52 protein-coding genes and 1 tRNA gene (1 of these 53 running past the window's edge) are annotated in these 57,671 nt (G+C 58.6%); 28 read left to right on the top strand and 25 right to left on the bottom strand.

All coding sequences use genetic code 11. The features are described from left to right. On the top strand, positions 1-125 hold the final stretch of the coding sequence (locus PHU01S_RS12055; RefSeq protein ID WP_127507772.1) for a GIY-YIG nuclease family protein. Its footprint begins 262 nt before the window's first position; only the last 125 of its 387 coding nucleotides appear in the window; the start codon falls outside the window, past its left edge; its stop codon occupies positions 123-125. A gap of 214 nt (positions 126-339) precedes the next feature. Here the strand turns inward: PHU01S_RS12055 and PHU01S_RS12050 are convergent, their stop codons facing one another. The 3 genes from PHU01S_RS12050 to PHU01S_RS12040 are packed head-to-tail and all read right to left on the bottom strand — an operon-like array spanning position 340 to position 2,399. Continuing rightward, positions 340-1,017 (bottom strand): hypothetical protein, encoded by a 678-nt coding sequence (locus PHU01S_RS12050; protein WP_127507770.1) that lies wholly within the window; start codon positions 1,015-1,017, stop codon positions 340-342. 1 nt (position 1,018) lies between these two features. After that, positions 1,019-1,888: an ATP-binding cassette domain-containing protein gene (locus PHU01S_RS12045; protein ID WP_127507768.1), complete on the bottom strand. Its 870-nt coding sequence runs from the start codon at positions 1,886-1,888 to the stop codon at positions 1,019-1,021. Between the two features lie 7 nt (positions 1,889-1,895). Beyond that, positions 1,896-2,399 (bottom strand): GntR family transcriptional regulator, encoded by a 504-nt coding sequence (locus PHU01S_RS12040; protein WP_246029218.1) that lies wholly within the window; start codon positions 2,397-2,399, stop codon positions 1,896-1,898. A 119-nt stretch (positions 2,400-2,518) separates the two neighbouring features. On the opposite strand from PHU01S_RS12040, the gene PHU01S_RS12035 reads away from it, so the two are divergent. Both PHU01S_RS12035 and PHU01S_RS12030 read left to right on the top strand, forming a co-directional pair. Continuing rightward, complete coding sequence (locus PHU01S_RS12035; protein WP_127507766.1) at positions 2,519-3,223, top strand: ABC transporter ATP-binding protein; 705 nt, start codon at positions 2,519-2,521, stop codon at positions 3,221-3,223. Beyond that, positions 3,223-5,547 (top strand): ABC transporter permease, encoded by a 2,325-nt coding sequence (locus PHU01S_RS12030; protein ID WP_127507765.1) that lies wholly within the window; start codon positions 3,223-3,225, stop codon positions 5,545-5,547. The genes PHU01S_RS12035 and PHU01S_RS12030 overlap by 1 nt, the downstream gene beginning before the upstream one ends. Before the next feature lie 78 nt (positions 5,548-5,625). Here the strand turns inward: PHU01S_RS12030 and hisC are convergent, their stop codons facing one another. The 7 genes from hisC to PHU01S_RS11995 form a co-directional block, all read right to left on the bottom strand. Beyond that, positions 5,626-6,711: a histidinol-phosphate transaminase gene (gene hisC, locus PHU01S_RS12025; RefSeq protein WP_218032444.1), complete on the bottom strand. Its 1,086-nt coding sequence runs from the start codon at positions 6,709-6,711 to the stop codon at positions 5,626-5,628. 65 nt (positions 6,712-6,776) lie between these two features. Then, positions 6,777-7,853 (bottom strand): LLM class flavin-dependent oxidoreductase, encoded by a 1,077-nt coding sequence (locus PHU01S_RS12020; RefSeq protein ID WP_127507761.1) that lies wholly within the window; start codon positions 7,851-7,853, stop codon positions 6,777-6,779. A 15-nt stretch (positions 7,854-7,868) separates the two neighbouring features. After that, the gene (locus PHU01S_RS12015) at positions 7,869-8,342 is read right to left on the bottom strand and encodes a GNAT family N-acetyltransferase (protein ID WP_127507759.1); all 474 of its coding nucleotides are present in this window, start codon (positions 8,340-8,342) and stop codon (positions 7,869-7,871) included. Between the two features lie 40 nt (positions 8,343-8,382). Further along, entirely contained in the window at positions 8,383-9,186 is an 804-nt protein-coding gene (locus tag PHU01S_RS12010; protein WP_127507757.1) for an ATP-binding cassette domain-containing protein, read from the bottom strand. Next, the gene (locus PHU01S_RS12005; RefSeq protein ID WP_048743925.1) at positions 9,173-9,955 is read right to left on the bottom strand and encodes an ABC transporter permease subunit; all 783 of its coding nucleotides are present in this window, start codon (positions 9,953-9,955) and stop codon (positions 9,173-9,175) included. The genes PHU01S_RS12010 and PHU01S_RS12005 overlap by 14 nt, the downstream gene beginning before the upstream one ends. A gap of 16 nt (positions 9,956-9,971) precedes the next feature. Continuing rightward, positions 9,972-11,027, bottom strand: a complete 1,056-nt coding sequence (locus PHU01S_RS12000) for an ABC transporter substrate-binding protein (protein WP_049867121.1) — start codon at positions 11,025-11,027, stop codon at positions 9,972-9,974. A gap of 48 nt (positions 11,028-11,075) precedes the next feature. Further along, positions 11,076-12,191: an iron-containing alcohol dehydrogenase family protein gene (locus tag PHU01S_RS11995; protein ID WP_127507755.1), complete on the bottom strand. Its 1,116-nt coding sequence runs from the start codon at positions 12,189-12,191 to the stop codon at positions 11,076-11,078. Between the two features lie 302 nt (positions 12,192-12,493). Here PHU01S_RS11995 and PHU01S_RS11990 point away from each other — a divergent pair. Both PHU01S_RS11990 and PHU01S_RS11985 read left to right on the top strand, forming a co-directional pair. Next, positions 12,494-12,577 (top strand) — tRNA-Leu (locus PHU01S_RS11990). A gap of 180 nt (positions 12,578-12,757) precedes the next feature. Then, complete coding sequence (locus PHU01S_RS11985; protein ID WP_127507752.1) at positions 12,758-13,549, top strand: divergent polysaccharide deacetylase family protein; 792 nt, start codon at positions 12,758-12,760, stop codon at positions 13,547-13,549. Here the strand turns inward: PHU01S_RS11985 and PHU01S_RS11980 are convergent. Next, positions 13,514-14,230, bottom strand: a complete 717-nt coding sequence (locus PHU01S_RS11980) for an N-acetylmuramoyl-L-alanine amidase family protein (protein WP_048748352.1) — start codon at positions 14,228-14,230, stop codon at positions 13,514-13,516. The genes PHU01S_RS11985 and PHU01S_RS11980 overlap by 36 nt on opposite strands. Positions 14,231-14,354: 124 nt before the next feature. Between PHU01S_RS11980 and PHU01S_RS11975 the strand changes: the two genes are divergently transcribed. Further along, entirely contained in the window at positions 14,355-14,546 is a 192-nt protein-coding gene (locus PHU01S_RS11975) for a YqzE family protein (protein ID WP_048748351.1), read from the top strand. A 39-nt stretch (positions 14,547-14,585) separates the two neighbouring features. On the opposite strand, the gene PHU01S_RS11970 is transcribed toward PHU01S_RS11975, so the two are convergent. The 3 genes from PHU01S_RS11970 to PHU01S_RS11960 all read right to left on the bottom strand — a co-directional run bounded on the left by PHU01S_RS11970 (position 14,586) and on the right by PHU01S_RS11960 (position 18,384). After that, positions 14,586-15,509: a hypothetical protein gene (locus PHU01S_RS11970; protein ID WP_127507750.1), complete on the bottom strand. Its 924-nt coding sequence runs from the start codon at positions 15,507-15,509 to the stop codon at positions 14,586-14,588. 164 nt (positions 15,510-15,673) lie between these two features. Next, positions 15,674-16,624 carry a YqhG family protein gene (locus PHU01S_RS11965; protein WP_127507748.1) on the bottom strand — a complete coding sequence of 317 codons (951 nt, stop codon included), beginning with the start codon at positions 16,622-16,624 and terminating at the stop codon, positions 15,674-15,676. After that, positions 16,621-18,384 (bottom strand): DEAD/DEAH box helicase, encoded by a 1,764-nt coding sequence (locus PHU01S_RS11960; protein ID WP_127507805.1) that lies wholly within the window; start codon positions 18,382-18,384, stop codon positions 16,621-16,623. The genes PHU01S_RS11965 and PHU01S_RS11960 overlap by 4 nt, the downstream gene beginning before the upstream one ends. 282 nt (positions 18,385-18,666) lie before the next feature. On the opposite strand from PHU01S_RS11960, the gene PHU01S_RS11955 reads away from it, so the two are divergent. The 8 genes from PHU01S_RS11955 to arsC all read left to right on the top strand — a co-directional run bounded on the left by PHU01S_RS11955 (position 18,667) and on the right by arsC (position 28,331). After that, on the top strand, positions 18,667-21,360 hold the full coding sequence (locus PHU01S_RS11955) for an adenosylcobalamin-dependent ribonucleoside-diphosphate reductase (protein WP_127507746.1): 2,694 nt from the start codon (positions 18,667-18,669) through the stop codon (positions 21,358-21,360). A 302-nt stretch (positions 21,361-21,662) separates the two neighbouring features. Further along, a complete protein-coding gene (locus PHU01S_RS11950) occupies positions 21,663-22,793 on the top strand; it encodes a Gfo/Idh/MocA family protein (RefSeq protein WP_174806359.1) in 1,131 nt (376 codons plus the stop codon). Between the two features lie 266 nt (positions 22,794-23,059). Continuing rightward, positions 23,060-23,830: an SDR family NAD(P)-dependent oxidoreductase gene (locus tag PHU01S_RS11945; protein WP_048748348.1), complete on the top strand. Its 771-nt coding sequence runs from the start codon at positions 23,060-23,062 to the stop codon at positions 23,828-23,830. Continuing rightward, entirely contained in the window at positions 23,827-24,672 is an 846-nt protein-coding gene (locus PHU01S_RS11940; RefSeq protein ID WP_127507744.1) for an MBL fold metallo-hydrolase, read from the top strand. The genes PHU01S_RS11945 and PHU01S_RS11940 overlap by 4 nt, the downstream gene beginning before the upstream one ends. Positions 24,673-24,977: 305 nt before the next feature. Next, entirely contained in the window at positions 24,978-25,739 is a 762-nt protein-coding gene (locus PHU01S_RS11935; protein ID WP_127507742.1) for a sugar phosphate isomerase/epimerase family protein, read from the top strand. A gap of 412 nt (positions 25,740-26,151) precedes the next feature. Beyond that, positions 26,152-26,454, top strand: a complete 303-nt coding sequence (locus PHU01S_RS11930; RefSeq protein ID WP_048748362.1) for an ArsR/SmtB family transcription factor — start codon at positions 26,152-26,154, stop codon at positions 26,452-26,454. Positions 26,455-26,467: 13 nt separating this feature from the next. Beyond that, entirely contained in the window at positions 26,468-27,883 is a 1,416-nt protein-coding gene (locus PHU01S_RS11925) for an arsenic transporter (protein WP_127507740.1), read from the top strand. Next, a complete protein-coding gene (gene arsC / locus PHU01S_RS11920) occupies positions 27,873-28,331 on the top strand; it encodes an arsenate reductase (thioredoxin) (protein WP_048748346.1) in 459 nt (152 codons plus the stop codon). Before PHU01S_RS11925 ends, arsC begins: the two co-directional genes overlap by 11 nt. A gap of 99 nt (positions 28,332-28,430) precedes the next feature. Here arsC and PHU01S_RS11915 read toward each other — a convergent pair whose 3' ends face one another. From PHU01S_RS11915 to PHU01S_RS11890, 6 genes are all read right to left on the bottom strand, one after another. Further along, positions 28,431-29,012: an LOG family protein gene (locus PHU01S_RS11915; RefSeq protein ID WP_127507738.1), complete on the bottom strand. Its 582-nt coding sequence runs from the start codon at positions 29,010-29,012 to the stop codon at positions 28,431-28,433. A 233-nt stretch (positions 29,013-29,245) separates the two neighbouring features. Further along, positions 29,246-30,247: a cellulase family glycosylhydrolase gene (locus tag PHU01S_RS11910; RefSeq protein WP_127507736.1), complete on the bottom strand. Its 1,002-nt coding sequence runs from the start codon at positions 30,245-30,247 to the stop codon at positions 29,246-29,248. Positions 30,248-30,637: 390 nt separating this feature from the next. Then, positions 30,638-31,489: an SDR family oxidoreductase gene (locus PHU01S_RS11905; protein ID WP_049867133.1), complete on the bottom strand. Its 852-nt coding sequence runs from the start codon at positions 31,487-31,489 to the stop codon at positions 30,638-30,640. Next, positions 31,486-32,577 carry a mannonate dehydratase gene (gene uxuA, locus PHU01S_RS11900; RefSeq protein WP_048748344.1) on the bottom strand — a complete coding sequence of 364 codons (1,092 nt, stop codon included), beginning with the start codon at positions 32,575-32,577 and terminating at the stop codon, positions 31,486-31,488. Before uxuA ends, PHU01S_RS11905 begins: the two co-directional genes overlap by 4 nt. Then, positions 32,574-33,272: a GntR family transcriptional regulator gene (locus PHU01S_RS11895; RefSeq protein ID WP_127507734.1), complete on the bottom strand. Its 699-nt coding sequence runs from the start codon at positions 33,270-33,272 to the stop codon at positions 32,574-32,576. The genes uxuA and PHU01S_RS11895 overlap by 4 nt, the downstream gene beginning before the upstream one ends. Positions 33,273-33,307: 35 nt before the next feature. Further along, positions 33,308-34,243, bottom strand: coding sequence for an AraC family transcriptional regulator (locus PHU01S_RS11890; RefSeq protein WP_127507801.1), 936 nt, complete (start codon positions 34,241-34,243; stop codon positions 33,308-33,310). 153 nt (positions 34,244-34,396) lie between these two features. On the opposite strand from PHU01S_RS11890, the gene PHU01S_RS11885 reads away from it, so the two are divergent. The 14 genes from PHU01S_RS11885 to PHU01S_RS11820 all read left to right on the top strand — a co-directional run bounded on the left by PHU01S_RS11885 (position 34,397) and on the right by PHU01S_RS11820 (position 54,289). Continuing rightward, positions 34,397-36,559, top strand: a complete 2,163-nt coding sequence (locus PHU01S_RS11885; protein WP_127507732.1) for a glycoside hydrolase family 52 protein — start codon at positions 34,397-34,399, stop codon at positions 36,557-36,559. Then, on the top strand, positions 36,537-38,603 hold the full coding sequence (locus PHU01S_RS11880; RefSeq protein ID WP_127507730.1) for an alpha-glucuronidase family glycosyl hydrolase: 2,067 nt from the start codon (positions 36,537-36,539) through the stop codon (positions 38,601-38,603). Before PHU01S_RS11885 ends, PHU01S_RS11880 begins: the two co-directional genes overlap by 23 nt. A 100-nt stretch (positions 38,604-38,703) precedes the next feature. Further along, entirely contained in the window at positions 38,704-39,495 is a 792-nt protein-coding gene (locus PHU01S_RS11875; RefSeq protein WP_127507728.1) for a Nif3-like dinuclear metal center hexameric protein, read from the top strand. 50 nt (positions 39,496-39,545) lie between these two features. Next, a complete protein-coding gene (locus PHU01S_RS11870; protein WP_127507727.1) occupies positions 39,546-40,709 on the top strand; it encodes a family 8 glycosyl hydrolase in 1,164 nt (387 codons plus the stop codon). 21 nt (positions 40,710-40,730) lie between these two features. Then, the gene (locus PHU01S_RS11865; protein WP_048748339.1) at positions 40,731-42,308 is read left to right on the top strand and encodes a response regulator transcription factor; all 1,578 of its coding nucleotides are present in this window, start codon (positions 40,731-40,733) and stop codon (positions 42,306-42,308) included. A gap of 17 nt (positions 42,309-42,325) precedes the next feature. After that, entirely contained in the window at positions 42,326-44,092 is a 1,767-nt protein-coding gene (locus tag PHU01S_RS11860; RefSeq protein WP_048748338.1) for a sensor histidine kinase, read from the top strand. A gap of 135 nt (positions 44,093-44,227) precedes the next feature. Next, a complete protein-coding gene (locus tag PHU01S_RS11855; protein ID WP_048748337.1) occupies positions 44,228-45,943 on the top strand; it encodes an ABC transporter substrate-binding protein in 1,716 nt (571 codons plus the stop codon). Between the two features lie 192 nt (positions 45,944-46,135). Next, positions 46,136-47,002, top strand: coding sequence for an ABC transporter permease (locus tag PHU01S_RS11850; protein ID WP_232317046.1), 867 nt, complete (start codon positions 46,136-46,138; stop codon positions 47,000-47,002). Between the two features lie 75 nt (positions 47,003-47,077). Beyond that, entirely contained in the window at positions 47,078-47,983 is a 906-nt protein-coding gene (locus tag PHU01S_RS11845) for a carbohydrate ABC transporter permease (protein WP_232313183.1), read from the top strand. A gap of 336 nt (positions 47,984-48,319) precedes the next feature. Next, positions 48,320-49,492: a Gfo/Idh/MocA family protein gene (locus tag PHU01S_RS11840; RefSeq protein WP_048748335.1), complete on the top strand. Its 1,173-nt coding sequence runs from the start codon at positions 48,320-48,322 to the stop codon at positions 49,490-49,492. Between the two features lie 70 nt (positions 49,493-49,562). Further along, the gene (locus tag PHU01S_RS11835; RefSeq protein WP_127507799.1) at positions 49,563-50,627 is read left to right on the top strand and encodes a Gfo/Idh/MocA family protein; all 1,065 of its coding nucleotides are present in this window, start codon (positions 49,563-49,565) and stop codon (positions 50,625-50,627) included. Positions 50,628-50,709: 82 nt separating this feature from the next. Next, positions 50,710-51,582 (top strand): sugar phosphate isomerase/epimerase family protein, encoded by an 873-nt coding sequence (locus PHU01S_RS11830; RefSeq protein ID WP_048748358.1) that lies wholly within the window; start codon positions 50,710-50,712, stop codon positions 51,580-51,582. Between the two features lie 79 nt (positions 51,583-51,661). Then, positions 51,662-52,510: a helix-turn-helix transcriptional regulator gene (locus PHU01S_RS11825; protein ID WP_069202420.1), complete on the top strand. Its 849-nt coding sequence runs from the start codon at positions 51,662-51,664 to the stop codon at positions 52,508-52,510. 339 nt (positions 52,511-52,849) lie between these two features. Next, the gene (locus PHU01S_RS11820) at positions 52,850-54,289 is read left to right on the top strand and encodes a flavin-containing monooxygenase (protein WP_127507797.1); all 1,440 of its coding nucleotides are present in this window, start codon (positions 52,850-52,852) and stop codon (positions 54,287-54,289) included. 103 nt (positions 54,290-54,392) lie between these two features. Here the strand turns inward: PHU01S_RS11820 and PHU01S_RS11815 are convergent, their stop codons facing one another. The 5 genes from PHU01S_RS11815 to PHU01S_RS26180 all read right to left on the bottom strand — a co-directional run bounded on the left by PHU01S_RS11815 (position 54,393) and on the right by PHU01S_RS26180 (position 57,107). Then, positions 54,393-54,689, bottom strand: coding sequence for a barstar family protein (locus PHU01S_RS11815; protein WP_049867142.1), 297 nt, complete (start codon positions 54,687-54,689; stop codon positions 54,393-54,395). A gap of 71 nt (positions 54,690-54,760) precedes the next feature. Next, a complete protein-coding gene (locus PHU01S_RS11810; RefSeq protein ID WP_048748334.1) occupies positions 54,761-55,198 on the bottom strand; it encodes a ribonuclease domain-containing protein in 438 nt (145 codons plus the stop codon). A 726-nt stretch (positions 55,199-55,924) separates the two neighbouring features. After that, complete coding sequence (locus tag PHU01S_RS11805; protein WP_021879121.1) at positions 55,925-56,260, bottom strand: alpha-helical endospore appendage domain-containing protein; 336 nt, start codon at positions 56,258-56,260, stop codon at positions 55,925-55,927. Between the two features lie 45 nt (positions 56,261-56,305). Then, positions 56,306-56,632: an alpha-helical endospore appendage domain-containing protein gene (locus tag PHU01S_RS11800; RefSeq protein ID WP_021879122.1), complete on the bottom strand. Its 327-nt coding sequence runs from the start codon at positions 56,630-56,632 to the stop codon at positions 56,306-56,308. Between the two features lie 31 nt (positions 56,633-56,663). After that, positions 56,664-57,107: a hypothetical protein gene (locus PHU01S_RS26180; RefSeq protein ID WP_176587492.1), complete on the bottom strand. Its 444-nt coding sequence runs from the start codon at positions 57,105-57,107 to the stop codon at positions 56,664-56,666. Positions 57,108-57,671 lie beyond the last annotated feature (564 nt).

The following is a 57,671-nucleotide window of genomic DNA, read 5'->3' as shown; positions in this document are numbered from 1 at the left end:
AAGAGTACGCCGGAGATCCCGAGGAGCTGAAAGGCTATCAGGCCGAAGTGGATGCGCTTCTGGAGCTGTGGATCGAAAAGCTGCAGCCTTACGGCGACAAAGGATACAATAAGCCGAAGCGGTAAGGTATTCCTCCTAGTGCTGGAGAATGGAATGCAAAAAGCTCCCGAAAGCCGCTGAATCAGCGTCTCCGGGAGCTTTTTTGCGCATGCTCGCGACAGCCGGCCTTTAAGGCGCGGATGGCTGAAGCGGCTTCGCCAGCACCGCCCGGTTCTTCTCCGGCCTGCCCCATCCTCAGCCAGGTCGGCCTCTCGAAGCCATGTCCGGGCGACACGAATATCAGTGTGTTCTTCTTCTGGTGAACAACCAGCCGCCGGCGACGAAAACGAAGTAAAGCACCAGATTAAATCCGACGCCCTCGAGCAGGGAGCGGTTGAAAAGCAAGGCTTCAAAAAAAGAAACCACATGAGCGCGCAGCTCAGGAATCGCCGTTCCGGTCGGGATCGCCACAATGAACAGCGCCCACAGCAGCCAGCCGGCAAAATGGCGGCAGCCGGAGACCAGCATGCTCAGCAGCGCCATCGACATCAAATAAAAAACAGTCTGGTAGAGAAAAGAACCCGCCACGCCAAACTCGTTCCAATGAAACGCTTCAACAAGATCAACGGTGTTTTTGTGGAACACATTCGCCTCCAGCATAGGCCATATACAATTGAATAAAGCGAGGGCCGCTGCCCACACGGCATAAACGAATTGAAGCCCCCAGAAGTATTGTTTTCGGCTTGCGCCAATATGTACGATGCGACTGTAATAGCCAAGAGGAAGTACGATGGCGAAAAGGAGCAAAATAAGCAGCAGCAGGTTGCCGTCCGAGAGTACGGAGTTTTGGCTGCTGTCTGTAAAGAGACCGACCATGTATTCCGCCAGCCTGCCAAGGAGGATGAAAACAACGACCATCCAGATGCATATCCTCGCTTGCAAATAAGTCGCCTTTAGATGAACAGCCAATGAACCCAATTCAGCGACCTCCTTCGATCAAGTACGAGAAAAACTTTTGAAGCGTCAATTGTTCCAGGGCAATGTCTAGTTGACGCGCCTGCAGCCTGTCCCCATCATCCAGCTTTTCGAAAATGGCGGCCAGCTTCCCGTGGCCGTAGGATTCGGTATGCAATACCCGCTTCCCTTCCGTAAACGCAGCCACGGCATCCGAATGGCCTCGAATCAAATAAGCTGCCATGCTTATCTGATTCATCTCTTCATGAAGCAGGAGAGAGCCCTCGTCCAGGATGTAAACTCGCTCTGCGATCGGGGCGATTTCGTCCAACAAATGCGTAGAAAGCAAAATCGTACGGGGATGATTGGCGTAATCCTCGAGCAGCTCCTTGTAAAACCTTTCGCGCATCAGCACATCAAGTCCAAGCACCGGTTCGTCGAATAGGGTCAACGCCGATCGGCTGGACAGACCGATGATGTTTCCTACGAGCGATTCCGCGCCTCTGGACAGCTGCTTGATTTTTTTGTCGGGATCGAGCCGAAACGTCTGAAGCAGCTTATGAGCGAACGCCCAGTCCCAATGAGGATGAAAAGTTGCAGCAAACTGCAAAATCTCCATCAATCGAGCTCCTCCAAACAGCTTGCTATTCTCCCGCACATAACAGCAATCCTCCGGAATTGCTCCTTTGCCCAGCTTTTTTCCTCTTGCCTCAATGGTGCCATCGGTAGCGAACAGTCCGCCTGCTATGAGGTTGAGCAAGGTCGTTTTGCCAGCGCCGTTTCGTCCGAGCAGACCGTAAATAACGTTTTCCTCCAGCTGTAGATCCAGATCCCGCAAGGCGTAGGTTCGGCCATATGTTTTGGTTAATTTCTCGCAGCTCAGCACGATGCTCACAATGATTTCATTCCTTCCTCAGCTGTTTGATCATCTCGATGATATCCTCGGTTGCCAGCTCGAGCTTGTCGGCTTCAGAGATGAGACTGGACAGCAGCTCCTTATAGAAACGATTTCTTCGCTGCTTCTGAATCTTCAGCTTGGCATCAGAGGAGACATACATGCCAAGCCCTCTTTTTTTATACAAAATACCTTCATTCACGAGCAGGCCGATCCCCTTCACAACGGTCGCCGGATTGATTTGGAACAGCTGGGAAAACTGAGCAACGGAAAGAATCTGCTCGTCCTCCCGGTAAGTTCCGTTGAGAATATCGTCCTCGATGATATCCGCGACTTGTTGGAAAATGGGCTGCTTTTCGTCGAAAGTGACGTTCATTGCTTCACCACTCAGCATCGTAGTTTGTTGCATATCTAGCAGGAAACCATAACGTAGATGCGAAAATTTGTCAATATCCCATCGTCCTGCAGAGAGCAGGGCGATTTTTTTTACATGAGGTCCAGTTATTGACAATGGATAGCGTTCGAATTATAGTGTGCTACATGAGTAACATACTAACACACTTGAGCCCATATTTGCCAATGGGAGCGCACCAAAAAGCAGGACAAATCGATTACGGGGAGATAGAAACGGTGAAAACATTAATCGAATTTGAAAACGTAACGAAAGAATACAAAATAGGCGAAGTGCCGATCAAGGCGCTGAACGGCGTCGACTTTTCCATCAACGAGGGCGAATTCGTCGTTGTTCTGGGTGCAAGCGGCGCCGGCAAAAGCACGATTCTGAATATACTTGGCGGCATGGATACGGCTACCTCGGGCAAGGTGACTGTCGGCGGCAAGGATATTACCGGCTTCAATGAGAAGGAGCTTACGGGATATCGCGCCGAAAAGGTAGGGTTTGTCTTTCAATTCTATAACTTGATCCCCAATCTGAATGCTGTGGAAAACGTTGAATTCGCCGCGGAAGTATGTAAAAACCATCTGGACGCCAACGAGATCTTAACGAAAGTGGGGTTGAAGAACCGGATGAAAAACTTCCCGTCCCAGCTCTCCGGAGGAGAACAGCAGCGAGTGGCCATTGCGCGCGCCGTTGCCAAGAACCCTTTGCTGTTGCTCTGCGATGAGCCCACTGGCGCGTTGGATTATGTGACCGGCAAGTCCGTTTTGAAGCTTCTTCAGGATTTGAACACGGAAACGAAAAAATGTATTGTGCTGGTCACGCACAACTCCGCGATTGCGCCGATGGCGGATAAAGTCATTACGGTAAAAAGCGGAAAAATCGAAAGCGTAACAGTCAACGAGCACAAGCAAAGCGTTGAAGGGATTGAGTGGTAATGAACTTATTCAAAAAATTATTAAGGGATATCAAGCAATCGATCGGCCAATTTCTTGCCTTTGTGCTGGTTATTGCCATAGGCGCTTTTTTCTACACGGGGCTGGTTGCGCTAAGCGATCATCTCAGCGCTTATACGAAGGAATACTTCCATGCGCATAATCTAAGCGACTTGAACGTTTACTACGACCACATTTCCAAGCAGGACATGTCGGAGCTGGGTGAAATCGAAGGGGTAAAAAAGGTCGAAGGACGCTACAGCTTCGATGCGGCGCAAACTTTCGGCACTACGAAAGCGACCTTGAAAATCCATTCGATTCCGGCCAGCAACAGCATAAATACGCCTACGATGATCGAAGGCAGCATTCCGTCCAGCAAGAATCAGATCCTGCTTGATTCCCATTATGCCAGGGAACATCAATTCAGAGTCGGGGATCAACTACAGGTAAGCGTCGATGACGAGGAAATGGCATTCACCATCAGCGGCCTGGGCGAAAATGTGGAATATGCCAAAAAAAACGAAACCCAGGACCATAAAACGGCCGGATTCGCCTATGTGGCCGAAGCTGGAGTTCCCCGAATCGCCGGAAGCCTTTACTATAATGAAGTTTTGATCGATGCGGAAGAAGGGTACGGCATCGACCGGTTGGGCCAAAACGTTGAAGCTCATTCCCAAAAGCTTTCTTATGTAAGCCAAATAAGCAAAGAACGGACATTCAATTATTCGCAGGTCCAACAAACCGTCCACAACAACAAATTGATGAGCAAGGTCATTCCCCTGGTTTTCTTTATCATCGAAGCCATCATCCTCTTCCTCGCGATGTCCCGAATCATTGATTCGCAAAGGAACCAAGTAGGCATTATGAAGGCGTTGGGAGTGAAGAACAGCAGCATCATGCTTCATTACATGGGGTTCCCGGTGCTCGTCGGCATCATAGGCTCCATTCTCGGCTGCGCCGCTGCGGCGATCCTATTCATTCCCATGATCGAGGCGTCGAACGCCAGATCCTACTCGCTGCCGAGCATTGAGTTCTCCCTATCCTCCTTCTCGGTCATTCTTCCTATCCTTTTCTCGAGCGCATTCGGCATGCTGGCTTGTTACTTGAGCGGCATAGGCATTCTGCGGGAACACGCAGCGCAGGCGATGAGGCCTAAACCGCCGAAGAAGATGAAGAAGCTGCTCATTGAACGGCTTCCGGGAATCTGGAGACGCATTTCGTACAGCAACAAGCTCATTTTGAGAAACATCTTTCTCCATAAGCAGAAGGCGATTGCGAGCTCTGCCGGCGTTGTGGTGAGCACGGTGTTGTTGATCACTGCTTTCGGGACTCAAACGTCTTTGCAAAGGGTGGCGGACCAGATCGAAGAGGTGAATGCCTATGATCTGAAGGTCGAATACAAGAGGGGAGCAGAGTTAAAGAAGGCGGAGCTGCCGACCGGAATTGAAAGCAGCTATGATCTGTCCGCCTTTCCCGTGAAATTCGTCAAAGGCGATGATCATGAGAACGCCACGTTGACCGTTACGGAGAAGGACAACGCTCTTATTCAATTTTACGACGAGAACGACCGTCCGATGAGGCTTGTGGACAGCGGCGTGCTCGTACCCAAATCGTATGCGGATCACTATAAGGTCGCGATAGGGGATACGATCCGGATTCAATTCACCGATCCGTCGCTTGCGAATAAAACGGTCGATATGAAGGTTGCGCAAATATCCAATCAGTATTCGAATCCGTCGTTCTTCTGCTCGATAGCGTATCTCAAGAGCTTTGGCATCGACTACAACCCAACCTCCATGCTGGTCAAAGCCGGCAGCGCCGCAGATTTGGCTGGCGTCCGGCAGTTCTTCGAACAAGACCGTCAGGTCGATACAATCGCGGACAAGGATGATTTGAAGGAATCGGCACAATTTATTCTGAAGCAAAACAGCTTTATTTTCATCCTGTTTATCATCAGCGCCGTCATTCTTTCGTTTGGCGCCATCTACACGATATCCTCCATCAACATTTACGAACGAAATCGCGAGCTGGCTACTCTGAAGGTATTGGGTTATCAAAAGAGGAATATAAACCGGCTTATCTTCTCCGAGAACATGATACTCACCACCTTTGCGGTCATGATAGCGCTGCCGATCAGCGGCTACATGTATTCCATCATCATAGAGGCGCTGTCGAGCACCCATCAGCAAATCCCGGACCAACTCAATCGGGTTGTCATGCTGGTATCCGCCTTCCTCGCCTTCTTGCTCACTACTCTCTCCAGCTTGCTGCTTCGGAGAAAGGTAGCCCGAATCAATATGATCGAATCGTTGAAAAGCATCGAATAAATCATGGAAAAAGCTCCCGAGAGCCGCTGGATCAGCGTCTCCGGGAGCTTTTTTGCGCATGCTCGCGACTGCCGGCCTTTAAGGCGCAGATGGCTGAAGCGCCTTCTCCAGCTTCGCCAGCACCGCCCGGTTCTCCTCCGGCCGCCCGATCGTAATCCTCAGCCAGGTCGGCATATCGAAGTCGCGTCCGGGCCGTACGAGAATGCCCTCCTGCAGCAGCCATTCAAATACCGGACCGCTGTCGCGGCCGAGATCGACCATGACGAAGTTCGTTTCGCTTGGCAGGTAAGAGAGCCCGAGAAGCTGGAAAGTCTCGTAATAACGCTGTTTTTCGATGCGGTTGTTGTCCAGCACCGACTGCAGGAAGGCTTCGTCCTCCAGACTCGCCGCTGCCCCGGCTTCAGCCAGGATGCCCAGATTGGGAGGAAGCCTCAGCCGGTTCAGCGCCGCCGCCGTATCTGCCGCAGCTATCGCATAGCCGATGCGCAGGCCGGCAAGTCCGTAGGCTTTGGAGAATGTCCGGAGAACGGCCGCGTTCGGGCAGCGCTCGACAAGGGCTGCGGTATCCGGAAAATCCTCCTGCTCCGCGAATTCCCGATAGGCTTCGTCCAGCACGACGAACACATGGGGAGGAACCCGGTCGAGGAAGAGCCGGAGCTCCGAATCGGTGAAGTAAGAGCCGGTAGGATTGTTGGGATTGCACAGCCAGACGAGGCCGGTGGTCGGGGAAATCCTTCGTGCGATTTCATCGAGATCAACGGCATGATTCCGCAGCGGCACCGTGACGGGAATGCCTCCGGCTGCCAATGTCGCGACCCGGTACCAGCCGAAGGAAGGAGAGGGCAGGAGGGCTTCTTCGCCAGGAGCAAGGAACGTATAGGCGGCGAGAGACAACAGCTCGAAGGAGCCGTTTCCGAATACGAGCTGGCCTGGATCCACCCGCAGCTTGGCGGCCAGCTTGCTTCTCAGGCTGGAGGCCTGGCTGTCCGGATACAGGTAAAGTCGCGAAACGGCAGCCTGTATGGCTGCGGCAGCAAGCGGGGAGAAGCCGAGCGTATTCTCGTTGGCTGCGAGCCGAACATCGGGAAGCCTTCCTTGTCCATTGGCTTCGGAAGCCGGCTTCGCCGGCAGAAAGGCCGGAATGCCTTGCAATTGTTTTCTCAAAGGGTAAGCGCACATCTCGAATGGACCTCCTCGTCGCGGGCTTCTCGAACCGGCGAAGGTGGATTTTAATAAATTGACAGCGGGCCGGCAGCGGACGAAGCCGGCCGGGTGTCCCACACCGTGGAAGGAGCCTCCCTCCGGAGAATGGGGGCTACTTCGGCGGCAAACCATTGCAGCTGCTCGCGCTGCTCGCTCACCGACAAGCCGTCGACGCTGAGGCCGAGCACCTGATTGCCGAAGGCTTTTTGATAGGTGAGGATTTTCTCGATGACGCTGTCCGGGCTTCCGACCAGAATCGGGCCATTCCGGATGTTGTCTTCGAGGCCGGTGAAGGGAGACTGGTTGTGCTTGGCGGAATCGGTCCCGCTGAACAGCTCGTAATAAGGCTTGTAGCGCCGGATGGCTTCTTCCTGCGTGGCGGCGAGATAGAGGCTGCCCGCCCCGGCGCCGACGACAGCCTTCTCCGGGGGATGGCCGTAATGCGCGAGGCGCTCCCGGTAGTGGTCGATGAGATCCTTGTACTTCTGCAGATGATGAAAGGAGTTCGACGAAAAGATCGGCTCGCCGGCCTGGGCGGCCAGCTCCGTGGACAGCGGGCTCGAGGCGCTCCCGTGCCAGATCGGAATCGTGCCGCCGAAAGGCCGGGGCTGTGTCGTCACTCTGTCCAGCGGCGGACGATACTTGCCCGTCCAGACGACATCCTCCTCGCTCCAAAGCCTCTTCAGCAGCGCGTAGCGCTCCGCGAGCGACTCCCACTGTTCCTCCGGCGGAACGCCGAAGAGCGGGTAATGGCGGGGATCATTGCCCTTGCCGATGATCAGCTCCAGCCTGCCGCCGCTGAGCTGGTCGACTGTGGCGTAATCCTCGGCGACGCGGACGGGATCCAGCACGCTGAGCACGGATACGGTCGTCAGCAGCCGGATGATGCGGGTGCGGCCAGCGATAGCTGCGAGCAGCACTGCCGGAGAAGAGCTGAGAAACGGGGCGCCATGCCTTTCCCCGACCCCGTAAGCCTCGAAGCCGAGCGTCTCGGCAAGCTCGGCCTGGCGGATGATTTGATCGAATTTCTGCTTGGGCGTGAGCTGCTCCCCGGTAATTGCGTGGGGCAGATTCATGACCAGGCTGAACCATGCGAATTTCATGCGGCATCTCCTCGTTTAACCGGCCTGGTTGACCTTGACATCCTTCTGGAAGGCAATCACTTCGTCCCATTCTCCATGGAAGCGGGGAATGCGGTAATAACCCGAGCGTTCATAGAGGGCGACCGCTTCAGGCTGCAGCGGGCCGGTCTGCAGCCTGATGCTGCGGTAGCCGAATTCGGCTGCGAGCCTCTCCAGCTCATCCATAATGGCGAGCGCCACCCCTTGGCGGCGGTATACGGGGCGGGTGTAGACCCGCTTGACCTCGACCGCATGCTCGTCGAGGGGCCGCAGCGCTCCGCATCCGGCGGGGATGCCGCCGATGCGGGCGACGACAAGCGCCGCCCTCGGGTGGTCGAGATCGGCGGGCGTGAAGCCTGCCGATCCGTCCTCGACTTGATATAGGGCGGCGAGCTCGGCGCTCAGCTCCGAGATGAGCTGTTCCGCTTCGGGGGAGCAGATGCTTTCCGGAGCTGCTGTCAATGTTGACATTATTGATTCCTGCCTTTCAAGGGTATGAATGATGATGATCTCAGATGGAATAGCTGAGCTTGCGCTGCGCGGCAGGGGGAAGCGGCTCCTCCTTGCGGCCAAGCACCTTGTTCAAGATCAGATTTTCGTAGTAGGCGAACCCGCTGTCCCTTTCCCGGGGCCGTGCGAGCTCGATGGAAATATCCAGAGCGATCCGGCCTTCCTCGATCAGCAGCACCCGGTCGGCGAGTGCGACAGCCTCGCTGACGTCATGCGTGACGAGAATCGTCGTGAAGCCCGATTCGGCCCAAAGCGACTCGATCAGGCTCTGCATCTCGATCCGGGTCAGCGCGTCGAGCGCGCCGAGCGGCTCGTCGAGCAGCAGCAGCCGGGGGCGGCTGGCCAGCGCGCGGGCCAGAGCGACCCGCTGCCTCTGGCCGCCGGAGAGGACGGAGGGCCAATCGTTCTCGCGGGAAGCGAGCCCGACTTGGCGAAGGGCGTCCGCGGCCGTATCCCGGTCCGTGCCTGCCGCGAGCCTGACGTTGTCGAGCACGGACTTCCAGGGGAGCAGCCTTGCTTCCTGGAACAGGACGCGGGTATATTCCGGCGTGCCGGAGGCGTGCGCCTCTTCCCAGGCGATCTCTCCCTGCGATGGCTGCTGAAGCCCCGCGACAAGCCGGAGCAGCGTGCTCTTGCCGCAGCCGCTCCGTCCGACGACCGCTACGAACTCGCCGGATCTCACCGACAGGTTCAGCTCCGACAGGACCGGCCTTCCGTCGAACGACATTCCGAGCCGGCGGAGCTCGAAGCCGATTCCTTTCTTTTCTGCATGGGCCAATCCGGCCGCCTCCTTAACGGGGAACATAGGTCGGGTTCCATTTCAGGAACCGCTTTTCAAGCCGCTTGGCGAGGCTGTCGGACAGCTTGCCGAGCAGGGCGTAAATGACGATGCTGAGCACAATGACGTCCAGCTGGAAAAATTCCCTGGCGTTCATGGCCATGTATCCGATGCCGGCATCCGCAGCGACCGTCTCCGCAACGATGAGGACGAGCCAGGTGATGCCCAGGGCGTATCTCACGCCGACGAGAATGGAGGGCAGCGCGCCCGGCAAGACGATGTGGGCGTACAAGGAGCGCCTGCTCATTCGGTAGACTTTGCCCATCTCGATCAGCCCGGGATCGACCGAGCGGATGCCGTGGAACGTATTGAGATAGACCGGGAAAAAGACGCCGAGCGATACGAGCGCAAGCTTGATCTCCTCGCCGATGCCGAACCAGATGATGAACAAGGGGAGGAGGGCGAACAGCGGGATGTTGCGGATCATCTGGATCGAGGAGTCCGTCGCCTTCTCCGCGGTCTTGGACAATCCGTTCATCAGTCCGAGGGCGAAGCCGATTCCGCCGCCGATGAGGAAGCCGAGCATGGCCCGCATCGCGCTGATGCCGAGATTGTGCAGAAGCACGCCGCTGCGGATCGTATCCGCCAGCGTTTCCGCCACGCGCAGAGGCTGAGGGAGGGTGCGCTCCGCAATCCAGCCCGCTGACGTGGACACCTGCCAGAGGGCAAGGATGAGGACGGGAAGCGTCCAGGGAAGGATGACGTCGCGCCGGCGCGGGGAGGCGGTACGGTTCATGGCTGCCAGGGCTCCTTTACTTGATTTCCGATGCGAACGCATCGCTGAAGAACGAGCTCACATCCACGTTGGCTTTCAAAAGGCCGACAGTCTGCAGCGCATCCGCCACATCCTGATTGGACGCGATCGCTTCCGGCGTGACCGGAAGCACCTTGGACGGACGCTGGGCCTCTCCTTCCTCCAGCGTCTTCAGCGCCGTCTCCGGATCCTGATGGGTGGCGGCGGCCGTAATTTCCGCCCATTTCTCCTTGTTCTGGCGCGTCCATTCCTGATAGCGGTTCAAGCGGTTCAAAAAGTCGGCGATCGCGGCATGCTTGCCCGGATCCGCGATCGCGGCCGGAGTCGCTTCGATCGGGAAATTGCCGGAGAGGATATCCTTCGCGCTGGCGAGAGTCGAAGCTCCGTTCTCATGAGCCGTAATGATGGAGTTCCCGTAGCTTGCCAGCGCGTCGACTTTGCCGCTGAGCAGGGCGCTGAGCCCGTCGGCGGTGGACAGCTCCACCGGCTGGATGTCGCTCCACGACAATCCGGCTTCCTGGAGAATCTTCAGCAGGAAATAATGAGCCGTCGTCGCTTTGACGAACGCGACTTTCTTTCCTTTGAGATCGGCCGGCTGCTTGAGCGGGGAGCCTTTGGGGACGACGACCTCCTGGTTCAGCGTATTGGAATTGCTGAGGGCGATGATCTTGAAGTTGCCGCCCCCGGCTGATTGGGAAGCGAAGATCGGCGGGATCTCGCTCGTCTGGGCGACATCGAGATGATCGGCCGCGATCGCTTCCAGCTGCAGGTTGCCTCCCTGGAACACGCTGAACTCGAGCTTGTACGGAGTGTCGTCGACACCTGCCGCCTTGAAGCCCTGCTCCAGGCTTGCCCAGCCCGTCTGTCCCACCCGCAGGGTGACCTTGCCCAGATCGGCCTGCGAGCCGGTTGAAGAAAGAGCGGCCGTTCCTGGAGAGGAGGTATTGCCGGCGGCAGCCGAGGAGCCGGAACTGCTGCCCGAACAGCCTGCCAAGGCTGCCGAGAGCAGGAGAATAGGGAGAAGCTTGATGGTGAGGTTGGACCGGTTGGCCATAAGGAATTCAATCCGCCTTTCGCGAAGAAGGAATGGGTGCCGCGCCGGTTACGAGCCGGTCATGAGATTGGCTGCGGCCGTTCTGCCGATGGCGTCCGCTCCGGCTATCGCCTGGGCGATACGGGCGGGCGAGGCGTCGAAAGCGAGCGCTGCCTTGGCTTCTTCCGGCAGCTGGATGCCGGAGGCGATGTCTTGATGCGCCTTGAGCCGGGAAGGCTTGAAGCCGAGATCCTCCAGCGTGACGGGAAGCCCGATCCGGCGGAACAGCGCGGCAAGCGACACCGCTTCGTCGGCTTTGCCCTCGAGAACGAGCTGCGACAGCAGGCCGAAGCCGACCTTTTCTCCATGCAGCGTGCCTTGCGTCTCGGGAAACCATGTCAGCCGGTCATGAATGGCATGCGCGATAGCCGCCCTGCGCCGGCCGCTGTGGATGCTTCCTGCCAGTCCCGCCAGCACGATGACGGCATCTATCGTTTGGCTGAAGGCTTCGTCGACCGGAGGAGACAGGACATCGGCTGCTTCATATACCTGAGCCGAGTGGGAGGTCAGCAGATCGAGGGCAAGGCGGGCAGCGTGAAGGCTCAGTTGAAGATCCAGGCCGGGCTGCTTGCCAGCCGGAGCATTCACGCCGTGCTCATGCCATTTCACGATCGTGTCGGCGATGCCGGATGCGAGATAACGGCGCGGGGCATGGGCGAGAACGCGGGCATCGGCCAGCACCAGCTCGGGAGAACGCGAGAGAGGCAGGTAGCCGGCGGCGCGTCCGGCATCGTCATAGAGCACGGTTAGAGCAGACCAGGCCGCGCATGTTGCGGCAACGGTCGGGATTGCCACGACCGGGAGGCCGAGCTTGTCTCCGACGGCCTTTGTCAGGTCAAGGACGGAGCCGCCGCCGATCCCGATCAGAAAGGAAGGATTGAGGCGCTCGGCCTCTAGAGAGCAGCGGTCGATCTTCTCCTGGGTGCAGTACCCTTTGAACGACAGCCTGGAGAAAGGGATATGGGCTTCGCCGAGGCGGGAGGCGAGCTGCGCGGATACGAGATCCCATGCGGTATTTCCGCTTATAATGACCGCAATTCGTCCCTCCCAGTCTTCCAGCAGCCCCTTCTGCTCCAGAAGGGCCGGTTCGTTTCGATACAATAAGGGAGCTTTGATAGCGATCATAGGCTAACCTCCGATTCTTTCTGCAAGGAATGTTTTGCTGCGGGTAACCGCAAAAAGAGGCTGAAGCGGCAGCGGTGCGTTGCTGCGAGCTTCAGCCTCCGGCGGTCCGGTCGGCTGGGGTATAAATCATAGTAAATAAGGTGGAATAGTGTTGATTAGAAGTATAGGAGCGGCAGGGCGCTGCTGTCAATTCATCCGGCGATAGAAAAGTCCGATTGAAACCCAATAAAATTCAATCTAAAAATAGATGGGAAAGTATTGACATCAAATTGTTGCTCGTGTTATATTATTTCTTGTGATTCGCGGTCATGGCGGAATTGGCAGACGCGCTAGATTCAGGTTCTAGTGTCAGCAATGACGTGGAGGTTCAAGTCCTCTTGACCGCATAACGAAGCCTTTCCCTTCAGGGGAAAGGCTTTTTTTGTTCCAGTAAAAGGCTGGAGTTAACTATAGCCGATATGCCTCTGGCCAGGAGGGATGCCCATAGGAACAGAGGCCAGATTTCTCCTTACATAAAACGCATCCCTTCTCTGCAAAATGAAGGGGAAACCTTCAGGGGGTGCTGAATGATGAGGAACGCAATCTGGAAAGCCGCGGCGGCCGGCATGCTTGCAATCGGGCTGTTGCCGCAGCAGCATGTATCGGCGGGTCCGCCGCATCGGGTGGCCGTCGTCATTGACGACTTCGGCAACAACATGAAGGGTACGGAGGAGATGTTCAAGCTGCCGGTACCGATTACGGCCGCGATCATGCCCTTCATGCCCTCCACGCATGCCGACGCGGAGAAGGCGCATGGCCTCGGCCTGGATGTCATCGTCCATATGCCGATGGAGCCGAACAAGGGCAAGCCGGAGTGGCTGGGGCCGGGAGCGCTGTTCAGCAGCATGACCGACGAGCAGGTTCGCCTCGCGGTGCAGAAGGCGATCGACGATGTGCCTCATGCGGCCGGCATGAACAACCATATGGGCAGCAAGATTACGGCCGATGAGCGCATCATGCGGATCGTCTTGCAGGTATGCAAGGAGCGGGGGCTGTTTTTCCTGGACAGCCGGACGACCTTCAAGACGGTCGTGTCGAAAGTCGCGGCTGAAATCGGGGTTCCCGTCCTGCGCAACGACGTCTTTTTGGACGATGTGTATGAAGCCGGCCATATCGCCAGACAAGTGGAAAAATTAAAAAAGCTGGCCGCCGGTCAGGCGGACAGCATCACGATCGGGCATGTCGGCACTCCGGGCCTCATGACCTCGGGAGAGCTGTCCCGGGCAGCCGGCCGCATGGCGGGCACGACCCGGTTCGTCCGGCTGTCCGAGCTTGTTCCGGCATCAGCGGAAGAGCAGCTTATATTGCCGAAGCCCTGACGCGACGGCTTCGGCTACCTGCTCCTGGCCTTCCCGCGAAGTCAGCATGGACCTGTCCCCCTCGTTGCTGATGAAGCCCATTTCCACGATGACGGCAGGCTGCTTGACCGTATTGAGCAGATAGAATGGGCTGCCCGCACGGGGCAGCTCATTCGTTTTTTGCTGCCGGTTCAGGGAGTCCTGGATGCATAACGCCAGCAGCACGCTTTCGCCGCCCTCTTGATGAAGCACGACCGGTCCCCGCGCGGCGGCTCTGCGGGACCAGTTCACATGCAGGCTGACGAGCAGGCCGGTGTGGATTTCCTCTGTCAGCTGGCGCCGCTGGGACAAATCCCGCTGATGGCGGGACCGGCTCGGATGCCAGCGGTTCTCCTCGCTGAGCGCGTAGTCGGAGCTGCGGTTCAAGACGGCGCTGATCCCTTTTTGCTGCAGGCTCGCCAGCAGTTTTTTGCCGACAGCCAGATTGATGTCCTTCTCCAGCACATCCTCAAAGGAAGTGCCGCCATCGATGCCCCCATGGCCGGCATCGATGAGTACTTCGGCATAGGGGAGCGCCCCTTTGTACCGGGGACCGGCAGGATCGGAATCCGGCGAGTCGGAAAGGGAAGCGGCTGCCGCTGCCCCCGGTTGGAGAACCAGGGCTGCCGCAAGCGCCGCGGCTGCGATCCATCGCAAATCCATTTGCAATCCTCCATAAGGCAAAGTTGTCCGAACCTTTATACTTTGCCGCAATCAGGCAGGACTATTCGCGTTTGCGCCAAGAAGTTATCGGACATACTAAGCGCATAAAGAGGAGGCGACAACGATGGACCCTGAAGATTGGATCAAATATATGACCGAGAAGCTGGTTGTCTATGTGGAAACGCCCCGTGATGTACGCAAGCAGAAGCGCAGCGATCATAAGCAGGCCAAGGAGCCTTGGCTGACGCGCTGGTTCGGCGTCCCTGGCATGAGCATGCTGATCTGGTTCAGAGGGCTCCGCCGCAAAGAGGGATGATTGCCGCTCTGAAAAGGGATCCGCTTCGGCATTCTCTGCTCAGACGCGGTAGAAATGGCCTGCGAGCAGAGCCTGCTCAAGCGTGATGTATCGCTTGGCGGCCGATTCCGTGTTGACGAAGGAAGCATAGGCTTGTCCCGTCGTCCAGCGGTGAAGGCCGGCTGCCTGCCAGACCTGAAGCACCTTGCCGCCATACAGCTCGGATGCGTAATCCAGCGGGCGTCCCGATTTGAGAATGGAAGAGAGAGAGCCGGGGGTCGGGCTGCCGATCGGCTTGGACAGGAGCCAGCTCAGCCGCTGCATCGGATCGGATGAGCGGAGCGTCCGGGCATACGCTACCGCCGTTTTGGTCGGCGGTACCGCAGACGAGGAAGACAACGCCAGCGTTGTCTTTTTTTCGTTTTCGGATGCGCTGGCATCCGATGAGGACAAGGCTTTCAACTGCTTGGCCCAGTCTCCGTCGGAGAGGGGGAGGATTTCTCCTGTCCAGGCGTCGGCGTAGAGGACTTCGCGGTCTCGGCTCACGATCCGCCATACGGCTGCGGCAGGCGAGGCGTAGAGCCTCGACATTTCGGCAGCCGCCACATTCTGCTCCTTGAGCTTCTTTTGAAGCAGGGCGGATGAATAGAGCGGGTAGGAACCCGCCCCGTATTCTCCAAGCGAATATCCATCCGGCTGCCTGGCGCTGATAATCATATATCCGGCTGTCCGTCCGGCTTTATCCAGGGTCACGAGCCATGAATGGGTGCCTGGGCCGAGAGGCTCGATGACGGCGCGGGCGCCCTTCCAGCCGGCAAATTCGGGTTGGGCGGACAGCGCCGCCCGCCAGGCTTCGGCTTGTTCCGCCAATCCGGGAGCGGAAGACGCCGGAGCCGCGGCATGGGCCGCAGCATTCGCCAGGAACAGGACGCAAAGCAAAACCGCGATTGCGGTTGATGCGGCGCTTGCAGATCTTCTTCTCATTTTTTTCAACATCCCCCTCTCGTATCCGCTATAGGGTGACAGCATGCATGATTCCGAAGCTTGTCTACTTGATTGTAGAGCGGCACGCGCGAGAAGAATGCTGCATTCTGTCGCGCAAACGACCGCTATTATTGGCGAGATCGGGCCGACCCGGGAGATTGCTGTCACTCGATGCCTTCCAGATGGAAAATGCCGCAGTTGATCGAGGAAGCCGTTACCCTGGGCTCGAACTGCCAGCGGATTTCTTCCTTCCGGGTCGCATATTGCTCCTCGACAGCGGCTCGCTGCTCCTCCTCCGCAGATTCCAGCAGGCGATCGTAATAGTGGGCGACAATCTCAAGCTCTTCCTCTAGACGACGCGAGGCGGCTTCGGCCCAGGAGAAATCCGCTCCCCTGAGCTTGCGCTCGAGCGAAGACTCGATCAGGCCCATCGCTTTGCCGAGGGTGATGCCGTTTTTGGCCGTATGCACATTGGCGGGCAGCCTTGGCGTCATCCTGAGGTCGATCAGCCGCTCGTGGAAACGCTCGACGACGGCGCCGGTCGCGAGAGAAACGCCGAAGGAATGAATTTCCTCGCGCTTCATGTCGCAGGCGAATTCCACCCGCAGATTGACTCCGAGCCAAGCGGTGTACGCGACCGATTCCGTGGGATGGAGCGAGCGGCGCTCCGGCTCCTGGAACAAATAGACGAAGCTGCCTCCCGTGCGTGCGGCCTCGAACAGCTGATCGAGCTTGCGCGCGCCGAAATACATGTCCTCTCGGGGCGTGCGGACGCCGGAGACGGAGCTGTGGACAAATCCGATGGAGCGGCCGAGAGCGCTCTGGGCCGCCTGCTCCATCGGATTCGCGGACTGCTGCGCCCGGGCCTCGCTTTCCTCGCGCTCTCTTGCAAGCTCCTCGTACCGCGAACGGTCGGTCACGAACAGATAGGTCATCGTCTCCGGCTCCACGCCGGCACGGTCGACATAGCTCCAGTAATAAGGACGGTTCGTCAGCTCCCTGTCCGCCTGCGGCGACAGCTTCACCGTCAGATGGGAAGGGGATTTCTCGACGATCCGGCATCCGGTCGCCTCCGCGTACTTCTGGATATAGCGATGCACTTGCTTTCCATTCATGGCGAATCCACCTCCACAACATGTCCGACCCCGTCAAGCAGACGGTTGATCGCATGCTTGCGCGCGGCCGCTGAGCCGGCCGTCTCCTCTGAATCGACGGGCTTGCCGGATTCCGAAGCCCGGCTTCTCATGCTGCTGATCGATCGGCCCAGGTTCTCGATGCTCTCGGTCAAGACGTCGGGATCGCTCGCCTCCAGCATGAGGCGCGCAAGCCTTTCCTCGATGCTCTCCTCCTTCTCGAACTTCTCGAGAATATGGTCCAGCTCGCCGATGACGGATTCGAACATATCGATCTTCTCATGCAGCAGATTGACGATATGCTCCTCGATCGTGCCGATCGTGCACAGATTGTAGATCTGGACATCCTGGGTCTGGCCGAGCCGGTGCACACGGCCGATCCGCTGCTCCACCCTCATCGGGTTCCAGGGCAGGTCGAAATTGATGATGCGGCTGCAGAACTGCAGATTGATGCCTTCTCCGCCTGCTTCCGTGGCGATCATGACTTGCGCGCGGCCGCGGAACAGATCCATCATCCAGTCCTTTTTGCCGCGGCCCATCCCGCCCCGGTAAGGGACGGCGGTAATGTCGCTGCCGCGGAAAAACTGGAGCAGATATTCCTGCGTCGCGCGGTATTCCGTGAAAATGATCGCTTTCCCGTCGCTTTCCCGCACGAGCTCCATCGCTTTCTCCGCTTTCGTGTTGGACTTGATCTGCTTGATGACCTCGATCAGCTCCCAGATCTTGCCGCGCACAGGGGAGTCCTCGGCCGTCTTCTTGAACAGGTTCACGAGGGTGAGGAACACCGAGTCGCGGCTCGAGCATACCTCGCGCTGCAGCGTCACCATCGACAGCATGCTCGTCAGGTTGCCTCCGCTTTCCTCATAACGCTCTTTGACAAAGGAAGTGACCGCGTGATAGAGGTCCATCTCTTCCTTGGACAAGTGCAAAGGGATGTTGCGGACGATCCGCTTCGTGAATTTCACATCTCCTTCGCCGCGGCGGTTGCGGATCATGACGCCGGACAGCGCCTCCTGCAGCTGATCCTCGTTCTTGGGCATGCGCTTGCCGACGACGAAGTTGGAGGAGAACTCGCCGTGTCCGCCGAGCTGGCCGGGCTTCAGCAGCGTGATGAGATTGTAGAGCTCCTCAAGGTCGTTCTGGACCGGTGTGGCGGTCAGCAGCAGGCAGTACTTTTTGCGGAGCTGCGTAATGAACTGGTAATTCGTCGTTTTTTTGTTCTTGAGCTTATGGGCCTCGTCGATGATAAGCATGTCGTAGTCGGTGGAGAGCAGCAGATCCCTGTGCGGCTCCCGCTTGGCCGTATCGATGGAAGCGACGACGACATCATAGTTCCAGGTGTGGGCACGCTTCTGGGCGACGGCGGCGATGCCGAACTTGCTGTTGAGCTCCCGGACCCATTGCAGGACAAGCGATGCGGGCACCAGAATCAGCGCGCGCTTCACGAGACCGCGCACCAGGTATTCCTTGAGCACCAGTCCGGCTTCGATCGTCTTGCCGAGTCCGACCTCATCCGCCAGAATGGCTCGTCCGCCCATATCATGCAGCACCTTGACCGCCGTGTCGATCTGATGCTTCATCGGCTCCAGGCCGTTCAGGAAGCGCAGCGACTGCAGCTCCTCGAAGCTCTCGATGCGCCGGGACTGCTCGGCCTCCATGGCGAGCTGATAGAGCGTCCAGTCGTCCCAAGGGCCATTGCGGTCGAGCCGGGCCTGCAGATCGTCGAACCAGCTCCGGTCCATGCGGAAGTCGACGAGCGGATGAAGCTTGGCGGGTCCGTTCTCTCTTGTTGTGCGCGACAAGTTATCGGCTCCTCTCGGCTTTGGAATGTTCCCAGTATGCCCCAAGCAAGGGCTTCTAATAAGGGAGAGGAAAAAAGTCGAGTAATGGGGAGCAAAACCAATATGTTGTAGGGTATAATAAGAATGGATACTAGATATTGATTTTATAGGCCTACTAAATTTCGGCAGCCCGGAGAAAACGCGAATCAGGGGCCGCGCCGGATACGGAAAGGTTGGCTGCATATGGACACGAAGGCCGAACGTCTGAACGGGTTGAGCGAGAAAATATTTCTGGACCGGTACGCGTGGAAGAAGGCCGATCCGGGCGAGGCGGCGGTCGGGGACACCGTGCTCGTGCTGACGAAGGACGATCCGAAGTTTCCCGCCAAGGAGGTCGGCGAGATCATCGCACGCAGCGGACGCTCGGTTACCGTTGTTACCCGCAGCGGAGAGCGGGTGGAATCGGATGTAGAGAAGCTGACTCTACCCGCAGAGCGGACGCCGGAGGAGATGTGGGACCGCCTGGCCAAGGCGATGGCATCCGTAGAGAACGAAGAGGCGCGGGAGTTGTGGGAGAATCGGTTCCGGAGCATCCTGGACGGCTGGAAGCTCGTGCCGGGCGGGCGCATCGCCGCTGGAGCGGGGGCGAGCGAGGAATTGACTCTGTTCAACTGCTACGTCATTCCCTCCCCTCATGACAGCAGAGGCGGCATCATGGGGACTTTGACGGAAATGACGGAAATCATGGCCCGCGGCGGGGGCGTCGGCATCAATCTCAGCTCGCTGCGGCCGAGGCGGGCGATCGTAGCCGGCGTGAACGGCGCCTCCAGCGGAGCGGTGTCCTGGGGCGGCCTGTTCAGCTATGCGACGGGGCTTATCGAGCAGGGCGGCAGCCGCCGCGGCGCGCTCATGCTCATGATCAACGACTGGCATCCGGATCTGCTCGATTTCATTACGGTCAAGCAGAAGATGGGCGAGGTGACGAACGCCAATCTGTCGGTCTGCGTCAGCAACGGCTTCATGCAGGCGGTCAAGGAGGATGCCGAGTGGGAGCTCGTCTTCCCGGATACGAGGCATCCCGATTATGACGGGCATTGGAACGGGTATCTCTCCGCATGGAAGGAGCGCGGAGGCGCCGTCTCTCGTTATCGGACGGTAAGAGCCCGCGACGTCTGGCAGACGATCATGGAATCGGCCTGGCGGTCGGCGGAGCCGGGGGTCGTGTTCATGGAATACTACAACCGGATGTCGAACAGCTGGTATTTCAACCCGGTCATCTGCACGAATCCTTGCGGTGAACAAGGACTTCCCGGCTGGGGCGTGTGCAACCTGTCCGCGATCAACCTCTCGAAGTTCTACGATGAAGAGAAGCATGATGTGGATTGGGAGGACCTTGGCCGAGTCGTCCATTGGTCCATCCGGTTTCTGGACAATGTCATCGACAAGACGCCGTACCACTTCGAGCAAAATGAACGGAACCAGAAAAAGGAAAGGCGCGTCGGCCTCGGCACGATGGGGCTGGCGGAGCTGATGATCCGGCTCGGCATCCGGTATGGAAGCCCCGAATCGCTGGAGTTTCTCGACAGCCTATACCGCTTCATTGCCAGGGAAGCCTATCTGGCCAGCTCGGACATTGCCGCCGAGAAGGGCTCTTTTCCGGCATTCGATGCCGAGCTCTACTTGCAGAGCGGCTTCATGAAGAACATGGTCTCGGCTTTCCCGGAGGTGGCGGAGGCGGTGCGGAGCCGGGGCATCCGGAACGTGACCTTGCTGACGCAGGCGCCAACGGGCAGCACCGGTACGATGGTCGGAACCTCGACCGGCATCGAGCCTTATTTTGCCTTTGAATACTACCGGCAAAGCCGGCTCGGCTTCGACAAGCAGCTCGTTCCGATCGCGCAGAAGTGGAAGGAAGCCCATCCCGGCGAGGAGCTGCCGGACTCGTTCGTGACGGCGATGGAACTGTCGGCGGAGGAGCATATCCGCGTCCAGGCCGCGATCCAGCGCTGGGTGGACAGCTCGATCAGCAAGACGGCCAATTGCCCGGCCGACTTCACGGTGGAGGAGACGGCCCGGCTGTATGAGCTCGCCTACGAGCTCGGCTGCAAGGGCGTAACGATCTACCGCGACGGCAGCCGGGATACTCAGGTGCTGAGCACGGCGAAGGGGAAGGAAGACGCTGAGCCTGAAATGGAGGAGGCTCGAGACGCGGTTCCACCGCTTTCAGTGGATTCGATAGATAGGGAGCCGTTCGGCGGTGGCAAGGCTGGAACGGCTGGGCCGCCCCTCGGGACGAATGCTGCAAGCAGTTCAGCGGCAGCCGCGGAGGGCGGTATTCATCGAGCCGGCAATGAGGGCATCGGTACCGGCACGGTCATCGACAAGGAGTACAGGAAGCGGCCGCAAGTTCTTCGCGGCGCCACGTACAAAATCAATACGCCGTTTGGTATGGCGTACATCACGATCAACGACATGGACGGCACGCCGGGTGAAATCTTCCTCAACGTCGGCAAGGCCGGCTCGGATGTATTCGCCATGTCGGAGGCGCTCGGGCGAGTATGCTCGCTGTTCCTCCGTTATGGCGACCACGGGCATAAGGTCGAGCTTCTGATCAAGCATCTCAAGGGAATCGGCGGCTCGGGCGCAATCGGCTTCGGCGCGAACCGGGTGGAGTCGATCGCGGACGCGGTTGCCAAGGCATTGGAGACGCATGCCGGGCATGCTGTTCCTCATCCTGTCGAAGAAGATGTTGGGAAATCGCAACAACTTTCTCAAAGAGCTGACAGCGAAGATGTTTCTGAAGCTCCGCCTGCTCTAGCGCGGAGCGGAGGAGAGCTTTCGTCGCTGGATTTATGTCCCTCCTGCGGCAGCGCGTCGCTGATCAATGTCGAAGGCTGCAAAACCTGCAGCCATTGCGGCTATAGCCGCTGCGGTTAACAGTAGAAAGCAAAAAACGAAGTCGACCTAAACATTCTGCTTCGTTTTTTTGATGATTGACTAACGCCTCAATAATATTACCAACGGTTCAAGCTTTCCTTGGGCTTATGAGAACTGACACAAAGAACCCGAGAAAGGGCACTTTTTCAAAGTGTCCCTTTCTCGGGTCACATGGGCGTGCTTCTATTTGCTGTTTGATCGAGCATTTTCAGAAGGGCCAAGCAGGCTACACCGTGATAGAATAAGAATGCGTTAAAATTTCTTTATTATGGAAAAAGTCGAAGAAAGAATAGGTGATGTTGATGCATAGGGTAAAAGCAGGCCTCATCGGCTGCGGAATGATCAGCGGAATTTATTTGAAAAATTTGACGCAAGTGTTCGATCATGCCGTGGACCTCGTCGCATGTGCCGATCTGGTGCCTGAGCTTGCCAAGAAGCGTGCGGAAGAATTCAACGTTCCTGCAGCATGCTCAGTCGACGAGCTGCTTGCCGATCCGGAAATTGAAATCGTTCTCAATTTAACGGCCCCGGCAGCGCATGCGGCGATCAATATCACGGCGCTCCATGCCGGCAAGCATGTTTATACGGAGAAGCCATTCGCTCTGACAAGGGAAGATGCACGAGAGGTGCTGTCGATTGCGGAGTCCAAAGGCCTGCTCGTCGGCTGCGCTCCAGATACCTTCTTGGGCGGTGCGCTGCAAACTTGCCGCAAGCTCATCGATGAAGGCTGGATCGGAACCCCGTATGCCGCGAATGCAACGATCATTATGGGGAATGCCGAAGCCGGCATGCATCCGAATTTCCACCATTTCTTGAAGCTCGGCGGCGACCCTCTACTGGATATGGGACCGTATTATTTGACGGCACTGGTCCATTTGCTGGGTCCCGTTCGGAGAGTGACCGGTTCCGCCCAGCAGCTCCGCCATGAAATCATCATTCAGAACCCCAAATCTCCGCGTTGCGGCGACATCGTCCCGGTAGAAGCGCCTACCAACATTACGGCCGTACTGGACTTCCACAGCGGTGCGGTTGCAAGCTTGCAAGCTGCCAAGGAAAGCTTTGGCTACAAGCCGAGGCTGGAAATATTCGGTACCGAAGGTAATATGACAGTACCGGATCCGAACTTTTTCGGTCCTGTATCCGGACTGGGCAGCTTGCTGACCATCCAGTCCCGCAGCGGTGAAGTAAAGGAGCTTCCGCTTTCGCACGGATTTACGGAAGACAGCCGAGGGCTGGGCGTTGCCGATATGGCGTATGCGATTCGCAGCGGCAGGCCTAATCGGGCGAGCGGCCGCTTGGCCGAGCACATTTTGGACATTTCACTCGGTATCTTAGAGGCTTCGGAGACGAACCGGCATGTGCATCTCCAAACGAAGGTTGAACGTCCTGCGCCGCTGCCGCTTGGATTGAAATACAATCAGCTGGATCTGTAGCAAGGAGCCGTCAATTTCAATTCCGGGGGCAAAAGCGCTCTTGATACAGCGCGGTACGGGTTGGAATCCGAGGTCCGTGCCTACCGCATTGAGGCCTGAAACGCGTCGCCTTGAGAACCGAATTTCTCCCTAGTAAGGAGATCATGAAGAAATTCGGGACTCTACAGCGATCCAACGTACATTCCGACTGTGCAGTCATTGTTGGAATCCTACGTCCAACTTGTATAACGATTAATAGGCGCGTTGTACGCTGAAAGGGGATCAACATGGGGAGACGGCTTGATGGCAAGGTGATCGTCGTAACAGGCGGAACGAAGGGCATCGGCAAGGGAGTCGCTATGATGTGCGCCATGGAAGGCGCCACGGTAGTAGTAGGCGGGAGGAATGAGCAGGACGGCGCCAGAGCTGTAAAAGAGATGAAGGACGTCCATGACGCGGAGGCGTTGTTTGTCCAAGGGGACATCAGCCGGGAAGCGGCGTGCAAGCAGCTGATCGATGAGACGGTGGGCAGGTACGGCAGAGTTGACGGTCTTGTCAACAACGCCGGCATTTTCCCAAGAGGCTCGATGGTGAATACGTCGGAGGAGCTGTTCGACTCGATTTTTGCCGTCAACATGAAAGGCGCATTCTTCTGCTCCATGTACGCCATTCAATCCATGCAGAAAACCGGGGGAGGCTCTATCGTTCATATGGGCTCGACGAACGGCTACAAGGGCGCAAAAGAGTTGGCCGCCTACTCCTGCTCCAAGGGAGCTATGCTTACGTTGAACCGCCACATCGCAGCCCACTACGGAAGAGACCGCATCCGCTCGAACTGGGTCACTGTCGGCTGGGTAGCTTCCGAAGGGGAAATCGAACTCCATCAGAACATGGGCATAAGCGAGGACGATTTGCATAGGAAGGCATTGACGCATGTCCCTTCCGGCCGCATGCAGACTCCTGAAGATATGGCCTATGGAACCGTCTATCTATTGTCCGATGAATCGAGCCAAGTAACAGGCACCGAGCTGCATATCAATGGAGGGCTGGGCTTATGACGAACCAATCATCGACACGAATCGGAGAAGCGCTGATCCAAGAGATCGACGACACCCGTGTACCGTTCGGCATGCTGGCGGTATGGTTTCTCGGCCAATGCAGCGTCGTCGTCAAGGGAGGGGATGTGGTCATTTACATCGATCCGTATTTGACGCCCTCGCCGCATCGGGCGTTCGAGCCGCCGCTGAAGCCGCAGCAAATGACGAATGCACAGTATGTGCTCATAACCCATGACCATATGGATCATTTGGATCCGGACACGGTTTCCGCGTTGGCCGAAGCCCACAGCGACCCGGTCTACATGGCTCCGGGATATTGTCGGGAGGACATGCTCCGGCTCGGAGTCCGACCGGACAAGCTGCTCTCGGCGCGAACGAACGAGTGGTGGAACGGGCCTGGGTTCCGGATCAAACCGCTGCCCTCCGCCCATGAGGAGCTGGAATACGATGATGATCTGGACCATCGCTTCGTAGGCTATGTCGTGGAGCTGAACGGCGTTACGATGTACCACGCCGGAGACACCACCGTATATCCCGGACTGATCGAGCTGCTGCAGGCCGAATCGATCGGCCTCGGCATGCTGCCGATCAACGGGCGCGACCCATTCCGCATGGCGAGGAATATCGTAGGCAACATGAATTATAGGGAAGCGGCAGAGCTCTCGGTCGCAGCTCGCTTCGACACGGTCATTCCGCTGCATTACGATATGTTCGCAGGAAATTCGGAGCACCCGGGTTATTTTATCGACTATTTGTATGACCGGCATCCGACGCAGAAAAGCCATGTCATGGCGCGGTTCGAGCGGTATGTGTACGTTTCCGCTGCGGCATTGCGTGAATAAATGGAAGGATTGGAAATGAGCCACTCAAATCGTGTGGCTTTTATCGGCTGCGGGAAAGGCGAGCATGCCATCGTTGTGTTTGATAACGGTGTTATGGGATGTAGATATCCGCGAGCCGTGCAGACCCGTCGTGGAAGCCACCAGTAGAGACCGGCGAGCCGAATGAACAGATGGTAGGCCTGTACCGAAATGTCAACGACTGTCTGGTTCCGGAAGAGGAACCCGAGCTATCCCATCTCAAAGCGCTTCGCGCTTGAGAGCGGAGCTTTTCCGTCAAAGGACAAAAACGACAAGGAGCGGGCGAAATGAACAGACCGAAGCTAGGTCTTATCGGCTTGATTAAGGAAGAAGCGGAAAAGGATTTTTGGGGAACGATGCAGCGCGTGGCTGAGATCGGCTATGAAGGCATCGAAGGAGCCGGAGAGCTTCTGCAAGGAGATGTGAAAGCCAATGTCAGACGGTTTCATGAGCTCGGTTTGCAAGTAGCCACTCATAGCGCGAGCCTGGATCATTTGCGCAACGACCTCGACAAAATCATTGAGGAAGCGTTGTCCTTGGAAACTTCCCATGTCACCTTATGGTGGGCGCCCTGCAACTCGAAAGAGGAGCTGCTGCGCGACGCCGAGCTGTACAATGCCGCAGGCGCACGGCTCGCTGCCGAAGGGTTGAAGCTGTGCTACCATAACCACGATCACGAGTTCAAAACCACCTTCAACGGCCTGTATGCGCTGGACATTCTGGCGGAGCATACCGATCCGAAAGCGTTGTATTTCCGCATGGATGTGGCTTGGATAACAGTCGGCGGAGCCGATCCGGCTCACATCTTGCGCAAAATGGCAGGCCGCGTCCCCGCCATACATATCAAGGATGTTTATGGGACGGACGTGGTCGGCAAATGGACGGCAGTCGGAACCGGCATCGTCAGCATCCACGACTCGATCCGGGCGGCCAGTGAAATCGGCGGGGTCGAATGGATGACAGTCGAGCAGGATCAGCTGCGCAACTTGACCGCATTCGAAACGGTGCTGGTCAGTTACCTTAATTTGAAAGAGGCTGGTCTGGTTTAATCTTCTATGAGCATGACAGGAGGATATGATCCCCTCATGGCAGACAGTGAAAAAGAGTTCATGCCATCATGAACTCGGCGCTGTTGATCGGGGGGGATTTTTCTATGCCGCCAAAGAAGGTCCGAACAGTTGAACGCATGGAAGAAAGAAGTCATTCTTCTCCGATTATGTGCAAGGCGCAGTGCACATATAAGGAATGTCGATTTACTTTAGTCAAACCGATAGAGCTAAACTTGTTGACTCTCCTTTGCCAGTGATACCAGGTAATCTCCAGTTCCAGGGTCAAGGTGAATTTCATCCGAATTTTCAACATATAAAAAGACGGCAAATTATATTAGCAATTGTTTATATAAATGATCGCTAATATAATAGCAAGGGAAGTTCATGCTGGAGGTGCAAAGTGGAAGCTAGGATGGAACAATTAACCGGACATTTGAAGCTATTGGGGGACAAATCAAGGCTCATGATCCTTGCCTGCCTTCGGGAGCGGGAGTTGTGCGTGTGCGATCTTGTCGAGCTGGTCGGATTGTCCCAGCCTGGCGTCAGCCAGCATCTGAGGAAGCTCAAGGAGGCCGGATTCGTGAAGGAATCCCGCAGAGGGACCTGGATCTACTATTCTTTAAGCCTGGAAGACAAATCTCATGTGGAATCGATTTTAAGCTGCATCCCGCCGCAAACCGAACGGCTGAACCGGTTGAAGGGCTGCGGGGAATAAAGAGGGGTCAAAGATGGCAATCACGGCAGCAATTCTATTTGCAATTACACTACTATTCGTCATTTGGCAGCCCAAAGGACTCGGCATCGGCTGGCCGGCCGCCGGGGGAGCGATTGCCGCCTTGCTCTTTCAAGTCGTTACCCTTGAGGATGTGGCGGCGGTAACGGGAATCGTATGGAACGCGACGCTGGCTTTCGTCGCCATCATCCTGATCTCGCTTGCTTTGGACGAGATCGGCTTTTTTGAATGGTCCGCCCTGCATATGGCTCGGCTGGCCGGCGGAAGCAGCCTGCTCATGTTCATTTATATGATATTGCTGGGGGCGGCCGTATCGGCTCTGTTCGCAAACGACGGAGCCGCGCTCATCATGACTCCGATCGTACTGGCGGTGGTGCGCGCGCTCCGGTTCGACGATCGGATGGTTCTGCCTTTCGTCATGGCGAGCGGCTTCATTGCGGACACCGCATCCTTGCCGCTTGTCGTCAGCAATCTCGTCAATATCGTCTCCGCCGATTTTTTCGGCATCTCTTTTGACGAATACGCCAGCCGCATGATCGTTCCATCGCTGTTCTCCATAGCGGCCAGCCTGCTCGTGCTGTACCTGTTCTACCGGAAAAGCATCCGCGGCAGCTATACGGTCGGCGAGCTGAAAAATCCGCGGGACGCCATCAAGGATCCCCGGCTGTTCAAGCTCGCCTGGATCGTGCTGGCGGCTCTTCCGATCACGTACTTTGCCAGCGGCTGGCTGCATGTTCCGGTTTCCATACCGGCCGGAGCGATAGCGCTCCTGTTTCTGGCAGCCGTACGAAGGAGCCCGGAGGTGGATGTCCGGAAGCTGGTCAAAGGCGCTCCGTGGTCGATCGTCATCTTTTCAATCGGGATGTACGTCGTCGTATACGGCCTTCGGAATGCAGGGCTGATGGACTCGCTGACTTCCTTGTTCGAAGCCATCGGCCGGCAAGGCTTGCTGATGACGAGCATAGCTGCAGGGTTCATCGCAGCGGTGCTGTCCTCCGTCATGAACAATCTTCCGACGGTCATGATCGATGCGCTGGCTATCCAGGCGACGAAGACTAGCGGCGTCATTCGGGAAGCGATGATATATGCCAACGTCATCGGCTCCAATCTTGGGCCGAAAATTACGCCGATCGGCTCGCTGGCGACTCTCCTCTGGCTGCATGTCCTTTCCCGCAAAGGCTTGCGCATCGGCTGGGGGTATTATTTCAAAACGGGAATCGCGCTTACGGTTCCGACGCTGCTCATTACTTTGTCCGGACTCTATTTGTGGCTATCGTTCCTGTCCTTGAATGTCATTCATGTCTGGCTTGCGAATGCGGGCGCTGTTCTGATCTTTGCAGCCTTCGGCTGGCTGCTGATTGCAAGGTCAAAATCAAAAAGGAAAGGGGATATCCCGTCCTATGAACGCTAGACCGATCGTATATTTCTTATGTACCGGCAACTCCTGCCGCAGCCAGATGGCCGACGGCTTTCTCAAGGCGGAAGGGAGTGGACGGTTCGACGTCAGAAGCGCCGGCCTGGAGGCGCATGGCTTGAATCCCCGCGCGGTGCAAGCAATGAAGGAAGCCGGCATCGATATAAGCGGGCACAGCTCGGATGTGATCGATCCGGATTTGCTGAACGCGGCCGATTATGTCATTACCCTGTGCGGGCATGCGGACGAGCATTGCCCGGCCATTTCCAATCCGGACGTCGTCAAATGGCACTGGGGGTTCGAGGATCCAGCCAAGGCGACGGGAACGGAAGAGGAGATCATGGCGAAGTTCCGCGAGGTGCGCGATGCCATTCATGCCCGAATCGCCGATTTTGCACGGGAAAGCAAAAACGAGGCCGGCGAGGAGCCTTCCTCCCGTCCATAATGCTTGTTTTTCAACAGGCAGCAAAGGCATTCCGACGCCGCTCGCGTCCGAATGCCTTTTTGCTTGGCCCTGCATAGATGGAGCCGTGCCGTTCGGCGGTTACGTCTGGCTATTCTTGATGTACGTCTTGACCTCCGGAGGCGTATACGCAGCGAATGTGTCCAGAAGCGAGGCCGGGTCGGAATCCGACAGCGCCATCGACAAGTATTTGTCCTGGAGGAACTGCTCCTTGTTCATATGGCCGAAGAAAGAGATCAGTCCGTCGTAGTAGCCGTCCACGTTCAGCAAGCCGATCGGCTTGCGGTGCAGGCCGAGCTGTCCCCAGGTGAAGATCTCGAACAGCTCTTCCATCGTGCCCGGGCCGCCGGGCATCGCGATGAATCCGTCCGCGAGCTCGGACATTTTCAGCTTTCTTTCGTGCATGGACCCGACCACGATCAGCTCGGTCAGTCCTCGATGGGAAATCTCCCTTTCCTCCAGCATCGTTGGAATGACGCCGATGACCTGGCCGCCCGCCTGCAGAACGGAATCGGCAAGCACTCCCATGATGCCGACGCTTGCCCCGCCATAGACGAGGGTGATGCCCCTGCGCGCCAGCTCCGAGCCGAGTCTGGCCGCTCCTTCGGCATAGGTCGGCCTGGCGCCCATGCTGGATCCGCAAAATACCGCGATTGCATTCAAATGCATCTACCTCCCCTAAAAGCTGTCCTCTCATTATACCAACGAGAAGCCTGGAGAGATGTTGAAAAAAAGAAAAAGGCAGCCGAACGCAATCGTTCGGCCGCCGGATGCAGGAAGGACAGAGATCAGGATAGAGGCTGCTGAAAAACAAGCGAAGGGCGCGGAATCGTTCTGGAGAAAGGAATGGGGCCGGAAGAATGATTCGCGCACGCAGCGACAACTTTTTCAGCGGCTCATCCGAATACGGTCGCTTTCTTGCTCGTGGAGGCGATGCCGTTCGTGCCGTTGAATACGAGGCTGCCCCAGGAGGTCAGCGTCTTCCAGTCGGAGCTGCTGGCCAGATCAAGCCAGGCGTTCGCGCTGTCGTTGCCCGTCCATGACCAGGCCAGGTAGCCGATGCCTTTGGCCTGCGCCTGGTTCAGTACTTCCTGGGCGTTCACCTTGCAGCCCAGGTTGTTGCTGCCGTTGTTGTAGTTGTAGCCGAATTCTCCGACCGTGACGGCGAGGCCGAGGTTTTTGATCGCCTGCAGCTCGGTGCCGATGCGGCTGGAGTCGTTCCAGGAGCCGTACATATGGATGGAGAACATGACGTTATGCTTCGGATCGTAGTTGAGCAGCGTTTTGCCGTAGGCTTTGATCGGGGAAGAGTTCTGACCCCAGCCGGAGCCGTCGATGACGATCGTATTGTTGATGCCGCCGCCCCGGAGCGTGGAGATCGCGGTCTGATAAGCGTCGCGCCAAGCGGTGTCGCTCAGGTCGCTGCCGCCCCATTCATTGGCGATGTTGACGAGTGTGTACTTCTCGTTGCTGTTCAAGACGGCTTTGACGTCGCTTCGGGCAAAGTATTTGGCCATGTCGTTCAGTCTGGCCGCGTCGTTGCTTCCCGTCACATCGTGCAGCTCGATGACGGAAACCATCTTGAGCGCCTTGCAGCGGTCGATGATCTGCTGGAGACGGCTGGCGGTGCCGCTCGTGCTCCAGACGATGCGCACCGTGTTGGCGCCTTTCGCCGCAATGTCGGTCAGAGCCGCATAAGCCTGGCTGTCGAACCAGATATGCGGGTTGTTGACGCCTCTCATGACGAAGCTGCTGCCGTTCGCATCGAGCAGCGAGCTGCCGCTGACATAGAAGCCGTTGGCCGCGGCCCGGGCAGGCGGGGCGGACAGCAGCGGCAGGGCAAGCGCCAAGGCGATGGCGGACAAGGCGAGGCGGTTCAGCCATTTTTTCATGCTCATCAATGAATCTCTCCTTTACGATTGGATGTGCGGGTGTCGAATGCAGCAGCGGCAGTCAGCTTGAACCCAAGCAGGTTTTGCGGAGCCTCCTTTCGATTTCATTTTTGAAAGCGCTTTACTGGGGAGCAATTCGTATTATAGTCCATAATGCACCCGCTAAAAATGGAATGAGATGTGGTATTCGGCGGTTTAATTGGAAGATATTAGCACAAATGAAGACAAGAAAGCATAAGGAAAGACATGTCGCGGATGGGGATGGAGATGGTACATTTAAAAGTTACGGTGAAGCGCTTACACGAATGGGTGAAGCGAGGGATTAGTTCGTGGACATGCCGGGAAAAAGGAGCATCCGGCGAGATCCAGCCTGATGCTCCTTGACGGTATTTCGTATCAGACGCCGGAATAAGCCATGAACCCGCCGTCGACCGGCACGACCGTGCCGGTCACGAAGCCGGACGATTCGGAGTCGAGCAGCCAGAGCAGCGTGCCGAGCAGATCCTCCGGAACGCCGAAGCGGCGCATCGGCGTATGGGCGATAATCTTGCCGGACCGCTCCGTCCAGCTCCCGTCGGGATTTTGCAGCAGCCCGCGGTTCTGCTCTGTGAGGAAAAAGCCGGGAGCGATGGCGTTGACGCGGATTCCGGACTCGGCCATATGGACGGCCAGCCACTGCGTCCAGTTGTTGATCGCAGCTTTGGCGGCGCTGTAGGCAGGCACCTTGGTCATGGGGGACGGCGCGCTCATGGAGGAGACGTTGAGCACGGTGCCGCCACGTCCGAGCATCTGCCTGGCGAACGTCTGGGTCGGAAGGAGCGTTCCGACCATGTTGAGGTCGAACACGTTCCGGAAGCCCTGGACGCTGAGATCGAAGAACGAAACCGTCTTCTCGTCTTCCAGATCCCCGGAGCGGAAAATCTCGTTCGTCGTGTTGGCGCTGGGATGGTTGCCGCCGGCGCCGTTGACGAGAATGTCGCATGGACCGAGCCGCTCCAGCACGGACAGGGCAGCGGCAGCGACGCTGTCGGGATCGGTCACATCGCAGGAGAGCGCGATGGCCGTGCCGCCGGCTGCCGAGATTTCATCGGCGACGGCAGCCGCTTTGTCGAGGCTGCGGCCGAGGACGGCGACGCGGCAGCCCTGGCGGCCGAGCTCCAGCGCCATGACCCGGCAGAGCACGCCTGAGCCGCCTGTAATGACGACGGTTTTGCCCTCCAGAGAAGAATGCATCGGAAGCTGGCTCATGAAGCGTGTCCCTCCTTCGCGGCGGACGGAGCCCGGTAGCCTGCCGCGTCCCACAGGCCCCACAAATACATGATGCCGAGCGCGCGGTCGTACAGTCCGTAGCCGGGACGGCATTGCTCATCCCAGATATGGCGGCCGTGATCCGGGCGGGCGTAACCGTCGAAGCCGATGTCGTGGTAAGCCTTCACGATGCCCGCGATATCGACGGTTCCGTCCTGCGTCCGGTGGGAAGTCTCGATGAAATCTCCGTTGTCGAACACCTTGACGTTGCGGATGTGGGCGAACGGAATGCGGTCCGCGAATTCGTGGATCATGCCCACGATGTCGTTGGCGGGGTTCGCTCCGAGCGAGCCGCTGCACAGCGTAATGCCGTTGGCGGGACTGTCATGGAGAGCGAGGAAGCGGCGCAGGTTGTCCTGACCGGTGATGATGCGCGGCAGGCCGAAGATCGGCCATGGCGGATCGTCCGGGTGGATGGCCATCCGGATGCCGAGCGTTTCCGCTGCCGGGATGACCTTGTCGAGAAAATACTTCAGGTGATCCCAGAGATGCTCCTCGGTCACTCCGCGGTACGCCTCGAACAAGGAAGCGAGATGGGAGAGGCGCTCCGGCTCCCAGCCCGGCATCGTGAGCGTGGAATTCGCGTTTATTTGCCGGACGAGCTCGAACGGATCGACGTTTTCAATTCGGCTCTTCTCATAGAACAGCGCGGTCGAGCCGTCTCCGCTGGGATGATGAAGATCGGTGCGCAGCCAGTCGAAGACGGGCATGAAGTTGTAGCAGATGACCTTCACGCCGGCCTGGGCCAGCTTTTCCATCGTTTTTATGTAGTTCTCGATGTAGGCATCCCGGCTCGGGAGTCCGAGCTTGATGTCCTCGTGGATGTTGACGCTCTCGACGACATTGATGCCGAGGCCATGCGCCGCTGCCTGATCGCGGAGCGCGAGGATCCGGTCCAGCGGCCATTCCTCTCCGGCCGGAATATCGTGCAGCGACCAGACGATGTCGGTGACGCCTGGAATTTGCCTGATTTGGCTCAAGGTGACGGTATCGTTGCCTTCGCCGAACCAGCGGAAGCTCATTTTCACTGGGCATTCTCCTTTTCCGGCTTGAAATAGTGCGGATATTCCTTCTTGAGCAGCTCCTGGTCGGCGATGCCGAGCCGCAAATGCTGCCTCATGAGGTCGTCGGCCGCTTCCTCGCGTCCATCGGCGATCGCCTCCGCCATGGCGGCATGCTGCTCGTACAGATGGCTCCAATGGGGATCCGTCGCCAGTCGGAGCAAGCGGGCCCGGTTCAGATGAAGATTCATCTGCTGGATGACCGACCAGGTGTTCAGCTTGCCGCAGCCCTCGAACAGCGTGCGGTGGAAAGCTTCGTCGAGCTCGAAGAGCTTGCGGTCGTCGAGCCGCGTCATCGCATCCTGCTGGGCGGCGAGATTGTCCCGCAGCGCGGAGAGCGAGAGCGGAGGGAAGCCGGCGCAGGCGAGCCGAATGACGGCTCTCTCCAGCTGCTCCCTCATGAAGCGGGCTTCCTCCACGAGCTCCGGGTCGATCAGCGAGACGAAGGTGCCGCGCTGCGGAAGCACTTGAACCAGCTGTTCCTGAGCAAGCCGCAAAAAAGCTTCCCGTACGGGAGTGCGGCTGACGCCGAAGGCGGCGGCCGAGTCCTTTTCGGACAGAGCCGTTCCGGGAGGCAGCTCCAGGCTGAGGATCTGTTCTCTCAAGCCGGCGTACACGATGTCGCGTGCGGATGAACCGCGGGTGCCGAGGGGTTCGTTCATGGCGGTATCGCCTCCTCCTTTTTGATACTACCATACTACCATACCAGTTTGACAGCGTTTTCTTTATCAACATGGAGCTGCTTTCGGTATTCGGATGGAGAAAAGCCCGTCCAGCGCTTGAACTGGCGGCTGAAGTGGGCGATGTCGCGATAGCCGAGCATGCCGGCGATCATCTGGATCGAATACTTCGAGTCGGACAGCAGATGCCTGGATTCATGCAGGACGAGCGAGGACCAGTATGCGCGCGGAGACTGGCCGTACACCTCGCGGAACACCCGGCCGCAATGGGAGACGCTGATGCCGAGCTCCGAGGCGATCTCCCGGATGCCTTGCCCCTCGTCCCGTCCGTGCCCCGGCTCGAACCGCAGGACGGAAATGCTCTGCAGGCGCCCGGCGATCTCATGGGCCAGCTCCTCCTTGCCGTAGGTGCGCGGCGGCAACTGGCTGACTTCCTGCGAGACGGCGTCCCAGAGCAGCGCGAACAGCTCGAAGACGGCGGATTGCAGCCGCATGCGGGCGGATACCGAGCGCGAGTCCGGATCGAGCTCGGGCTCCAGCATTTTGCGGAGAATCGGGCTCACCTTGCGCGCCAGCGCGCTGTCCTCCTTGAACAGCACCTGCTCAAGCCGTCCGAGCATCGGGAGGAACAGCCGATCGTCCAGATCGAAATGGAGGCAGAAATAAGTGAAGGGCCTGCCGTCTCCGCTGCGGCTGTTGTGCAGCTCGCCCGGACGGATCAGGAGCAGGTCGCCGGGACACTGAGCGTACTCGGCGCCGCCGACCGTCATGACCTGGCGGCCGTCCAGCAGGTAGTTGATCTCATACTGGGGGTGATGGTGCAGGGGATACTGCCAGTCTCCGCGCACCTTCCTTTTATGGATTCCGAACAGGTTCAGCGTCGTCTTGACATCGGGGAACATTGTCTCGGAAATGCTGCCGCCGGCTTCGGGCGGCATGGCGGAATCGGCCATCTGTCGTTTCCCTCCCATGCTTGTTCGGACTCGTTGGCTTCATTATAATCTCTGGCGCGATTTGGGTAAATATCCGGCGGATTTGACCATGTTCCCAAGCGGAACCGGCATGCTAGGATGGAAGTAATCGCTTTCAGAGAGGGGCTGCCTATCATGGCCGACAATAGGTTCTACAACGCTCATCATTCTCCGATAGGAGCATTCGCCAGCTTCACGCTCGGATTTCCCGGCGCCAAGGGAGGACTCGGACTGGAGCTTGGACGTCCGGCCGACCAGAACGTCTATATCGGCCTTCAATCCCGGGACGGGACTTATTATGAAGCTCTGCCTTTCTTCGGGGAGCTCGGCGACGAGGCTGCCCGCTACGATGTGGAGAAAAAGGATAAAAAAGACCAAGCGCTGCTGCAAACATTCGATCGGGCCGGAATCAAGCGCAAGCTGGCTGCGGGAGAGGATGTCTGGGAAGCAGGGGATTTGACGTTCCGTATTCTGTCACCCGTTCGTCCCGTGCCGGATCCGTCCGCCGGATCGGATGAAGAGCTCAAGGCCGCCCTCGTGCCGGCGGTATTGGCCGAGCTGACCGTCGACAACCGCGGCGGCGATGCCGCGCGCCGGGCGTTCTTCGGTTATGAAGGCAACGACCCTTACAGCGCCATGCGGAGGATCGGCGCCGACGGCGATTCCTTCGCGGGCGTCGGCCAAGGCCTGTGCACCGCGATCGCCTCCGCTGCGGACGCCGGGATCAAGACCGGCCTCGGCTTCTCGATGGAAAGCATTCTGACGGCGAAGCATCCCCAGCATCTTGAGTTTGGACTCGGCGGCACGGGCGCGCTGCTCATGGAGGTTCCTGCCGGCGAGCGGCGCACGTTCCGCTTCGCGGTGTGCTTCTTCCGCGGCGGCGTCGTGACGACGGGCATGGAGACATCTTATTTCTATACCCGCTTCTTCACCAGGATCGAAGACGTAGCGGCCTATTCTCTCCGGCATTTCGACGAGCTGGCAGACTCATGCCGCGCCGCGGACAAATGGAGCGGAAGCGGCAAGCTGTCGGACGATCAGGCGTTCATGCTGAATCATGCCATCCACAGCTATTACGGCAGCACGCAGCTGCTCGAGGCGGACGGCGAGCCGATCTGGGTCGTCAACGAAGGCGAATACCGGATGATGAATACGCTCGATCTGACGGCCGATCAGCTCTACTACGAGCTGGAGATGAATCCTTGGACCGTACGCAACGAGCTGGACTGGTTCGTCAAAAGGTACAGCTATACAGATTCCGTCCGCTTCCCCGGAGAGGAGCGGGAGCATCCCGGCGGGCTCGCCTTCACGCATGACATGGGCGTAGCCAATGCCTTCTCCCGGCCGCAGCATTCCGCCTACGAGCTGGCGGGCATCGAGGGCTGCTTCTCCTATATGAGCCATGAGGAGCTGGTGAACTGGCTGTGCTGTGCGGCAGTCTACATCGAGCAGACAGGCGACAGGGACTTCCTGGAGCGGATGCTGCCGGTGCTGCGGGACGGCTTCGAGAGCATGCTCAACCGCGACCATCCGGTGCCGAGCGAGCGCAACGGCTTGATGGGGCTCGACAGCAGCCGCACGGACGGCGGCGCGGAAATTACGACCTACGACAGCCTCGACGTCTCGCTCGGCCAGTCCCGCAACAACATCTATATGGCGGGCAAATGCTGGGCTGTCTACGTGGCGCTGGAGAAGCTGTTCGCGGCCGAGGGCCTTGCCGGGCTCGCTTCCGAAGCCGGTGCCCAGGCCGATCGGGCGGCGGCGTCGATCGCAGCCCAGCTCAACGATCGCGGCTATATCCCGGCTGTGATCGGGGAGAACAACGACTCCCGCATCATCCCGGCCATCGAAGGGCTCATCTTCCCCTACTTCACCGGCAACCGGGAAGCTCTCGATCCCAACGGACGCTTCTCCGCCTACCTCGCTGCGCTGCGGACGCATCTGGATACGGTGCTCACAACGGGAACCTGCCTGTTCGAAGACGGCGGATGGAAGCTCTCGTCGACGAGCGCCAATTCCTGGCTGAGCAAGATCTATCTCTGCCAATTCATCGCCAGGGAGATTCTCGGCCTCCCATGGGACGGCCGCGGAGCCGCTGCGGACGCCGCACACGCCGCATGGCTGAAGCATCCGGAGCTGTCCTACTGGGCATGGAGCGACCAGATTCTGAGCGGCGAGATCATCGGCAGCAAGTATTATCCGCGCGGAGTGACGGCCATTCTATGGCTGCGGGAAACGGCTTCTGCGGCAGCCGCGATGGAAGGGGGAGTCCGGAATGCAGCGCTCAGCGGAAGCTAAGCCGGGCACCGGCTACGAAGCGTGGCTGGGAAGCCCTCCGGCGGCGGCAGCCGTGCGGGAGCAGGCCGCATCGTGGGCAGCCTGTCTCCACGCTCCCGAGAGTGATGCTCCTGTCGCATCCGCGCTGGAGGAGCTGAGGCGGGCGGTCGAAAGCTTAATCGGCCAGGCTCCGAAGGACGGAATGCCGTCCGACGGCGTCCGAGGCATCGTTCTCGGAACCTTCCGCGGCTGTCCGCAGGCTGCGGCGGCGTTCAGCGAGGAGGAGAGAGCGGCATCCGCCGGTGAGAGCTACCGGATCCGGACGGCCGGCAGCAGCATCGTTGTCGGCGGCTCCCGCGCGGCCGGCGTGCTCTACGGCACCTTCCACCTGATTCGGCTGCTCCGTGCGGGAGCGCCGCTGTCCGGGCTCGACATCGCCGAAGCTCCCGCCAATGGACTGCGCATGATCAACCAGTGGGACAATGGCGACGGCAGCGTCGAGCGCGGCTACGCGGGGCGCTCCATCTTTTACCGGGACGGGCAGATCGCCGAGGATACAAGCCGCATCCGGGATTACGCGCGCCTGCTGTCGTCCGTCGGCATCAACGCCATCTCCATCAACAACGTCAACGTGCATGCGCGCGAGACCCGCTTCACGGGAGAAGAGGATCTGCCGAAGATAGCGAGAATCGCCGGCGTCTTCCGGGAATGGGGCATCTCTCTCTATCTGAGCGCCAACTTCGCCGCTCCGTGCGAGACCGGCGAGCTGGAGACGGCCGATCCGCTTGATCTTTCGGTCCGGCAGTGGTGGAGCCGGACAGCGGCCCGCATCTATAGCCATATTCCGGATTTCGGCGGAATTCTCGTGAAAGCGGATTCAGAATTCAGGCCGGGGCCGTTCACCTACGGCCGGGATCATGCCGAAGGCGCCAATATGCTGGCCGATGCGCTGGCGCCGTTCGGCGGCCGCGTCATCTGGCGCTGCTTCGTCTATGACTGCAAGCAGGACTGGCGGGACCGCAAGACGGATCGGGCCAGAGCCGCATACGACCACTTCAAGCCGCTTGACGGCAGGTTCAGGGACAATGTCTTCCTGCAGGTGAAGAACGGGCCGATGGACTTCCAGGTCAGGGAGCCCGCATCTCCGCTCTTCGGAGCGATGCCGGACACGAACATGCTGGCGGAGTTCCAGATCGCCCAGGAGTACACCGGCCAGCAGAAGCATCTCTGCTATCTCGTTCCGCAATGGAAGGAAGTGCTCGATTTCGATACGCATGCGCGCGGCGAAGGGTCCTTCGTCAAGGCGGTCGCCAGCGGCAGGCTGCACGGCCGCGAAGCCGGAGGCATGGCGGCCGTATCCAATATCGGGGACGACGACAACTGGACCGGCCATCTGCTCGCACAGGCGAATCTGTACGGCTTCGGCCGGCTCGCCTGGAATCCGGAGCTGACGGCTCTGGAGATCGCGGAGGAATGGTCCGGACTCGCCTTCGGGACCGAGGGCAAGGCGGCCGGGACGGTCATTTCCATGCTGATGGAATCCTGGAGCATCTATGAAGCCTATACGGCGCCTCTGGGCGTCGGCTGGATGGTAAAGCCGAACCATCATTACGGACCCGACGTGGACGGCTATGAATATTCCATGTGGGGCACGTACCACTTCGCCGACCGGGACGGCATCGGGGTCGACCGCACGAGCGGAACGGGAACCGGATACGCCTCCCAATATTTCCCTCCGAATCGGGAGCGCTTCGAGCAGACGCATGCGACCCCGGACGAGCTGCTGCTGTTTTTCCACCACGTCCCTTACCGCTATGTGCTGCATTCCGGCAAGACGGTCATCCAGCATATTTACGATTCTCATTTTCATGGAGCCCGGAGAGCGGAAGAGCTGGCTGCGCAGTGGGAATGTCTGGAGGGCGAGATTCCGGAGCCTGCCTTCGGGGAAACGCTGGGACGCTTCCGGCATCAGGCCGAGCATGCCCGCGAGTGGCGGGATGTCATCAATACGTACTTCTTCCGCAAAAGCGGCATTCCGGACGAGAAGGGGCGCAGGATTTTCTGACGTCCCGGGAAGGCCGAAGCTTTTGATGTTATGGACTATTCGAGTCTGATCCATGCTTGCAGAGCCGGGCGGCCGGGAAAGGAAGGAGGCAGGGAAGAGCATGAGAACGGTCCGCCATGTCATGGATTGGCTTCAGGGAGCGGGTCAGCCGGCGTCATCCGTCGACGGACTGCTCGCCGGCAGCGCGGACGCCGAGCTGAAGGGAGTCGCGGTCGCCTTCAACGCCTCGCTGGCCGTGCTGGAGAAGGCGGCGGCGGCGGGCGCCAACCTGCTCGTCGTCCATGAAGGCATCTGCTACAGCCACGACGACCGGGCGGAGTGGTCCGCCGGAAGCCGGTCAGCCGGCTTGAAGCGGCAATGGATCCGGCAAGCGGGGCTGGCCGTCTATCGTTCCCACGACGGTCCGCATCGGCGCAATCCGGATTGGATCACGGAAGGACTGGTGTCGAGCCTCGGCTGGGGGGATGCCGTAGAGCAGGTGCTGCCGGCGGCGGCGATCGTGCGCCTGCCGGAGCCGTCGACGGCCCGCTCCGTTGCGGAGCATATCAAACGCAAGCTGAACGTTCCCTGGCTGAGAGGAATCGGAGGCCTGGATTATCGATGCAGCCGGATCGGCATCGCAGTCGGATACAGAGGCGGCGGATCCGTCGCCGTGCCTCTCTATGAGGAGTCCGGCGTCGATCTGGTCGTCGCCGGAGAAGGTCCGGAATGGGAAACGCCGGAATATGTCCGGGATTCCCTGCATCGCGGCGATCGGAGGTCGCTGCTGCTGCTGGGGCATGCGGCCAGCGAAGAGCCCGGCATGCGGCTGCTCGCGGAACGGCTGCAGGCCGCCGTTCCCGAAATTCCGGTTCATTTTATCGAAGATGCCTATTCATTCACCGTATTGTAGAGACGGAAGGCAAGCACGGGCAATAAAATTCAACGAGGAGGCGGGAAAGCATGGGTCAAGCAGGCAGCGGAGCGTTCCATACCGGGACGTATCGAAATGTGTTCATGGAAGCGGGCTATCCGTCCGAAGAAATCGCTGCACGGGTGGAGGAGACGTGGAGCAAGCTGTTCGAAGGCGGCGAAGAGACGCGGATCTATTATGAAGCCGGCAGCGACAAGGGCTATCTGCTCGATACGGGCAACCTGGATGTCCGGACGGAAGGAATGTCCTACGGCATGATGATGGCCGTGCAATTGGACCGCAAGGACGTGTTCGACCGGATCTGGCGCTGGTCCTATGAATATATGCATATGAAGGAAGGCTGGGGCGAGGGGTATTTCGCCTGGTCCTGCAATACGGACGGCTCGCGGCGCTCGGACGGCCCGGCGCCGGACGGAGAGGAATACTTCGCGCTGGCGCTCTTCTTCGCCGCCAACCGCTGGGGGGAAGGCGAGCATCCGCTGGATTACAGCGCCAAGGCGAGGGACATCCTCCGGGCCTGCCTGCACAAGGGAGAGGATGGAAGGCCCGGCGATCCGATGTGGAACCGGGACAACAAGCTGATCAAGTTCATTCCGAACTGCGAGTATTCGGATCCTTCCTACCATCTGCCCCATTTCTATGAATTGTTCGCGCTCTGGTCCGATCCGGAGGACCGCTCCTTCTGGAAGGAAGCGGCCGAGGCCAGCAGGGCGTACATCCATCTCTCCAGCCATCCGGACACCGGACTGGCGCCGGAGTACGCCCATTATGACGGAACGCCGAACGACGACCGCGGCTACGGCAAGTTTTTCAGCGATTCGTACCGGGTCGCGGCGAACATCGGCCTGGACTACGAATGGTTCCGCGCCGATCCGGAGCAGACGGCGGTCGCCGATCGCATTCAATCGTTCTTCGCGGACAAATCCCCCGAGGATTATCGCCGCTATGAGATCGACGGCACTCCGCTGGACGAAAAATCGCTCCATCCGGTCGGACTGGCAGCGACCAACGCCATGGCCGCGCTGGCAACCGGCGGGGAGCTTGCGCTGAATACGGTGCGCCGGTTCTGGGATACGCCCGTGCGTACCGGAGAGCGCCGTTACTATGACAATTGCCTGTATATGTTCGCGATGCTGGCGCTGAGCGGAAGCTACCGCATCTGGATGCCCGAGGAAGATGCTGCCCTGAGCTGATCAACCCGTAGGAGGGATACGATGCACAAGGTCATGCTGGTCGACGACGAAGGCTATGCCCGGCAGGGATTGCGGAGCATGATCGATTGGGAAGCCTGCGGCTACGAGGTATGCGCGGAAGCCGAGGACGGAGAGGAAGCGCTCCGGATGATCGGGGAGCATGCCCCCGATCTGGTCATCACCGACATTCGGATGCCTGTCCTGAGCGGTCTGGAATTGATCCGTTCGGTCCGGGGAACAGGCAATCATTCCGTCAAGTTCATCATTGTCAGCGGGTATGGAGACTTCAGCTATGCGCAGCAGGCGATCAAGTTCGGCGTCCGGGACTTCATCCTGAAGCCGGTGGACGATGGCGAAATGATGGAGGCGCTGCAAGGGCTGGCCTCCCAGATCGAGAAGGACGAGCAGGCCGGGGAGCGGTCCTCCCGGCAATCGCGGAAGGCGCTCGAAAGCCTGCTGCGGGGTCAGAGCTCCGGCGAAGAGCTGCAGAGGCATGGAGAGCTGCTCGGCCTCGATCCGGAAGGCTCCTGCTGCTACCTCATCCTGGAAGCCAACGGCATCCTGTCGTTCATGGGAGCGGAGCAGCCCGAGCAGCGGGCGGGCGAGCTGCGGCTGGAAATCGCCGGCTGCGCCGAGCAGCTCGGACTGACTCCTCGTCCATGCGTTCTGCTGGAGCATAAGCCGGGCGTCTACGGACTGCCGGTCGTTCTCCCTTCTTCATCCGGGCTGTCCGCCGAGGAAGCCGCCGACCGTCTCGCCGAGCGGCTGCGGCGCCGTACGGGGCTGCTGTTCACCGGTTATCTGGGCGAGCAGGTTGAAGGGCTCAAGCAGCTCAAGCATGGTTACCGCACCGCCCTCGATGCGATGCAGTTCAAGTTCGCCTATCCGGAGAAAAGAACCTTCGGCTATGGGAGACTGAAGGGAGAGGAGCTGCGCCGGCTTGAATTCGAGCCGGCCGAATATGCCCGTCTGCAGGAGCAGATCGAGGACGCCGATCCCGACAAGCGGAATGCGGGCATCGAGTGGATTTTCGACCAGTTCCGCAGCAAGCGGTATACGCCGGACGCGGTCCACAATGCCGTCAATCGCTTCGTTTTCGGCGCGATCGGCACGATCCGCTCCTTGCAGGGGGACGAGAAGGAGCTGCTCTCCCTGGATCCGATTCTGTCCTGGAGGGATTATCCGGTTTCTCCATGCGGGCTGAGAGAGCTGTTCCGAGCGTTCGCCGAAGAAAGCTCGGAGATGGCAAGCCGGCTGCGGAAGAGCAACGCCAAGGGCGATATCGTCAAGATCAAGCAATATATCGACAGCCGCTACAACGAGGACATCAGCCTCAAGAGCATTGCCGCCCGGTTTTATATGAATCCCGTCTATCTCGGGCAGCTGTTCAAGAAGAATTACGGCGTCTACTTCAACGACTATCTGCTGCAGCTTCGGGTCCACAACGCCAAAAAGCTGCTTCGCCAGACGGAAATGAGAGTGTACGAAGTCGCCCGCAGCGTCGGCTTCGACAACCCGGACTATTTCATCTGCAAATTCGAGAAGGTAGAGGGCAAATCGCCGACCTCCTACCGCAACGAGCTGTTGGCCAAAACATGACGGAGAGGGCAAGTGTTATGCGATTCAGCTTGAATCATGTGCGGCTCCGGGACAAAATGCTGATCGTGTATCTGGTCTGCGTGCTGATCCCGATCGTGCTGACCGACTTTGTGTTCTATCAGGTGACGACGCATCACGTCAAACAGCAAAAGCTGAACGACATCTCCATGGCCATGGAGCAGATCCGGCGCGACTTCCTCGAGCAGATGGATGTCGCGGCCGGAATTTCTTCTATTCTCTACACCGACGCCAAGCTGAACGAGACGATCGAAAAGCCGTATGCCGGCGCATCCGAATACGTCGATTCCTACTATTCGGACATCAGCCCGACCTTGTACCGGTATTCGCCGATCTACAAATCCGTCAGCAATATTACGATCTACACCGACAACCCGACCATCATCGGAGGCGGAGGGGTGCTTCCGATCTCGGAGGAGGTCGAGGCGACGCCTTGGTACCGCGCCCTGGAGATGCCCGGCAGGAGGGCGCCGGTCGTCGTCCGCAACGATGTGGAGACTTCGCGCGGCCTGGAGACGGTATACAGCTTCGTCCGCAAGCTGGACTACTTCCAGTCCCAGTACGCCCGCCATTCCGTCGTCAAAATCGACATCAGCTACGATGCGGTCGCGAGCCTGTTCCGCAACTCGACCCTGCAGGGCGACCTGTATCTGGTCAACGATCTGGAGCTGATCGATTACGCTTCGGGCTCCGCTCTGGACTGGCAGCATCGCTCGCTCGCTTATGCGAGCCATGCGTCTCCGAGCGACGGCATCGCGGTCACCAAAAGCATCGAGAACGTCGACTATTTGAAGGGCTGGCGGATCGAAGGCGTCTTTCCGGAGCACCGCGTTCTGCAGGATGTCTACAAGTCCCGCAATTTTGTCGTTTATCTCGCCCTGCCGAATCTGCTCATCCCGACGCTGATCATCATCTGGTTCACCCGTTCGCTGAGCGTGCGGATCGTCCGCATTCTCAAGCATATGAAGAGGGTGAGGAACCATCACTTCGATACGATCAAGCATCCCGACCATCGCGACGAGATCGGCCAGCTGACGAACGAGTTCAACCGGATGACCATGCAGATCAAAAATCTCATCGACGACGTGTATGTGGCCGACATTCAGCGCAAGGATCTGGAAATCAAGCGCAATCAAGCGCAGCTCCACGCTCTGCAGAGCCAGATCAATCCGCATTTCCTGTTCAACGCCCTGGAGACGATCCGCATGCGCAGCATCATCAAGAAGGAAGAGGAAACGGCCAAAATCATCCACAATATGGCCAAAATCTTCCGGCGCTCGCTGTCCTGGGACAAGGATTGGATGACCGTGCGGGAAGAGCTCGAGCTTGTCCATTGCTTCCTGGAAATTCAAAAGTACCGGTTCGGGGACAAGCTGATGTACGAGATCGACGTCGAGGACGAGGCGATGGAATGGCTCATTCCGAAAATGTCCATCCTGCCGTTCGTGGAAAATGCCAGCATCCACGGCATCGAGCCGAGCAAGAACGGCGGTCTGATCCGGCTCGCCATCCGGGCTGAAGGCCGGCAGCTGATCGCCGAGATCAAGGACGATGGAGCTGGCATGCCGGAGGAAGAGGTAGGAGCGATCGAGCGGATGCTGGAGCGGGAGGAGTCGTTCGGAGAGCATGTGGGCATCCAGAATGTCTACCGCCGGCTCCAGCTCTATTATCGCGACCGTTTTACGTTCAAGCTGGACAGCGAATGGCAGCGCGGGACGGCCATCCGCATCGCTTTCCCGCGCGAGCCGGAGGAGCGTTCCGCTTAATTCCTAAGGTTTTTGGGGTAACAGCTAAAGTTTGTCGGGTGTTGCGGCTCTCAGCCCTGCCTTACAATGAAAGTGCTTACAGAAAAGGGTTGCACAATTTCGAGACTTTCATTGGTGGAAGGGGACATGACCAGCATGGTCAAACAAAAAATGGGCCTTCTCGCCCTTGCCGTCGCCATGGCGGCGGTGGCGGGCTGCAGCGGCAACAGCAGCAACAATGCCGGAAACCCGGCTCCCGCGTCATCGCCGGAAGCATCGGCTCCAGCCAATACGGATGCGGGCGGCGAGCCGAAGGAAGAGTTGAAACCGGTTACGTTCACGTATTTCAATGCCAACTCCCAGGTGCCGAACATCGACTCCAACAAAACGGAGATCGGCAAAAAGCTGGAGGAGCAGACCGGGGTCAACTTCAATCTTCAATATCCGGTCGGCGACGTCAATACGAAGATCGGCACGATGATCGCGAGCGGCAACTATCCGGATGTGCTGGCTCCGGACACCGCGATCGACAAGGTGCTCGACGCCAAGGCGTTCATTCCACTGAACGATCTGATCGAGAAGTTCGGACCGAACATCAAGCGCGTATACGGCCCTTATTACAACCTCATGAAAGCGGACGACGGCAACATCTACTTCCTGCCGTTCAGCCCGGTGGTCGGGGAGTACATCCCGAGCCCGACGATCGATCAAGGCGCCTTCTTCATTCAGCGCCGCGTGCTGAAGGAAGCCGGCTATCCGAAAATCAAGACGATCGACGAGTACTTCGACCTGATCAAGAAGTACAACGACGCGCATAAGACCGACAAGCTGACCGGCTTCAGCTCGCTGATCTACGACTGGCGGACGATGGGCATCTTCAACCCGCCGATGCATCTGGCCGGCTATCCGAACGACGGCGACGTCATCGTCGATATGAGCACCCATGACGCCAAGGTATACGCCAACAGCGACTACACGAAAACCTGGCTGAAAAAGCTGAACGAGGTCAACTCCGAGGGACTGTACGACCAAGCCTCGTTCGTCAGCAACTATGACCAGTATCTGGCCAAAATCTCCTCCGGCAAAGTGCTTGGATTCTTCGACTACGGCTGGCAGGCGAACCAGGCTCTCCAGAACATCAAAAAAACCGGCAACGACGATCTCGACTACATGCCGCTGCCGATCGTATTCGACAACAATACGACCGACCAGTATCTCGACCCTCCTTCCTTCATCAACAACCGCGGCGTCGGCATCACGACGGCGGCCAAGGATCCGGAGCGCATCATCAAGTTCTTCGACACGATGCTCAAGGAAGAGAACCAGGTGCTGATCCAATGGGGCATCAAGGGCGAAACGTACGAGGTGGACGACAAGGGCCGCTTCTACCGCACGCCGGAGCAGATCGAAATGCTGAAGGACAACGCCAAGCAGGAAAGCATCGGCTTCTCCTACTTCAACTACAGCTGGCCGATGTACGGCCAGGGCTCGACGCTTGCGGACGGCAACTCGTTCAACGCGGGACGCCAGCCGGAGGTCGCCCAAGCCTCCTTCACGGACGGCGACAAGCTGATCCTCGACAAATACGGGGTCAAGACGTTCTCGGAGCTGTTCGCCAAGCCCGAAGACCGCCCGTGGTACCCGGCCTGGAGCATCTCGCTCGAGCAGGGCTCGCCGGCGCAGATCTTCACGCAGAAGTCCAAGGACGTCAAGCTGAAATACTTCTCCAAGCTCGTGCTGGCCAAGCCCGATCAGTTCGACGGCATCTGGGACCAGTATCTCAAGGACTTCAACAAGCTCGACGTGAAAGCGTACGAAGACACCCTCACCAAAGAAGTCGCCGCCAAAATCGCCAAAACGCAAGGCAAGTAAGCCAGGCTGCTTCAAGAGGGACCGGACCGGTCAGTCAACAGGGTCCGGTCCCTGCACGTTGGGTGCCTTGTTGGATAGGAGAGGAGAGATACGATGCGGGATCAAACCGCCGTCCCGGCGCCGCGGGCCGCAGAGCCCAGCGCCCTGAATCGATGGTTCAAGACGCTTCTCAAGCAGAAAACGCTCATTTTCATGTCGGTGCCTTTCGTCATCTGGATCTTCATTTTCAAATACGTGCCGCTGTGGGGCTGGCTCATCGCCTTCCAGCATTATCGCCCCAATCTGACCATGTTCCAGCAGGAATGGGTCGGGCTGGAGCAGTTCCGCTTCCTTTTCTCGGACGATACCTTCATCCGGGTGCTCCGCAACACGCTTGTCCAGGCCGTCATCAAGCTCGTGCTGGGGTTCGTCACCGCGATCGTACTGGCCATTCTCCTGAACGAAGTCCGCGTCGCTTTCTTCAAGCGGGCCGTGCAGACGATCAGCTATCTTCCCCACTTCATTTCCTGGGTCGTGGCGGCCAACATCATCTCCACGGCGCTGTCCATCGATGAAGGCGGCATCGTCAACGAAGTGCTGATGCGGCTTCATATCATCGACCAGCCGATCATGTGGCTCGGCGTCGGCCATTATTTCTGGGGCATTCTCGGCACATCCGAGGTATGGAAGGACGTGGGCTGGAATACGATCGTGTACCTCGCCGCCATGACGATGATCGATCCGTCGCAGTACGAGGCGGCTGAGATCGACGGAGCGAGCAGGCTCCAGCGCATTCTCCATATCACTCTTCCCGGACTGAAGCCGGTCATCGTCATCCTGCTGATCATGAACCTCGGCAGCATCCTGGAGACAGGCTTCGAGCCCCAATACCTGATGGGCAACGGCATGAATGCCGACTATTCCGAAAACCTCGAGATCTTCGTGCTCAAATACGGCATCTCGATGGGCAACTTCTCGCTCGCGACGGCTGCGGGCATCTTCAAAACCGTCGTCAGCTTCATCCTGCTGTTCACCGCCAACTCCATGGCCAAGCGGTTCGGCGAGCAGAGACTGTTCTAGAAGGAGTGATGGATCATGGCAAATACGGTCCGGCCTGCCGCTGAACCGGCTCCCCAGCCGCAGCAGCCCAAGAAAATGCATAAGCGGTTCCAATCTCCGGGAGACCGCATATTCGATACGCTCAACGTCCTGGTGCTGTCGCTGCTCGTCGTCTTCACGCTCTATCCGTTCATCAACACGCTGGCCGTGTCGCTGAACGACGCGAACGATTCCATCAAGGGCGGCATCTACTTGCTGCCGCGGGACCTGAGCTTCGACAACTACAAGTACGTCTTCAAGGAAGCGACGATCTTCCACGCGACGCTGATCTCGATCCTGCGCACGGTGATCGGAACGGTCGTCACCGTCTTCTGCTCGGCGATGGTGGCCTATACGATCAGCCGTCCGGAATTCGTTCTCCGCAAGTTCGTTACGATCATGTTCATCCTGACGATGTATCTGAACGGGGGCCTCATTCCGAACTACCTGCTGATGAGGGATCTGGACCTGATCGGCACCTTCTGGGTGTACATCGTGCCCGGCATCATCGGCGTCTTCAATATGATCGTCATCCGCTCCTTCATCGAAGGGCTTCCCGACGGCATCATCGAGTCCGCCCGGATCGACGGCGCCGGAGAGTTCCGCACCTTCATCCAGATCGTCGTTCCGCTCGCCCTTCCGGCGCTCGCGACGGTCGCGCTCTTCACCGGCGTCTACCAGTGGAACTCGTGGTTCGATGTGTTCCTCTACAACTCCGAGAAAGTGAATCTCAGCACGCTCCAGTACGAGCTGATGAAGATGCTGGCCAACTCCAATTCGAACTCCTCGATGACGTCGGCGTCGGCATTCGCCAACAGCGCGAACTCAAGCTCGAACTTCGTCACGCCGAGCTCCATCCGCGCGACGATGACGATCGTGGCCAGCCTGCCGATGATCATCGTGTATCCTTTCCTGCAGAAATACTTTGTCAAAGGCATGACCGTCGGCGGCGTGAAAGGCTGACGCCGGCAATGGCCTGTCCGATGGATTTTCAGGAAGGAGAGACCTTTTCCAAGCCAACAAGCAGCGGCAATCGGATGAGTTCATGTCCGAAAGCCGCTGCTTTTTATGTGGATGGATGAGGGGGGGGGGAATCTCCTGCTCGGTTGGACAGCGACAGCCTTATCTCAGAGGGGAGCAGACGCAGCGGAATGGAGTCTTGGGCCTGTATTGTGCAACGAGAGTCAAATGAAAGCGATAATCGGTCCATCTCGGTCAAGAGCTGCAACCGCTGCCATGATACAATCACGGCATACCCGCCAACAGGCGGGCGGAACCGAAGCATGGGGAGGCATTCAAATGACGACTGAGCTGAGAATCGGAATTGTCGGGCTCGGCAATATGGGCTCGGGCCATGCCGCGTATCTGGCGGCGGGCGAAGTGCCGGGAGGCGTGCTGGCTGCCGTATCGGATGTCCGGGAGGAAAGGCTTTCCTGGGCGAAGGCCGCCTTCGGCGACTCCGTCAAGACGTACACAAGCGCCAGGGAGATGTTCGATTCCGGCGAGGTGGACGGCGTCCTGATCTGCACGCCGCATTATTCCCATCCCGAAGAAACGATAGCCGCCCTCCAAGCGGGACTGCATGTGCTTGTGGAGAAGCCGGCCGGCGTGTATACGAAGCAGGTCAAGATCATGAACGAGGCTGCCGCCGCCAGCGGCCGGGTGTTCGGCATCATGTTCAATCAGCGGACGAACCCTCTTTACCGCAAAATGCGAGAGCTGATCCAAACCGGAGAGCTCGGCGACGTCAGGCGCATCAATTGGATCGTCACGGATTGGTACCGTTCCCAAAGCTATTACGACAGCGGCGGCTGGAGAGCGACCTGGGAAGGCGAGGGCGGAGGCGTCCTGATGAACCAATCGCCCCATAACCTCGATCTGTGGCAGTGGGTCACCGGCCTCATGCCGACCCGGATCCGTGCTTTCTGCGGCTTCGGCAAGCATCGGGACATTGAAGTGGAGAACGATGTTACCGCTTACGCCGAATACCCCAACGGAGCGACCGGAGTGTTCATTACGTCGACCGTCGATGCGCCCGGCACGAACCGGCTCGAGATTACCGGCGACCGCGGCAAGCTGGTCGCCGAGGACGGCAAGCTGACGTTCTGGCGTCTCCGAACGCCGGAGAGCGAGTTCAACCGGACGTACGCCGGAGGCTTCGGCAGCCCGGAGACATGGCGGATCGATGTCCCGGTGCCGGGCGGCGAGCCCAATCAGCACCGGGCCGTGACCCGCAACTGGGTCGATGCCATCGCCGGACGCGCCCCGCTGGAGTCGCCTGGAGAGGAAGGGATCAAAGGCTTGGCGCTTGCCAACGCCATGCTCCTGTCCGCCTGGACGGACGGCTGGGTGGAGCTGCCGCTGGATGACGAGCAGTATTACCGTGAGCTGCAGGCCCGCATCGCGGCTTCGACTGCCGGCAAGGACCAAGCGGCTGCAGGCCGTACGCTGGATGTGAAGGGCACTCATTAGAACATTCAATCATTGTCGCGGCGATTGACGCTGCGGATGAAAGGGGGAACCGCAAGTGAGCAAGGACGGCATGAATTATGCCCCGCAAGGGAAGCCGAGTCCCGTCGTCGGCAGGGGGGAATTCGTGTTCGCCGCTGTCTGCCTCGACCATGGCCATATTTACGGCATGTGCAACGGACTGATCGAAGCAGGCGGCACGCTGAAGTCGGTCTATGATGCCGATTACGATCGGGCAGCCGCGTTTGCCTCCCGCTACCCGGGCGCGGCCATTGCCGGATCCCTGGAAGAAGTTCTTCAGGATCCGGAGCTGCATCTCGTCGCGGCAGCCGCCGTGCCGAACGAGCGCGGACCGCTCGGCGTCAAGGTCATGCGGCATGGCAAGGATTATTTTACGGACAAAACGCCGTTCACGGAGCTCTCGCAGCTGGAGGAAGCCCGTCGCTGCGCCGCCGAGACCGGCCGCAAGTATGCCGTTTATTTCAGCGAAAGGCTGCATGTGGAGAGCGCCGTATTCGCCGGAGAGCTTATCGCCGACGGAGCCGTCGGACGGGTCGTGCAGGTGATGGGAACCGGCCCGCATCGGCTCAATGCGCCGTCGCGGCCGGACTGGTTTTTCGACCGGCAGCGGTATGGAGGCATCCTGTGCGATATCGGCAGCCATCAGATCGAGCAGTTCCTTCATTTTGCCGGCTGCCGCGATGCCCGGGTGCTTCACAGCAAGGTGGGCAATTACCACCATCCAGACTATCCCGAGCTGGAGGATTTCGGCGACGCCAGCCTGCTGGGCGACAACGGAGCCAGCCATTACTTCCGGGTCGACTGGCTGACGCCGGCAGGCCTCTCGACCTGGGGGGACGGCCGCACGGTCATCCTCGGCACGGAGGGTTATATCGAGCTGCGCAAGTACGTGGATATCGCCCGTTCCCCGCAGGGGGATCATCTCTATCTCGTAAACGGCGAGGGAGAGCATCATATGGAGCTGTCCGGCAAGGTCGGGTATCCGTTTTTCGGCAGCCTGATTCTCGATGTCCTGAACCGGACGGAGAAGGCCATGACGCAGGAGCATGCGTTCAAGGCGGCGGAGCTGTGCCTGCTGGCGCAAGCGGCAGCGACAAGGATCGGCGGATTCAATTGAAGCTCCGCCTTGAATAAGGAGACTGCTTCCTGGAGGCGGAAATAATTCAGATGACAGATCGGAGGCCATATCGACCATGACGATTCAGCTGTCCGTATTTACGGTGGCAACGCCGGAGCTTCATCCGGAGGAGCTTGCCGCAGCCGCCCGCAAGGCAGGCCTGCAGGGGATAGAATGGCGCTGCAAGGATACTCCCGCAGCTGTCGGGCAAGAGAAGCCCTCCTTCTGGGGCAACAATCTGGCTACGGTGCCGCAGAGCGCAGATGCCGGCGTGCTGGCCCGGTTCCGAAGCGCAGCGGAGAAGGAAGGACTGAAGTCCATAAGCCTGACGCCTTATCTGCAAGCGGGCGATCTGGAAGGGACGGAGCAGGTGCTGGCTGCGGCGAGGGAGCTCGGAGCGGATTATATCCGTCTCGGCGTTCACGGCTACGACCGGTCGAGACCTTTCGGCGAGCTGTTCGGCCTGCAGAGGATCTACCTGCGCGAAGCTTCCGGCCTGTGCAGGCAATATGGAGTCAAAGGCCTGATCGAGACCCATCACGGGACGATCGCCCCGAGCGCTTCGGCTGCCATCCGGCTGTGCGAAGGGCTGGACGCCGATGCCGTCGGCGTCCTCTACGATCCCGGCAACATGGTCCATGAAGGCTACGAGAATCACCGCATGGGCATGGAGATGCTCGGACCCTATTTGGCTCATGTGCATATGAAAAATGCCGGGTGGACATCGACGGCCGATGCCGATGGAAGCGTACGGTGGAACAGCGGCTGGACGGGCATGAAAGGCGGAGTCGTCCGCTGGAGGGAAGTTGTCTCCGACCTCGTCGCCGTCGGCTACGACGGTTTCATCGGGGTGGAGGATTTCAGCGGGCAATACAGCTCGCCGGAAATGCTGGAGCAATACTCGCGCTATATGCGCGAGCTGCTGGAGACGAGCGGTGCCGCGTCGGGAGCCTGACAGGTGCTCTCTTATCAGAACGGATGGACGATGGTATGCTGAACCCATGGCCGTGAGCCATGGAGAGGATGTGGCATGCATGTCCGGAAGCGGCGGATATCCTGCCGGCCTGCTCGATTATACCTTTCGCGAGGATGGGCAGGTCATGCAGGATTTCCATTCTCATCCCTACTATGAGATTTATTTCTTCCATGAAGGGGATTGCACGTATCTGATCGGTAGCCGCATTTATCGCCTGGAGCCGGGCGACATGCTGCTCATGTACGGCATGACCCTGCACAGGCCCAAGGTCGATCCGAGCCGTCCTTACGTGCGGAGCATCATTCATTTCTACCCCGATCCGCTCCGGGCCGCCTCGCCTTCCGGGGCGCAGCTTCCCGTCATGCGGCCGTTCGAGGAGCTCCGCAACTATCGGCTGTCTTTGCGGGGAGAGCATAGGGAAGAAGCGGAGCAGATTCTGGCCCGGATGGACCGCTTCAAGAAGCAGGGCGATGCTTCCGGCCTGTACCGGATGAAGCTGGCGTTCGAGGATCTGCTCGGGTTCATCTACGAGCGATGCCGGGAGCCGATGAATCTGGCGCCGGAACGGTCGAGGGACAAGGAGCAGATCGCGCAGGATATCATGGACTATATCGGCGGACATCTTTCCGAGGAGCTGACGCTGGAGCGGCTTCAGAGCGAGCTGCATCTGAGCCGTTCCTACCTGTCCAGAACGTTCAAGGAAGTTACCGGCGTGCAGCTGTTCGAGTACATCTACAAGCAGCGCGTCAACCAGGCCAGGGTGCTTTTTCTGCTGGAACCGGACATTTCCGTTACGGAAGCGGGCTTCCGCGTCGGGTTCAAGCATCCGGCCCATTTCAGCCGTCTGTTCAAGCAGACGGTCGGCATGTCTGCCGACAAGTACCGGCGCAGCCTTCCGGGGATGTGAAGCCGGCCGCAAGAAGCATCTCCGAAGCGATCTCCTGTCGCTCCGGAGATGCTTTTTTTGTTTCAAGCGGAATGGAAGGGCGAGAGGGAGAAAGGGGCCGTTCGGGGAGAAGGCGGGGAAAATCGTTACGCTGCACAAAATCCGAAAAGCGGATTACAAGATGCAGAGCTCTATATTTACACAGCAGGTCATAAAATATAACCTATAAACAATTTCGAAGGAGCTGATGAGGAGCGGTTGGCCGCATATTGTCGCGAAATCTCTCCTTCTATCCGCTGATTCCTTTGATGAACGGTCATGCAAGGATGCCATCGCGTCCGGAAAGGTATGAATGCTGCCATGAGCCTAGAGGAACTGAACGCGCGCGTCCGCAAAGATCTTGCCTATATTGCTTTTGGTGGAAAGGATTGGGTTCGTCCCCGCGTGCATCCGGATGGGCACGTCTATGATGTTGTCATCGTCGGCGCCGGCCAAAGCGGGCTCGGCACCGCCTTCGGCCTGCTGCGGGAGAGAGTGTCCAACATTCTTGTCATCGACGAGAATGCGGAGGGTTGGGAGGGGCCTTGGGCAACCTATGCCCGAATGGTCACGCTTAGGACGCCCAAGCATCTGACTTCCATCGATCTCGGCATCCCTTCCCTGACCTTCCGCTCCTGGTGGGAATCGCAGCACGGAGAGGAAGGCTGGGAGGCAGTGGACAAAATTCCGCGCGGCGAATGGATGGAATATTTGCGATGGTATCGCCGCATCCTCGCGCTGCCTGTTCGGAACGATGCCAGGCTGAAGCTGGTCGAGCCGCTTCCGGGCGGCATCCATCGCCTTCATGTGGAAGGCTCCGAGCCTTCATCCCCGCATCTGCTGGCGCGAAAGGTCGTTCTGGCTACCGGCATTCAGGGGGGCGGAGAGTGGCATGTTCCCGGCATCGTGGCCGACAACGTATCCCGCAGCCTATATGCCCATACTTCGGAGCCGATCGATTTCTCCAGGCTTGCCGGGAAGAGGATCGCTGTGCTGGGAGGGGGAGCATCGGCGTTCGACAACGCCAACCATGCGCTTGCTCAAGGAGCCGCGGCTGCGCATGTATTCGTCCGGCGTAGCGAGCTGCCTCGGATCAATCCGATCCGCCAGATGGAGTATTCAGGCATGATCGAGCATTTCCACATCCTCTCCGATGAAGAGAAATACGAGGCGATGGCGCATTTCTTCCGTCACAATCAGCCTCCGACCAACGACACCTTCCAGCGGGCGTGCGCCTGGCCGGGCTTCAGCCTCCATCTGGGAGCGCCATGGCTGGCTGTCAGGGAGGAGGGGGGGCAGGCGGTCGTAACGACGCCTGCAGGAAGCTTCGCCTACGACTTCCTGCTCGTCAGCACCGGCTTGCTGACCGATCCGGCGCTGCGTCCGGAGCTGAAGCTGGTGGAAAAGCATATCGCCCGCTGGAAGGACCGGTACGACGCTCCGGAGCCCATCGCCAGCTCTGTGCTTGACGCCCATCCTTACTTGACGCCAGGCTTCGCCTTCACGAGCCGAACCGAAGAGGGGGACAGCCTGCTACATGGACTGTTTACGTTCAATTACTCTGCGATGATCAGCTGCGGATTGTCGGCTTCGGCCCTTTCGGGCATGCGTTATGCGATTCCCAAGCTTGTATCCGCCGTGTCGAGCCAGCTGTTTCTCGATGACCGCAAGCCGATTCTGGCCAGCTTTTACGCTTATGACGAGCAGGAATTCGCCGGACATTGGCCGGCTGCTGCAGAGGTTGCTGCAGATGGCGGCTGAATGGACAGATATGCGGAAAGGAACGGATGCGCGTGGAAATAACCAAGCCGATAGATGGAAGCCTGCTAGGCCTGCCGAGGTTTTCGGCAGGCCTCCGGTCTTTTTAGTTCGAGTCGGGAGTGGAGAAAATCAAGCTGGGGTTGCGGGCTGCGGCATCCTTGAATACGGAGAGCAGGGCGGATGTCGTGCGTTCGCCAAGCAGCTTGAGGCTGTCTTCGATGAAAGTCCAATGAATGGTCAGCGGGGAACCGTCATAATCCGTCAGGCAATCGTAAAGGGCATCCAAATTGCGGCCATAATAATCGGGGAAGTGCAGCCCGCGGCTAAGCGCTTCGTGAAAAGCTTCGATCGTCGCCAGCTTGCTGCCGTCCAGTAGCAAGATATTGTCCAGCCTTCTCATCTCCTTGGAGAGGGTTCATGTCTATTCCAAGAATAAGGGACTTGCTTGAAAAAGCAAGTCCCTTAAGCTGCTCACCACTTCTGGAAGCTGGCGTAATGGTCGCTTGTCGTGTAGTAGAGGCCGTCATTGGAATAAAGGACCCGTGAAGCGTTGCGGCACCCCGACGTGTAATAGGCGTCCGCCTCGCGCCAGGTGCGCCCCGACTTGGCAGGAAGCAGGCCTTCATAGTTGGAGAAGACATCTCCGCCGATGCTGTAGCCGGGTGCTACTGTGGCCAGATTGCATTTGCTGGATACCCAGCCTTTGCTTGTCGCCTGGCTTTTCGTCAGGAAGTTGGCCGGCAGCTTGCCGTTTGCCTTGATGTAGGCGATGATGCCGGCAAAATCGGTCGGTCCGGATACGGCTGCATCCGCCACCGGGGCCGCTTGTCCGATCAACGGACTTACATTGCCCAGCAGCAGAGCCAGCACGAGGGCGGCCGACGCTAAAAGCCTGACGATTGATTTCATTACATAATGCCTCCTTTTCGATAGGGAAGATAGGTGCAATTGGATTATACAGGAAATGGACGGGCGGCGAATTATCGATTTCGTAAATCAATGTTTGATTCTGTCAGCCTGTCCCAATCTCCTCGGACATACTGTCCAGTGGCGGTTGTTGAAAATGCGCTTGAGCGCCTGCCGGGGATCAAGTCGATCACCCGGCTTTTATTAGGAGATCTATGCATGCGGCGTAAATCTTCATCGATATAAGAGCTATACCGCCTTAAGGGAAGAAAAGATGCTTTCGGGCAAAGAAGGTTGGACGATGAGAATTCGGTTTTTTCACCCTGCCGGCTTGGCTGCGGGATGGCGGGGGGAGCTCCCTTGGGACGGACATAGGCTTGATAATCAGCTTCATGCTGGATTCGCCGGATCGGGGTCGGCGGCTTTCGTGCCCAGCCGGGATGGACTTGCGGCTTCCGGATTGCAGCAGAGAGGCTCTCCTTCGAGCCGAGGCTAAGAGCCGGTTAAGCTCTTTCGCCGATTGAGCGATTCGGCGGCTGCCGCGAACGAGAGATTCCGAAGGAGGATTGGAGCTGGATTGGCCGCAAGCTTTCAGGACCGCTTTTTCCGCTCTCAGCAAGCGGCCGCCCGCTCTTTGGAGAGCGAGAGACCCTTGCAGCCATTCATTCAACGCTTCCTGCAGCGGCTTGGGAGGAAGGAGAGCGGACAACGGCGATTCAGGCACGGTATTCATTCTTCGACTTCGCTGTGGCAGCACTCGCAAGTACCTTCATGCCCCGCCAAATGGATGATCCGGTCAAGCCGGTTCAACGCCAGCCATTGCTTGATGACGATTCCTTCTATGAACTGAGCCGTATTTTGTTGAATCTGCTGCAGGCTGCGGGATGGCAGGCATCCTTCTTTCTTGATGAGGCTGGCCAAGGCGAGAATGTTGTCCGCCTCCGCGTTGATGAGATTGGACAGAGCCAGCTCTTCCATAGCGATTGAACTGAGCAGCAGGGACAAAGCCTCTTTTTTGGTCACGCTAATTTCAGGGGTTATATCGGGAATGTTCGGTTGAGACACCGATCACCACCTCCAGTCAACACTCATATCTTCCGCCGTACTGCTTCAGAATGGTTCTTCTTCCGTCTGCATGAATGCTTGAGTCACCCGATCCAGCTTGTTGAGAAGGATCAAATCCTTTTTGGTCAGTTCTTTCAATGTTTCCAGCACGCTGCCGTTCACGTCGCAGATATCCTTGACCGTCCGCGCCAAAGGATTGGTTCCGTGGAGCGTGCCAAGCGCATGCTGGATTTTTTCGCCTTCCGCATTCAGTATATGCGCCATGCTCAATTCCTCCATGGCGAGGGAAAAGAGAAGCAGATGAATGGTGTTTTCATACTTTGCTCGACGTTTAACCCGATCTTCTACGGAAGGAGGGGGGTCCGAAGCCATGTCAACCGCTCCTAGAGCTGCAAATTTTGAATCAAGTCATTTCGTGTATGGCCCAAGTCGTTACGGCACTGCCGGCTCCCCCGAGATTGAGGTTGACGTTCAGTCCGTTCGCGACGTAGTAAATTCCGATGACGTCACCGGCATTGAGCGAGAATTCGCCCGTCATCGTGACGGTGGCGGTGCCAAGGATGGCCCTAAGGGTGAGGACCAGGGCAACGTTGACGTCCAGAACGGGGAAGTTCCCCGTAACGAGATTGGTTGTAGTCGGCGATGTCCGCATAATGACGAATTGGGGGGATACGGACGCCCCGATACTCGCGGTCAGGCTTGCTGTGGTGCTGTAAGTGATGGTCGCCAGAATCGAATATCTGCCTGTAGTCGGAACGGTGTAGTTCCCCGTCGCGGCATTGAATCCGGTACCGGAGTAAAAAGGAGAAGGCGTGCTCCAGTTCGTCAGCTGTGCACTCGCAGACACTGTAGTGGGGGCTCGCGTCGCCGAAAACCCTTGAGCCAGTATATTAGGGCCGGTCGCTCCTGTGATTCCGGTGACGCCCGTTGCACCTGTCGGACCCTCTAGGCCAGTTGCTCCTGTGGAGCCGGTTGGTCCCGTGGCCCCTGTAGGCCCAGTAGCACCTGTGATGCCGGTAGTGCCCGTTGTTCCTGTAGCACCTGTAACACCTGTTGAGCCGGTTGCACCGGTAGCGCTTGTGACGCCTGTTGCACCTGTCGGACCAGTCGGACCAGTGGCTCCAGAAGCACCTGTAAAGCCCGTCGCGCCTGAAGCTCCGGTGGTGCCCGTGAATCCATTCGCGCCTCTTTCTCCGGTGGCACCCGTGAAACCCGTCGCGCCAGATGCTCCGGTGGCACCCGTGAAGCCCGTCGCGCCGGTAGCTCCGGTGACACCCGTAAAGCCCGTCGCACCTGTAGAGCCAGTGGCCCCTGTGAAGCCGGTCGCACCGGTAGCACCGGTGATGCCCGTCGCACCAGTAGCTCCGGTGGTGCCAGTGAAACCCGTCGCACCGGTAGAGCCAGTGGCACC

Source organism: Paenibacillus humicus NBRC 102415 (genome assembly GCF_004000905.1).
Taxonomy (GTDB): Bacteria; Bacillota; Bacilli; order Paenibacillales; family Paenibacillaceae; genus Paenibacillus_O; species Paenibacillus_O humicus.
Note: the sequence above shows the minus strand (reverse complement) of the source record. Positions and strands in the feature narration are given on the sequence as shown.

Excerpts from the sequence above, each read along its gene's own strand:
- PHU01S_RS11880 (WP_127507730.1), top strand. The coding sequence starts at position 36,537 with ATGCAGCGCTCAGCGGAAGCTAAGCCGGGCACCGGCTACGAAGCGTGG.
- PHU01S_RS11930 (WP_048748362.1), top strand. The coding sequence starts at position 26,152 with ATGGAACAATTAACCGGACATTTGAAGCTATTGGGGGACAAATCAAGG.
- PHU01S_RS11945 (WP_048748348.1), top strand. The coding sequence starts at position 23,060 with ATGGGGAGACGGCTTGATGGCAAGGTGATCGTCGTAACAGGCGGAACG.
- arsC (WP_048748346.1), top strand. The coding sequence starts at position 27,873 with ATGAACGCTAGACCGATCGTATATTTCTTATGTACCGGCAACTCCTGC.
- PHU01S_RS11895 (WP_127507734.1), bottom strand. The coding sequence starts at position 33,272 with ATGAACGAACCCCTCGGCACCCGCGGTTCATCCGCACGCGACATCGTG.
- PHU01S_RS11910 (WP_127507736.1), bottom strand. The coding sequence starts at position 30,247 with ATGAGCATGAAAAAATGGCTGAACCGCCTCGCCTTGTCCGCCATCGCC.
- PHU01S_RS11960 (WP_127507805.1), bottom strand. The coding sequence starts at position 18,384 with ATGGACCGGAGCTGGTTCGACGATCTGCAGGCCCGGCTCGACCGCAAT.
- PHU01S_RS11875 (WP_127507728.1), top strand. The coding sequence starts at position 38,704 with ATGAGAACGGTCCGCCATGTCATGGATTGGCTTCAGGGAGCGGGTCAG.
- PHU01S_RS11810 (WP_048748334.1), bottom strand. The coding sequence starts at position 55,198 with ATGAAATCAATCGTCAGGCTTTTAGCGTCGGCCGCCCTCGTGCTGGCT.
- PHU01S_RS12020 (WP_127507761.1), bottom strand. The coding sequence starts at position 7,853 with ATGAAATTCGCATGGTTCAGCCTGGTCATGAATCTGCCCCACGCAATT.
- PHU01S_RS11995 (WP_127507755.1), bottom strand. The coding sequence starts at position 12,191 with ATGATCGCTATCAAAGCTCCCTTATTGTATCGAAACGAACCGGCCCTT.
- PHU01S_RS11970 (WP_127507750.1), bottom strand. The coding sequence starts at position 15,509 with ATGAGAAGAAGATCTGCAAGCGCCGCATCAACCGCAATCGCGGTTTTG.
- PHU01S_RS11925 (WP_127507740.1), top strand. The coding sequence starts at position 26,468 with ATGGCAATCACGGCAGCAATTCTATTTGCAATTACACTACTATTCGTC.
- PHU01S_RS12015 (WP_127507759.1), bottom strand. The coding sequence starts at position 8,342 with ATGTCAACATTGACAGCAGCTCCGGAAAGCATCTGCTCCCCCGAAGCG.
- PHU01S_RS11800 (WP_021879122.1), bottom strand. The coding sequence starts at position 56,632 with ATGGCTTCGGACCCCCCTCCTTCCGTAGAAGATCGGGTTAAACGTCGA.
- PHU01S_RS11840 (WP_048748335.1), top strand. The coding sequence starts at position 48,320 with ATGACGACTGAGCTGAGAATCGGAATTGTCGGGCTCGGCAATATGGGC.
- PHU01S_RS11825 (WP_069202420.1), top strand. The coding sequence starts at position 51,662 with ATGTCCGGAAGCGGCGGATATCCTGCCGGCCTGCTCGATTATACCTTT.
- PHU01S_RS11885 (WP_127507732.1), top strand. The coding sequence starts at position 34,397 with ATGGCCGACAATAGGTTCTACAACGCTCATCATTCTCCGATAGGAGCA.
- PHU01S_RS11940 (WP_127507744.1), top strand. The coding sequence starts at position 23,827 with ATGACGAACCAATCATCGACACGAATCGGAGAAGCGCTGATCCAAGAG.
- PHU01S_RS11890 (WP_127507801.1), bottom strand. The coding sequence starts at position 34,243 with ATGGCCGATTCCGCCATGCCGCCCGAAGCCGGCGGCAGCATTTCCGAG.
- PHU01S_RS11935 (WP_127507742.1), top strand. The coding sequence starts at position 24,978 with ATGAACAGACCGAAGCTAGGTCTTATCGGCTTGATTAAGGAAGAAGCG.
- PHU01S_RS11905 (WP_049867133.1), bottom strand. The coding sequence starts at position 31,489 with ATGAGCCAGCTTCCGATGCATTCTTCTCTGGAGGGCAAAACCGTCGTC.
- PHU01S_RS11835 (WP_127507799.1), top strand. The coding sequence starts at position 49,563 with ATGAATTATGCCCCGCAAGGGAAGCCGAGTCCCGTCGTCGGCAGGGGG.
- PHU01S_RS12030 (WP_127507765.1), top strand. The coding sequence starts at position 3,223 with ATGAACTTATTCAAAAAATTATTAAGGGATATCAAGCAATCGATCGGC.
- PHU01S_RS11815 (WP_049867142.1), bottom strand. The coding sequence starts at position 54,689 with ATGAGAAGGCTGGACAATATCTTGCTACTGGACGGCAGCAAGCTGGCG.
- PHU01S_RS11965 (WP_127507748.1), bottom strand. The coding sequence starts at position 16,624 with ATGAATGGAAAGCAAGTGCATCGCTATATCCAGAAGTACGCGGAGGCG.
- PHU01S_RS11845 (WP_232313183.1), top strand. The coding sequence starts at position 47,078 with ATGCATAAGCGGTTCCAATCTCCGGGAGACCGCATATTCGATACGCTC.
- PHU01S_RS11985 (WP_127507752.1), top strand. The coding sequence starts at position 12,758 with ATGATGAGGAACGCAATCTGGAAAGCCGCGGCGGCCGGCATGCTTGCA.
- PHU01S_RS12010 (WP_127507757.1), bottom strand. The coding sequence starts at position 9,186 with ATGTTCCCCGTTAAGGAGGCGGCCGGATTGGCCCATGCAGAAAAGAAA.
- PHU01S_RS11865 (WP_048748339.1), top strand. The coding sequence starts at position 40,731 with ATGCACAAGGTCATGCTGGTCGACGACGAAGGCTATGCCCGGCAGGGA.
- PHU01S_RS11870 (WP_127507727.1), top strand. The coding sequence starts at position 39,546 with ATGGGTCAAGCAGGCAGCGGAGCGTTCCATACCGGGACGTATCGAAAT.
- PHU01S_RS11950 (WP_174806359.1), top strand. The coding sequence starts at position 21,663 with ATGCATAGGGTAAAAGCAGGCCTCATCGGCTGCGGAATGATCAGCGGA.
- PHU01S_RS11975 (WP_048748351.1), top strand. The coding sequence starts at position 14,355 with ATGGACCCTGAAGATTGGATCAAATATATGACCGAGAAGCTGGTTGTC.
- PHU01S_RS11980 (WP_048748352.1), bottom strand. The coding sequence starts at position 14,230 with ATGGATTTGCGATGGATCGCAGCCGCGGCGCTTGCGGCAGCCCTGGTT.
- PHU01S_RS11955 (WP_127507746.1), top strand. The coding sequence starts at position 18,667 with ATGGACACGAAGGCCGAACGTCTGAACGGGTTGAGCGAGAAAATATTT.
- PHU01S_RS11850 (WP_232317046.1), top strand. The coding sequence starts at position 46,136 with ATGTCGGTGCCTTTCGTCATCTGGATCTTCATTTTCAAATACGTGCCG.
- PHU01S_RS12005 (WP_048743925.1), bottom strand. The coding sequence starts at position 9,955 with ATGAACCGTACCGCCTCCCCGCGCCGGCGCGACGTCATCCTTCCCTGG.
- PHU01S_RS11860 (WP_048748338.1), top strand. The coding sequence starts at position 42,326 with ATGCGATTCAGCTTGAATCATGTGCGGCTCCGGGACAAAATGCTGATC.
- PHU01S_RS12000 (WP_049867121.1), bottom strand. The coding sequence starts at position 11,027 with ATGGCCAACCGGTCCAACCTCACCATCAAGCTTCTCCCTATTCTCCTG.
- PHU01S_RS11820 (WP_127507797.1), top strand. The coding sequence starts at position 52,850 with ATGAGCCTAGAGGAACTGAACGCGCGCGTCCGCAAAGATCTTGCCTAT.
- PHU01S_RS11855 (WP_048748337.1), top strand. The coding sequence starts at position 44,228 with ATGGTCAAACAAAAAATGGGCCTTCTCGCCCTTGCCGTCGCCATGGCG.